Annotated in this window: 53 protein-coding genes and 2 pseudogenes (1 of these 55 only partly in view); 23 read left to right on the plus strand and 32 right to left on the minus strand. The window is 72.9% G+C overall.

All coding sequences use genetic code 11. The annotated features are described in order from the left end of the window. The 4 genes from IE145_RS29780 to IE145_RS29795 all read right to left on the minus strand — a co-directional run. Positions 1-790 (minus strand): APC family permease (locus IE145_RS29780; protein WP_229825950.1); only part of this gene is annotated, 790 nt, incomplete at its 3' end. A 253-nt stretch (positions 791-1,043) separates the two neighbouring features. Further along, on the minus strand, positions 1,044-1,430 hold the full coding sequence (locus tag IE145_RS29785; RefSeq protein WP_229825946.1) for a DUF6336 family protein: 387 nt from the start codon (positions 1,428-1,430) through the stop codon (positions 1,044-1,046). Between the two features lie 70 nt (positions 1,431-1,500). Next, on the minus strand, positions 1,501-1,740 hold the full coding sequence (locus IE145_RS29790; RefSeq protein WP_189528537.1) for a DUF397 domain-containing protein: 240 nt from the start codon (positions 1,738-1,740) through the stop codon (positions 1,501-1,503). Further along, positions 1,737-2,564, minus strand: coding sequence for a helix-turn-helix domain-containing protein (locus tag IE145_RS29795; protein ID WP_189528538.1), 828 nt, complete (start codon positions 2,562-2,564; stop codon positions 1,737-1,739). The genes IE145_RS29790 and IE145_RS29795 overlap by 4 nt, the downstream gene beginning before the upstream one ends. 82 nt (positions 2,565-2,646) lie before the next feature. Between IE145_RS29795 and IE145_RS29800 the strand changes: the two genes are divergently transcribed. Together IE145_RS29800 and IE145_RS29805 are read left to right on the plus strand one after the other, a co-directional pair. Next, complete coding sequence (locus IE145_RS29800) at positions 2,647-3,081, plus strand: hypothetical protein (RefSeq protein ID WP_189528539.1); 435 nt, start codon at positions 2,647-2,649, stop codon at positions 3,079-3,081. 139 nt (positions 3,082-3,220) lie between these two features. Then, on the plus strand, positions 3,221-4,303 hold the full coding sequence (locus IE145_RS29805) for a hypothetical protein (protein ID WP_189528540.1): 1,083 nt from the start codon (positions 3,221-3,223) through the stop codon (positions 4,301-4,303). On the opposite strand, the gene IE145_RS29810 is transcribed toward IE145_RS29805, so the two are convergent. The 6 genes from IE145_RS29810 to lanL form a co-directional block, all read right to left on the minus strand. Continuing rightward, on the minus strand, positions 4,276-5,061 hold the full coding sequence (locus IE145_RS29810) for an SAM-dependent methyltransferase (RefSeq protein WP_189528541.1): 786 nt from the start codon (positions 5,059-5,061) through the stop codon (positions 4,276-4,278). The genes IE145_RS29805 and IE145_RS29810 overlap by 28 nt on opposite strands. A gap of 58 nt (positions 5,062-5,119) precedes the next feature. Further along, positions 5,120-6,874: an ABC transporter ATP-binding protein gene (locus tag IE145_RS29815; RefSeq protein WP_189528542.1), complete on the minus strand. Its 1,755-nt coding sequence runs from the start codon at positions 6,872-6,874 to the stop codon at positions 5,120-5,122. After that, a complete protein-coding gene (locus tag IE145_RS29820) occupies positions 6,871-8,610 on the minus strand; it encodes an ABC transporter ATP-binding protein (RefSeq protein WP_189528543.1) in 1,740 nt (579 codons plus the stop codon). Before IE145_RS29820 ends, IE145_RS29815 begins: the two co-directional genes overlap by 4 nt. A 174-nt stretch (positions 8,611-8,784) precedes the next feature. Then, positions 8,785-8,916, minus strand: coding sequence for an ALQxL family class IV lanthipeptide (locus IE145_RS29825; RefSeq protein WP_189528544.1), 132 nt, complete (start codon positions 8,914-8,916; stop codon positions 8,785-8,787). Beyond that, positions 8,913-10,907: a S9 family peptidase gene (locus IE145_RS29830; protein WP_189528545.1), complete on the minus strand. Its 1,995-nt coding sequence runs from the start codon at positions 10,905-10,907 to the stop codon at positions 8,913-8,915. Before IE145_RS29830 ends, IE145_RS29825 begins: the two co-directional genes overlap by 4 nt. Next, on the minus strand, positions 10,904-13,744 hold the full coding sequence (gene lanL / locus IE145_RS29835; protein ID WP_189528546.1) for a class IV lanthionine synthetase LanL: 2,841 nt from the start codon (positions 13,742-13,744) through the stop codon (positions 10,904-10,906). Before lanL ends, IE145_RS29830 begins: the two co-directional genes overlap by 4 nt. A gap of 384 nt (positions 13,745-14,128) precedes the next feature. Between lanL and IE145_RS29840 the strand changes: the two genes are divergently transcribed. The 4 genes from IE145_RS29840 (at position 14,129) to IE145_RS29855 (ending at position 17,619) form a co-directional block, all read left to right on the plus strand. After that, on the plus strand, positions 14,129-15,235 hold the full coding sequence (locus IE145_RS29840) for a sensor histidine kinase (protein ID WP_189528547.1): 1,107 nt from the start codon (positions 14,129-14,131) through the stop codon (positions 15,233-15,235). Further along, on the plus strand, positions 15,223-15,855 hold the full coding sequence (locus tag IE145_RS29845; protein ID WP_189528548.1) for a response regulator: 633 nt from the start codon (positions 15,223-15,225) through the stop codon (positions 15,853-15,855). The genes IE145_RS29840 and IE145_RS29845 overlap by 13 nt, the downstream gene beginning before the upstream one ends. A gap of 318 nt (positions 15,856-16,173) precedes the next feature. Further along, positions 16,174-17,076, plus strand: coding sequence for a type II CAAX endopeptidase family protein (locus IE145_RS29850; RefSeq protein ID WP_189528583.1), 903 nt, complete (start codon positions 16,174-16,176; stop codon positions 17,074-17,076). A gap of 204 nt (positions 17,077-17,280) precedes the next feature. Beyond that, positions 17,281-17,619, plus strand: coding sequence for a hypothetical protein (locus IE145_RS29855; protein WP_189528549.1), 339 nt, complete (start codon positions 17,281-17,283; stop codon positions 17,617-17,619). 28 nt (positions 17,620-17,647) lie between these two features. Here IE145_RS29855 and IE145_RS29860 read toward each other — a convergent pair whose 3' ends face one another. Then, positions 17,648-18,247, minus strand: a complete 600-nt coding sequence (locus IE145_RS29860) for a TetR/AcrR family transcriptional regulator (protein WP_189528550.1) — start codon at positions 18,245-18,247, stop codon at positions 17,648-17,650. Between the two features lie 169 nt (positions 18,248-18,416). Between IE145_RS29860 and IE145_RS29865 the strand changes: the two genes are divergently transcribed. After that, a complete protein-coding gene (locus IE145_RS29865) occupies positions 18,417-20,702 on the plus strand; it encodes an exo-beta-d-1,3/1,6-glucosidase (RefSeq protein ID WP_189528551.1) in 2,286 nt (761 codons plus the stop codon). Positions 20,703-20,807: 105 nt separating this feature from the next. Here the strand turns inward: IE145_RS29865 and IE145_RS29870 are convergent, their stop codons facing one another. Both IE145_RS29870 and IE145_RS29875 read right to left on the minus strand, forming a co-directional pair. Then, positions 20,808-21,530, minus strand: a complete 723-nt coding sequence (locus IE145_RS29870; RefSeq protein WP_189528552.1) for a hypothetical protein — start codon at positions 21,528-21,530, stop codon at positions 20,808-20,810. A gap of 241 nt (positions 21,531-21,771) precedes the next feature. Further along, positions 21,772-22,698, minus strand: a complete 927-nt coding sequence (locus tag IE145_RS29875) for a hypothetical protein (protein ID WP_189528553.1) — start codon at positions 22,696-22,698, stop codon at positions 21,772-21,774. 294 nt (positions 22,699-22,992) lie between these two features. Here IE145_RS29875 and IE145_RS29880 point away from each other — a divergent pair, with 294 nt between their 5' ends. Continuing rightward, positions 22,993-23,634: a TetR/AcrR family transcriptional regulator gene (locus tag IE145_RS29880; protein WP_189528554.1), complete on the plus strand. Its 642-nt coding sequence runs from the start codon at positions 22,993-22,995 to the stop codon at positions 23,632-23,634. 168 nt (positions 23,635-23,802) lie between these two features. Here the strand turns inward: IE145_RS29880 and IE145_RS29885 are convergent, their stop codons facing one another. Beyond that, on the minus strand, positions 23,803-24,582 hold the full coding sequence (locus IE145_RS29885) for a GDSL-type esterase/lipase family protein (RefSeq protein ID WP_189528555.1): 780 nt from the start codon (positions 24,580-24,582) through the stop codon (positions 23,803-23,805). Here IE145_RS29885 and IE145_RS29890 point away from each other — a divergent pair. Then, the gene (locus IE145_RS29890) at positions 24,581-25,612 is read left to right on the plus strand and encodes an SdiA-regulated/phytase-like domain-containing protein (RefSeq protein WP_189528556.1); all 1,032 of its coding nucleotides are present in this window, start codon (positions 24,581-24,583) and stop codon (positions 25,610-25,612) included. The genes IE145_RS29885 and IE145_RS29890 overlap by 2 nt on opposite strands. A gap of 29 nt (positions 25,613-25,641) precedes the next feature. On the opposite strand, the gene IE145_RS29895 is transcribed toward IE145_RS29890, so the two are convergent. Further along, positions 25,642-26,043 carry a PPOX class F420-dependent oxidoreductase gene (locus tag IE145_RS29895; RefSeq protein WP_189528557.1) on the minus strand — a complete coding sequence of 134 codons (402 nt, stop codon included), beginning with the start codon at positions 26,041-26,043 and terminating at the stop codon, positions 25,642-25,644. Between the two features lie 31 nt (positions 26,044-26,074). Next, the gene (locus tag IE145_RS29900; RefSeq protein WP_189528558.1) at positions 26,075-26,887 is read right to left on the minus strand and encodes a TetR/AcrR family transcriptional regulator C-terminal domain-containing protein; all 813 of its coding nucleotides are present in this window, start codon (positions 26,885-26,887) and stop codon (positions 26,075-26,077) included. 159 nt (positions 26,888-27,046) lie between these two features. On the opposite strand from IE145_RS29900, the pseudogene IE145_RS29905 reads away from it, so the two are divergent. The 4 genes and pseudogenes from IE145_RS29905 to IE145_RS29920 all read left to right on the plus strand — a co-directional run. Then, positions 27,047-27,172: pseudogene (locus IE145_RS29905) on the plus strand (ABC transporter permease); the annotation flags it as partial. Between the two features lie 69 nt (positions 27,173-27,241). Continuing rightward, complete coding sequence (locus IE145_RS29910; protein ID WP_189528559.1) at positions 27,242-27,793, plus strand: GNAT family N-acetyltransferase; 552 nt, start codon at positions 27,242-27,244, stop codon at positions 27,791-27,793. 16 nt (positions 27,794-27,809) lie between these two features. Beyond that, positions 27,810-28,190: pseudogene (locus IE145_RS29915) on the plus strand (SAM-dependent methyltransferase); the annotation flags it as partial. A gap of 45 nt (positions 28,191-28,235) precedes the next feature. Next, entirely contained in the window at positions 28,236-28,649 is a 414-nt protein-coding gene (locus IE145_RS29920) for a DUF4259 domain-containing protein (RefSeq protein ID WP_189528560.1), read from the plus strand. 10 nt (positions 28,650-28,659) lie between these two features. Here the strand turns inward: IE145_RS29920 and IE145_RS29925 are convergent, their stop codons facing one another. From IE145_RS29925 to IE145_RS29965, 9 genes are all read right to left on the minus strand, one after another. Beyond that, a complete protein-coding gene (locus IE145_RS29925) occupies positions 28,660-29,184 on the minus strand; it encodes a DinB family protein (RefSeq protein ID WP_189528561.1) in 525 nt (174 codons plus the stop codon). Between the two features lie 36 nt (positions 29,185-29,220). Continuing rightward, positions 29,221-29,832 (minus strand): Uma2 family endonuclease, encoded by a 612-nt coding sequence (locus IE145_RS29930; RefSeq protein WP_189528562.1) that lies wholly within the window; start codon positions 29,830-29,832, stop codon positions 29,221-29,223. 170 nt (positions 29,833-30,002) lie between these two features. Further along, positions 30,003-31,121, minus strand: a complete 1,119-nt coding sequence (gene serC, locus IE145_RS29935) for a phosphoserine transaminase (protein ID WP_189528563.1) — start codon at positions 31,119-31,121, stop codon at positions 30,003-30,005. A 96-nt stretch (positions 31,122-31,217) separates the two neighbouring features. Further along, positions 31,218-32,447 (minus strand): cytochrome P450 family protein, encoded by a 1,230-nt coding sequence (locus IE145_RS29940; protein WP_189528564.1) that lies wholly within the window; start codon positions 32,445-32,447, stop codon positions 31,218-31,220. Further along, entirely contained in the window at positions 32,444-33,706 is a 1,263-nt protein-coding gene (locus IE145_RS29945) for a cytochrome P450 (RefSeq protein ID WP_189528565.1), read from the minus strand. Before IE145_RS29945 ends, IE145_RS29940 begins: the two co-directional genes overlap by 4 nt. Further along, entirely contained in the window at positions 33,703-34,377 is a 675-nt protein-coding gene (locus IE145_RS29950) for a GTP-binding protein (RefSeq protein WP_189528566.1), read from the minus strand. The genes IE145_RS29945 and IE145_RS29950 overlap by 4 nt, the downstream gene beginning before the upstream one ends. Next, positions 34,358-34,729: a DUF742 domain-containing protein gene (locus IE145_RS29955; RefSeq protein ID WP_006126640.1), complete on the minus strand. Its 372-nt coding sequence runs from the start codon at positions 34,727-34,729 to the stop codon at positions 34,358-34,360. The genes IE145_RS29950 and IE145_RS29955 overlap by 20 nt, the downstream gene beginning before the upstream one ends. Then, positions 34,726-35,145 carry a roadblock/LC7 domain-containing protein gene (locus IE145_RS29960; RefSeq protein WP_030709614.1) on the minus strand — a complete coding sequence of 140 codons (420 nt, stop codon included), beginning with the start codon at positions 35,143-35,145 and terminating at the stop codon, positions 34,726-34,728. Before IE145_RS29960 ends, IE145_RS29955 begins: the two co-directional genes overlap by 4 nt. Continuing rightward, complete coding sequence (locus IE145_RS29965; RefSeq protein WP_189528567.1) at positions 35,142-36,725, minus strand: sensor histidine kinase; 1,584 nt, start codon at positions 36,723-36,725, stop codon at positions 35,142-35,144. The genes IE145_RS29960 and IE145_RS29965 overlap by 4 nt, the downstream gene beginning before the upstream one ends. Positions 36,726-36,957: 232 nt before the next feature. On the opposite strand from IE145_RS29965, the gene IE145_RS29970 reads away from it, so the two are divergent. Continuing rightward, the gene (locus tag IE145_RS29970) at positions 36,958-39,867 is read left to right on the plus strand and encodes an FAD-binding and (Fe-S)-binding domain-containing protein (protein ID WP_189528568.1); all 2,910 of its coding nucleotides are present in this window, start codon (positions 36,958-36,960) and stop codon (positions 39,865-39,867) included. Positions 39,868-39,888: 21 nt separating this feature from the next. On the opposite strand, the gene IE145_RS29975 is transcribed toward IE145_RS29970, so the two are convergent. After that, a complete protein-coding gene (locus IE145_RS29975; protein WP_189528569.1) occupies positions 39,889-40,773 on the minus strand; it encodes a LysR family transcriptional regulator in 885 nt (294 codons plus the stop codon). Positions 40,774-40,999: 226 nt separating this feature from the next. Here IE145_RS29975 and IE145_RS29980 point away from each other — a divergent pair, with 226 nt between their 5' ends. Then, positions 41,000-41,956 (plus strand): EamA family transporter, encoded by a 957-nt coding sequence (locus IE145_RS29980; RefSeq protein ID WP_189528570.1) that lies wholly within the window; start codon positions 41,000-41,002, stop codon positions 41,954-41,956. Positions 41,957-41,984: 28 nt separating this feature from the next. Here IE145_RS29980 and IE145_RS29985 read toward each other — a convergent pair whose 3' ends face one another. The 3 genes from IE145_RS29985 to IE145_RS29995 form a co-directional block, all read right to left on the minus strand. Next, positions 41,985-42,419: a PIN domain-containing protein gene (locus tag IE145_RS29985; protein WP_189528571.1), complete on the minus strand. Its 435-nt coding sequence runs from the start codon at positions 42,417-42,419 to the stop codon at positions 41,985-41,987. Continuing rightward, a complete protein-coding gene (locus IE145_RS29990) occupies positions 42,416-42,658 on the minus strand; it encodes a ribbon-helix-helix domain-containing protein (RefSeq protein WP_189528572.1) in 243 nt (80 codons plus the stop codon). The genes IE145_RS29985 and IE145_RS29990 overlap by 4 nt, the downstream gene beginning before the upstream one ends. 67 nt (positions 42,659-42,725) lie before the next feature. After that, positions 42,726-43,442: an NUDIX domain-containing protein gene (locus IE145_RS29995; protein ID WP_189528573.1), complete on the minus strand. Its 717-nt coding sequence runs from the start codon at positions 43,440-43,442 to the stop codon at positions 42,726-42,728. A 143-nt stretch (positions 43,443-43,585) separates the two neighbouring features. Here IE145_RS29995 and IE145_RS30000 point away from each other — a divergent pair, with 143 nt between their 5' ends. The 8 genes from IE145_RS30000 (at position 43,586) to IE145_RS30035 (ending at position 54,154) form a co-directional block, all read left to right on the plus strand. Further along, complete coding sequence (locus IE145_RS30000) at positions 43,586-44,410, plus strand: TIGR03084 family metal-binding protein (RefSeq protein ID WP_189528574.1); 825 nt, start codon at positions 43,586-43,588, stop codon at positions 44,408-44,410. Beyond that, positions 44,407-46,179 carry an acyclic terpene utilization AtuA family protein gene (locus tag IE145_RS30005; protein WP_189528575.1) on the plus strand — a complete coding sequence of 591 codons (1,773 nt, stop codon included), beginning with the start codon at positions 44,407-44,409 and terminating at the stop codon, positions 46,177-46,179. The genes IE145_RS30000 and IE145_RS30005 overlap by 4 nt, the downstream gene beginning before the upstream one ends. Further along, complete coding sequence (locus IE145_RS30010) at positions 46,176-47,774, plus strand: acyl-CoA carboxylase subunit beta (protein WP_189528576.1); 1,599 nt, start codon at positions 46,176-46,178, stop codon at positions 47,772-47,774. Before IE145_RS30005 ends, IE145_RS30010 begins: the two co-directional genes overlap by 4 nt. Before the next feature lie 34 nt (positions 47,775-47,808). Further along, a complete protein-coding gene (locus tag IE145_RS30015) occupies positions 47,809-49,887 on the plus strand; it encodes an ATP-binding protein (protein WP_189528577.1) in 2,079 nt (692 codons plus the stop codon). Next, positions 49,884-51,053: an acyl-CoA dehydrogenase family protein gene (locus tag IE145_RS30020; RefSeq protein WP_189528578.1), complete on the plus strand. Its 1,170-nt coding sequence runs from the start codon at positions 49,884-49,886 to the stop codon at positions 51,051-51,053. The genes IE145_RS30015 and IE145_RS30020 overlap by 4 nt, the downstream gene beginning before the upstream one ends. 166 nt (positions 51,054-51,219) lie before the next feature. Next, the gene (locus IE145_RS30025; protein ID WP_189528579.1) at positions 51,220-52,827 is read left to right on the plus strand and encodes a 4-coumarate--CoA ligase family protein; all 1,608 of its coding nucleotides are present in this window, start codon (positions 51,220-51,222) and stop codon (positions 52,825-52,827) included. After that, positions 52,824-53,558, plus strand: coding sequence for an enoyl-CoA hydratase family protein (locus tag IE145_RS30030; protein ID WP_189528580.1), 735 nt, complete (start codon positions 52,824-52,826; stop codon positions 53,556-53,558). The genes IE145_RS30025 and IE145_RS30030 overlap by 4 nt, the downstream gene beginning before the upstream one ends. Beyond that, entirely contained in the window at positions 53,546-54,154 is a 609-nt protein-coding gene (locus tag IE145_RS30035; RefSeq protein WP_032764234.1) for a TetR/AcrR family transcriptional regulator, read from the plus strand. The genes IE145_RS30030 and IE145_RS30035 overlap by 13 nt, the downstream gene beginning before the upstream one ends. A 63-nt stretch (positions 54,155-54,217) precedes the next feature. Here IE145_RS30035 and IE145_RS30040 read toward each other — a convergent pair whose 3' ends face one another. The 3 genes from IE145_RS30040 to IE145_RS30050 all read right to left on the minus strand — a co-directional run. Further along, the gene (locus tag IE145_RS30040; RefSeq protein ID WP_189528581.1) at positions 54,218-55,519 is read right to left on the minus strand and encodes a YrhB domain-containing protein; all 1,302 of its coding nucleotides are present in this window, start codon (positions 55,517-55,519) and stop codon (positions 54,218-54,220) included. Position 55,520: 1 nt separating this feature from the next. After that, a complete protein-coding gene (locus tag IE145_RS30045; protein ID WP_189528582.1) occupies positions 55,521-55,826 on the minus strand; it encodes a YrhB domain-containing protein in 306 nt (101 codons plus the stop codon). Beyond that, positions 55,827-56,739, minus strand: part of the annotated coding region (locus tag IE145_RS30050) for a putative T7SS-secreted protein (RefSeq protein ID WP_268246828.1) (this coding region is incomplete at its 5' end). The annotated region continues 402 nt past the right edge of the window; 913 of its 1,315 annotated nt are in view.

A 56,739-nucleotide genomic window follows, 5' to 3' on the forward strand; every position in this document is an offset into this window, starting at 1 on the left:
AGCCGAGGGCGGCGACGGCCGCGCCGACGCGTACGACGGGGACGAGCCAGCCGGCGTCGGCGGCCCGGGCGGCGTCCGTGAGTGGGGCGGTGGCGGAGGCGAGCCCGCCGGGCCCGAGGACGAGGAGGACGGAGACGGCGACGAGGGCGTAGACGACGAGGGTGATGCCGAGGGCGATCGGGATGGCGCGAGGAATGGTGCGGGCCGGGTCGCGGGCCTCCTCGCCGAGGGTCGCGATGCGGGCGTAACCGGCGAAGGCGAAGAACAGCAGCCCGGCCGCCTGGAGCACACCGGTGGCCGTGGCGTCCGTGCCGATCTCCAGGCGGGCCGCGTCCACCCCGTCGGACGTCAGGGAGGCGGTCGCGACGGCGGCGAGCACCGCCAGGACGACCGCGACGATCACGCGGGTGAGCAGGACGGACTTCTGGATGCCCGCGTAGTTGACGGCGGTCAGGGCCACCACGGCGGCCACCGCGATCGCGTGCGCCTGGCCCGGCCAGACGTAGGAGCCGACGGTCAACGCCATCGCCGCGCAGGAGGCGGTCTTGCCCACGACGAACGCCCACCCGGCCAGGTACCCCCAGAACGCGCCGAGCCGCTCCCGCCCGTAGACGTAGGTGCCGCCCGATGCCGGGTAGAGGGCGGCGAGCCGGGCGGAGGAGGTGGCGTTGCAGTACGCCACGACGGCGGCCAGGGCGAGGCCGAGCAGCAGGCCGGAGCCGGCGGCACGGGCGGCCGGGGCCAGCGAGGCGAAGATGCCGGCGCCGATCATCGACCCCAGGCCGATCATCACCGCGTCCGGCACGCCGATGTGCCGCCGGAGTTCGCCCGGGGGTGCGGGTACGGCTCCGCGCGGGGGCTTGCTGCTCACGCCTTGTCTCCTTGCGAACATGTTCAGCGGTCCGCCGCACGATAGACGACCGAGGTGACGCCCTCACCGCGAAGGGAAGGACGTGAGGGCGTCCGGGGCGGGAGAACCGGCGCGGCGGCGGCCATGAGCCCCGCGTGCCGCGTCGTGCGGCACACAGGGCGGCCCGCGTGGCTCAGCCTCCCCACAGCCAGGAGCCGTACTCCGCCGAGGTGACGAGTCGGCCCAGGCCGAAGGCGCAGGGAACGGGCACGAGCAGGAAGACACCGGCACGGACCAGGGAGGGCCCGACGACCGACACCACTTCGTGGGGGCCGGTGGTCGTGAGGAAGTCACGCCAGCGCAGGATCTCACCGGCGCTGCACGCCCAGAAGAACAGCCCGGCCATCAGGAAGACCGCGCCGGTCAGCAGTCCCAGATAGGTGGTCGCTTCCAGCAGGTCGACGCGGACGCCGTGATCCCGCACGACGAACGCGGCGGCCACGACGCAGATCGCAGCCCCCACGCCGTACGCCGCGCCGCGCGCCATGACGCCGCCCAGCCGCAGACGCGGTTCGAGCACCCCGTCCGCACCTCTGCTCAAGCGGACCATGTGCGTGCCCCCCGTCGTCCCCGCGTCGTCGAGCCGGTCGCTACGACGCGGCGAAGTCTACGAAGGACGTCCAGGTGGCGGGGGAGACGGTGAGCGCGGGGACGGTGAGGTCCTTGGAGTCGCGGACGTGGACGGTGTGGGGGCAGGCAGCCACCTCTACGCAGTCGCCGCCCTGGCTTCCGCTGTAGGTGGACTTGGACCAGGTGAGCGCTACCTCAACACAGTTGCCGCCCTCGCTGCCGCTGTAGCTGGACTTGAACCAGTGGAGGCCAGTGCTCATAGTTCCTCTGCCATCTTCTCGATCGTCTCCAGCGTCCTCTCCGGAGTGTATGCCTGGGCCCGGGTGACGCCATACTTGCCGAACAGGTTGCCCAACTGCGGTTGTTCGGTGACGAAGAAGCTGCCGCCCTGCCCCTCGATATAGGCGAGCTGCTGACGCTTGTCGGTCTCCAGCAGGACGAAGGGGCCGTCCAGCGCCGCGTGGTCCTCGCGGTCCGGATCCATCAGCTGGATCCGGACGTGCCGCAGCCGCGCCACATCGGCGAGGTGGTGGAGCTGGGCCTTCATGACGCGGCGGCCGCCGATCGGCCGGGTCAGCACGACCGTCTCCAGGACGAAGCTGATGTCGGGCAGCGGCCTGCGGGACAGCAGCCTCTGCCGTTCGAGCCGCGCGGCGACCTTCGCTTCGATCTCGTCGTCGTCATAGGTCGGGTACCGGCTCGTGAAGACTGCCCGTGCGTACGCCTCCGTCTGGAGCAGACCGGGCATGACGTGGTTCTCGTACTCGTGCCGGGCCCACGCCTTCTCCTCTTCCTCCGCGAACGGCGTGAACCAGCCCGGCAGCGGGTTGCGCCGCTCCGTCTGCTTCGGCGGCCTCGGTGCGGCGACCAACAGTGCACCTTGTGCACCCAGCACCTCGTCCGCCTTCTGCACGAAGACGTCCGTCGGCGGTCGGGCGCCCCGTTCCACCATCGCCACTTGGGACTTGGAGTAGCCGATCCGCTTGCCCAACTGATCCTGGGACAGCCCGGCCAGCACCCGGAAGTGCCGCAGCAGCAGACCGAACATCTCGGCGGTGCTTTCCGGCTGTTCACTGGAGTGCACGGGCTCACCTCGTATGTACACCACTGTTCACAACGTGCTTGTGACCCTGGTCACCGTACGTGTCTGCCGCGACGCTGAGCGCATGGAACTGAAGAATTCACCGGATCCGGCCCCCTTCTGCCCCTCCTGGATCCCCGCCTACGGTCACGCCCTCCGCCATGTCGGCATCCACTTCGACGCGGTCCGGGCCATCGGTCTGCTCGGCGAGGAGATCGCGTACGAGGTCATGCAGTTCACCGACTTCCAGGCCGGGCCCATCGTCCGCTCCGGCATCGGCGAGCGCAGCATGTACTTCCTGCTCGCGCCCGGGGCCGCCGCCGAGCACCGCTGGCCTCCCGGTGTGGAGGCGATGAGCCGGAGCGCGCGGGGCGATGCGTTCGTCGGGGTGCCCGCGCTGGGCGGGGGCACCTGGCCGCTGGACTGGCGGTCGCGGCCCACGGCCCAGGACCCGTTCGTGGACGGCGCGTTGCTGCACGAGATGGCCTGGCTGCGGGCGGGGTGCGCCGTGAGGGAGTGAGCGAGGCTGCCCACTCTCTGCGGTACTGTGATCACGTCATCACGCTCTGTGCCGCCAGTGGTGCATAGGGCGGCCCCCGGAAGTGTTACAGCACTAACCCGAGGGCCTTCATCACTAGTGGATCAGGAGTCCACCCGCGATGCTGTCGCATGTTATCCCGCCCCCCAGGGGCTACACGAAGGCCCCCAACGGGCTGATCCGCCACCCGCGCCTCGGCAGTGACGCGAAAATCCTCGTCCTGTACGTCCAGGGGCTGCCCGAAGAGGCCCGCGACAAGGCCCTGAGCGAGCACGCCCGCGCCCTGGGCATGACCGGGCGCGCCTACCAGAAGGCCAAGGCCGACCTCGTGACGTACGGGTACGTGCACGAGAAGCGGGAGACCGTCGCCGGGGGACGCTGGCGCACCGTACAGGTGTTCAGCAACGAGCCGCTGACCGATGACCAGGCCGCGCGCCTCCGTGCCGGTGCCCCCGCCAACGGGTACGCGAACACGGGTGGGTCCGGCGTGCCGGGCACGTCGCCCGCTCCGAGTGCGCACTTTCCGACCGTCGGTGAGCCGACCGGTCGGATGGCCGGTGGTCTCTTACCCGCGGACGAAGAACTGGGCGAAGACTCTTCCCGCCCACCCACCGAAGCGGCCGGGGACGCCGAGTCGCCGAGCGAGGAACCGGAACCGCCCTCGCGGGAAGAACTTCAGCTCGCCGAGCGCGTGTTGCTTTCGCTCCGGCACCAGGCCCGTCAGCTCACCCTCGGCGTGCGGGAGGCCCGCAAGCTGGCCGGGCTCGCCGCCGAGTGGCTGCGGCGGGGCGTGAGCGCCGGGGACCTGCGGCTGGCGCTCAGCAGCGCGCTGCCGGCGGACGGGGTGCGGACGGCCTTCGGGTTCCTGGCCCACCGGCTGGTGGAGAAGCTGCCCCCACGCCCGGAGGAGGCCGCGGACCCGGGGGATGGGGCGTGGTCCGCTCCGTCGCCGCCCTCCCGGCCGCTGCCCCTCATCGCCTGCGACGGACCCGGCGAGGAACACGTGTTCCGGCCGCACGAATCGTGGGTCACCACCTGCGGACCCTGCCACCGTGAGCAGCAACGCGCCTACTGGGCCGACCTGTCGGCCCGCGCCGAGGCCGACCCCGCGCCCCCGCCGCCCTCCTGGCGGGAGCGCGTCGCCGTCGAGATCCGGGCGAACGAGACCGCTTCCGGCTACGGGACCCTGGCCACGGCCACGTAGATGCCGCTGAACTCCTGCGTGGGCGCGGGCGTGTTGTTGAACCACTCCGGGGCCTTCACCAGGCCCGGGGCGACGATCTCCAGGCCCTCGAAGAACCGGGCGAACTCCTCGCGGCTCCGCAGGGCCAGCTGGATGCCGCCCTTCTTGTACTCGTCCCCGGCCTGCTCCCCCTTCTCCTCGTTCACGTCGGACGCGCCGTGGGACAGGACGACGTAACTGCCGGGCGCCATGGCGTCGGTCAGCGTACGGACGATGTCGATCGGCTTCTCGGCGTCGGGGAGGAAGTGGAGGAGGCCGAGCAGGGACAGGGCTATGGGGCGGTCGAAGTCCAGGGTCTCGCGGGCCGCGTCGAGGATGATCGCGGGCTCGCGGACATCCGCGTGGACGTAGTCCGTCACGCCCTCCGGGCGGCTGACCAGCAGCGCTTCCGCGTGCCGCAGGACGATGGGGTCGTTGTCGCAGTAGACGATCCGGGCGGAGGGGCGGATCTCCTGGGCCGTCTGGTGCAGGTTCGGCTCGGTGGGGATGCCCGTCCCGATGTCCAGGAACTGCGTCACGCCCTCGCCCGCCAGCCAGGCCGTCGCCCGGTTCATGAAGGAGCGCTGCTGCCGCGCGCCGACCTTCGCCTCGGCGGGCAGGAGTTCGGCCACCTGCTGGTCCACCGGGTAGTTGTCCTTGCCGCCCAGCAGCGCGTCGTAGACCCGGGCCGAGTGCGGCTTGCTGGTGTCGATCGGGGGGTGAGGCGCCTGTGCCGTCATGCCGGACTCCAGATAGACGTGGTGAGGACCAATCAGTCGACGCAGTCTGTCACAGCGCCTACGCGGTTGTGGCGGCCACCCAGTGGCCCACCAGGTCGGCGTAGAGCGGGCTCTCGTCCAGGAGTTGGGCATGTGTGCCGATGGCCGTGCGTTCGCCGTCGAGCACCAGGACGCGCGGCGCGCGCAGCGCGGAGCTGATGCGGTGCGCCACCACGACGAGCGTGGTGCCCCGTGCCGCGAACGCCCGCTCGGCCCGCTCCTCGGCCGCCGGGTCGAGGTGGCAGCACGCCTCGTCCAGCAGCACGATCGACGCCGGGGACACATGGGCGCGGGCCAGCGCCACGAGCTGCCGTTCACCGGAGGAGAGCGGGGGGCCGTCCAGGCCGACGGGCGCGTCCAGACCGCCGAGCCGGTCCACGAGGGCCCGCGCGCCCACGGCCGTCGCGGACGCGAGGAGGTCGGCGTCCCGGGCCCGCGGACGCAGGTAGCGCAGGTTGTCCCGCACGGTGCCGGTGAACACGTACGCCTCCTGCGGGATCAGCGTCACCGCCCGGTGGAGCCAGGCCCGGTCGACCTCCGTCACCGGCACGCCGCCCAGGGTCAGCCGGCCGCTGTCCGGCTCGGCCAGCCCGGCCAGCAGCGTGGTCAGGGTCGACTTGCCCGCACCGCTCGGCCCGACGACCGTCAGATGGGAACCGGCGGGGAGGTCGAGGGAGAGCCCGTCGATGACGGGTGCAGCTCCGGGCCCGTAGGCGTAGCCGACGTTCACCAGGGACAGGTCCGGGGAGCGCGGGGCCCGGGGCGAGGCGCCCGGACCCGGAGCCTGCCCGGGGGTGCGCCGTGCCGGAAGCGTCGACCGGCTCAACCGGCCCAGCACGGTGGCGAGCTGTACGCCCCACGAGCCGAGCACGGAGACGAGCGCGCGCAGGGCCGGAGCCACTCCGCCGACCAGGTAGCTGGTCGCGCCCAGCAGTTCGCCCACCGACAGTGCCCCCCGGTCCAGGAGCCGCGGAGCCGCCAGGAGGAGGACCAGCAGGGGGAGATGGCTGCCCAGCGACACCAGCAGCGTGTTGGCCGACGCGGTTCTCGCGACCGCCCGGACCGCATCGCGGTGGTCGGTGATCCGGGCGGACAGGACGTCGGCCACCCGGTCCCGGGCGCCGCACGCGACGACGTCCCGGATGCCGTCGAAGGTCTCCCCCGCCGCCGCCGTGAGCGCTTCCTCGGCCCGCAGTTGGCGGCGCTGGCGGCGGGCGAGTGCGCGGAGGCGGGGGGCGCAGAGGAGCAGGGTGAGCAGGACCGGGGGCAGGGTGACCGCCGCCACCGGGGCGGACAGGGCGGCCAGGCCCACGAACGCCATCAGCAGGGAGACGCCCAGCTGCCGGGCCGAGCGCAGCAGGGCGGAGACCAGCGCCCGCACGGACTCGACCTGGACCGTCAGCCGGGCCACGCCAGCGCCCGCCGTGTCCCGCGCTCCGGCCGCCGCGCGGTGCACGGCCCCTGCGGCCACAGCTGTCACCAGTTCGTCCCGCAGCGGCTCCACGATCCGTCCCAGCCACGGAGTCAGGGTCCGGGTCATCAGGGCGCGGAAGACCATCGCGGCCCCGAGCAGCCCGATCCAGAAGAAGCCTTCGGCCGGGCGGCCCGCCAGGAAGCCCCGGTCCAGGGCGGCGGCCACGAGGAGTCCGGAGGCGAGCGCCGGAACGGCCTCCAGCAGCGACCATCCCGCCACCGCCACCGCCGCTTTGCGGTGCTGCCGCAGGAACCCGGCGAACAGGTGCCGGTCGATGGGGCGCGGGGCCGCTTCGCTCATACCGGCTCCTGGGTGTGCGGATGCGTGTCGTGTCCTGGAGCACCTTCCGGTGCGGTGTCCGCCGCGAACAGAGCCCGGTAGTCGTCGCGTTGCCACAGATCCGCGTGCGTGCCCAGGGCGCGGACCCTGCCGTCCTCCAGCCAGGCCACCAGGTCGGCCCGCGCGGCGGTCGACACCCGGTGGGCGATCAGCACGCGGGTACGGTCCGACCAGGCCGAAGCGAGCGCGGAGCCGACCCGTGCTTCGGTGGCGGTGTCCAGGCTCGACAGGGCGTCGTCCAGGACGATCACCGCCGGGTCGTGGACCAACGCCCGTGCCAGGCCGAGACGTTGTACCTCGCCGCCGGAGAGGGGGGCGTCCGTGAGCGGGGTGTCGTAGCCACACGGCAGGCGGGTGATGAAGTCGTCCGCCCGGGCGGCCCCGGCGGCCGCGCCGACCTCCTCCCGCGAGGCGTCCGGGCGGGCGAAGGCGATCATCCCGGCCACGGTCGTCCCCAGCAGCGCGGGCCGCTCGAAGGCGTAGCCGACGGCGGCGCCCAGGGCCTGGGGGGTCAGCTCCGGCAGCGGTACGCCGTCGATGGCGACCAGGCCCGCGTCGGGCTCCCGCAGCCGCCCGATCAGCGCGGCCAGGGTGCTCTTGCCCGCCCCGGACCGGCCGACCACCGCGAGCGCCGTGCCCGCCGGGACGACGAGGTCCACGGAGTCCAGGACGAGCCGGTTTCCCGAACGTACCGTCACCCCCGACAGGGTCACCGTGCCGGGGCCGCCCGCCGGGCGGACCCGGGTGCCGGGTGCCGGGACCGGCTGGTCGACGACCTCGGCGACCCGACGCGCACCGGCGGCCGACATGCCGAGCGCGAAGAGGGCGTCGAGCTGGTCCAGCGCGGCCATCGCGAGCGCCGTGTACGCGACGACCGCGGCGAGTTCGCCCGCACTGATGTCACCGTGGAGCAGGGCGAGCCCCCCGGCACCGAGGACCAGCACCTCCACGGCCGGGATCAGCAGGCCCACCTGCCATCCGGTGTCCCGCTGGAGCGCCCAGACCCGGTGCCCGGTGCGGGACAACTCCGGCAGGGGTTCCAGGATCCGGCGCGTCTCGGCCGCCGCCGTGCCGCTCGCACCGATGGTCCGGGCCCCGCCCAGCGCTTCGAGCAGCAGGGCGGAGATCCTGCCCTGGGTCTCCTGGTACCGGAGGAAGAGCCCCGAGCCGCGGTTCATGAAGCTCCGGGCGATGAGCACCAACGGCGGTACGCCCAGCGAGAAGCAGAGCCCGATCCGCCAGTCGAGCAGCCAGAGCGCGACCACCCCGCCGAGCGAGGTCAGCACCGCCGTCGAAGCCGTGACCAGCGTGACCCCGGCCGATCCGGCCTGCGCGCACCCCGCGGAGAGCCGCCCCGCGAGATCCCCGGCGGGAAAGCCGGCCGTCCCCGGCACCCCCGCGTCCAGGGCGCGCCGGGCCAGGGAGCGGCGCAGGGCGGCCACCGTGCCGGAGCCGTATCCCCCGTTGGCGAGGGTCTGGAGCGCCCCGGTGGCGACGACGAGGGCGAGGAGCGCGGCGCACAGGAGGACGGGACCGGCGGCGGCCCGCCGGGCGACGACCGCGTCCAGGGCCCGAGCCATCGCCCAGGGGAACGCCAGCGTGCCGGCCGACCCGAGGACGGCCGTGACGGAGGCGAGGACGAACCAGCCACGCGTCCGGGCGGTCGCGTCCCACACCAGTCGCTGGGGAGACGTCATCGCGCTCCTTCCGGCCCTCCGTGGCTTCCGCGCGGGCGGCCGGGCACGGGGTGCGGTGAGTCGTGCGGACGGGAATCGAAGAGGGCGCATCCGTCGGACACCCGCGTGGGGATGTACGCGCGGACACGGCGTGCGCCGGGCAGGACCGGGACGGCCCTGCCCGGCGCACGGCTGCTACTGCTGCTCGATGCTGGTGATGGTGCAGGTCCAGGTGCACGTCTTGGTGCAGCCGGCCAGCGCGACGGACTCCTCGCCCTCAAGGGTCTGCAGCTCGTCGACGTCGACGGTCATGGTGTTGTCGATCATGGTGGTGTCCTTTCGTCGTGAGTGATGTGCCCGAACACCGCCGAGGGCCGGCGGTGTCGCACGGTCGCGTCGGCGACCGTGAGTTCAGGGGGGACGCGGTCCGGGACCCCGGCCGTCAGGAAGCTGACCAGCCGGTCGGTGAGTTCGGCCCCGCCCCGCTCCTGGAGCGGGTGGTGGCCGGCGCCCGCGATGTCGAGGCAGTCGTGGGGTGCGCGCCCCGGGCCGCCCGCTCCCGCCAGCGACCGGCGCAGCCGGCGCGTCTCGTCCACCGGCACGACGGGGTCGTCGGTGCCGTGCAGGGCGAGCAGCGGTACGCGGATGCGGTGGGCGAGGCGTTCGACGTCCCGGGGGCCGAGGTCGTCGTCCGGCGGCGCGCCCAGGCCGTGCCGGTCGATCAGCGCGCGCACGGCGGGCGTCGACCGCTCGCGCAGTCCGCGCGCGGACAGGAACGGGGCGATCACCGCGCAGCGCGCCCAGGCGTACGGGTCGGCGCACACGGCCAGCAGGGCGAGGAAGCCCCCGTAACTGGTGCCGAGGAGAACGGGCGGTTCCGCGTCCGGCGGGCGCTGCTCCGTGAGCGTACGGACCAGGACGCGGAGGTCCGCGAGATCGGGCACGCCCCACGCGCCGTGGATCGCCTCCGCGTGAGCCCGGCCGTAGCCGGTGCTGCCGCGCTGGTTGGGCGCCACGACGGCCGCCCCGGCCTCCGACAGGCGCGCGAGCACGGGGTCGTGGCCGAGCGTCCAGTGGGCCTCCGGTCCGCCGTGCAGTGCCACGACGACCGTGGGCGCGGTGCGCCAGTCGCCCAGCCGGACGGCCTCGAACCGCCCGGACGGGGTGGCGAACCACTCGGTGGGGGCGTGGGGAGCGGCGGAGGCGCCGGGGGTGGCGGACACGGCCCCGCTGGTGGCCGAAGGAGCATCCGACCCGCCGCTGTCCGGGACGGTGACCAGGTCGGCGGGACGGTCCGGGGTCGCGTACACGACACGCAGCCCGCTCTCGCTCCAGCCCGCGACGGGGTGGAACGCGCCCGGCGGCAGCGCGGCGGGCCGGGGCCGGTCCGCCGCCACGTCGTAGAGGAAGAGACGGGCCTGCGCGCCCCGGGAGACGCGTAGCGCGACCCGTTCACCCGCGGGATCGGCGGCCAGCGGAAGGACCGCTCCGTCCAGGGAGTTGAGCCGGTCCGGGAAGTCGAGCCGGGGCCGGTCGCCGAAGGTGGCGCGGGCGATCCGCAGCCGCCCGTCGCCGGGGTCGCTCGCCGTCAGCAGCAGCCCCGAGGCCGGGGCCGACAGCAGCAGCCGGTGGACGCGGCCGTCCGGCGACGACGGGAGAGCGCGCCGGCTCCCGTCGCGCAGGTCGAGGAAGGCGGGGCGGTGTCCGTCCGGCCCTTCGAGGTCCGTGGCGTAGCGGAAGCCCGTTCCGTCCAGCGGCAGGAGGGCGGTGATCCGGCCGGGCAGGTCCACGGGGTCGCTCAGCCGCAGCGGCGCGGAGCGTACCCGCCAGACGCGGGTACGGCCGTCGTGCGTGGTCTCCACCGCCAGCGCGAGCGTGCCGCGCGGGCCGCCGGGCACCAGGCGCAGCCCCCGCGCCTCGACGGACAGGCACTCGGCCGGGTCCTCGGCGGGGGCCGGGCCCCCGGTCCCGGGCTTCGCGGTCCCGGGCTCCCCGGTCACGGGCTCCGCGGTCACGGGCTCCGCGGTCACGTCTTCTGCTGACGCGGGGCGGGACAGCAGGAGCAGGTGGCGGCCGGAGCCCGCCGCGCCGCGCAGCCGCAGCAGCCCGCCGTCCTCGGTCGGCAGAACCTGGGTGGCGGTGGTCTCCACCGGGGCGCCCTCCCGGTAGCGGGGCGGGTCACCGGCGTACGGGAGGTGCGTGCCGTCGAGGTCCCACCACCCCGGGGCCAGCGCGCCGTCGGCCGTGGCCACCAGGCAGGCGGCGAAGCGGGACCGCGCCGAGAAACGGAAGCTGATGCGTTCCGGCCGCCGGTTCATCGCGCTCCCACCGCCGTACGCGGATGCCGTCCGGCGGGCGCGAAGAGGTCAGGGGTGTCCGGCATCCACAGCCGTGGGCCCCCGTCCCGCAGACGCAGCAGCATGCCGACCGTTCCGGCGGCACCGGTCTGGTAGCCGCCCGTGACCGCCTCCAGCGATTCGTCGGGCACCACCAGCAGGCCGTCGCGCCGAACGGCACGGGTACGGATGCACGCGGCCAACTCCCCTGCCTGGTCGCGGTACCGCACGTCGCCGAGCGCGGCGGACATGTCGAGCAGGAACTCCGCGTTCCCGGCGAGCCCGTGGCAGGCGGCGGGGGAGGAGAGCCACATGGCATCCCGTACCGCGGCCGCCGCGCCCACGGCGGCCTCCCGGTGGCGGTCGTCGCCGGTCCGCGCCCAGAGCCGGACCAGGAACGTGCCGATGCCCGAGGAGCCGCTGCACCAGTGCGTCTGCCCCACCGGCCCGTCGGCGTCCCGGTCCCCGGCCGCCCAGACCGCCCGGCCGTCCTCGACGCGGGCCAGCCGCACCAGGGTGTCGCCCGCCGTGCGAGCCGCCCAGAGGAAGCCCTCGTGTTCCGCCGCCGCCCCGGCGGCCAGCAGGAACGCGCCGATGCCCGCGATGCCGTGGGCGAACCCGTAGTGGCGGGCCCCGGCGAGGTTCGAGTCGAAGGCGGCCGGGACGGGCCAGATCACCCCGGCCGGGTGATCCTCGGCCGCCGCGACGATCGCCTCGGCGCAGGCGACCGCCCGATCGCGGAAGACCGGATCACCGGTCGTGCGCCAGAAGTGCAGTTGGGCCATTCCGGCCCCCGCCGCCCCGTGGCAGATGTCCCGGTTGGGCCAGTCGACGGGGACCGCGCGCGCCAGCGCGGCCGCCTCGGCGGCGACGTCCTCGTCGCCCAGCAGCAGCGCCGCGTCGAGCAGGGCCCAGGCCGTGCCGGAGCGGCCGAAGTGCAGCCCGGGCAGGAGCGTTCCGTCGGGTGTCCGGCCGGTCGGGAGATCGGCGAGACGCCGCCGCGTCCACTCCGTCAGCTCCGCCACCCCGTGCCGGACCTCGGGTCCCGCGCCCGCCGCCGCGGCCCGGGTGAGCACGGCGAGGACGCCGGCCGATCCGTACTGGACGTTCAGCGGGTCGGTGGTCGCGCCGAACGAGCTGACGTCCCAGAGGTGTCCGCCGCCGCCCGGGCGGGTGCGGAGCAGGTACGCGAGGCCATCGGCGATCAGCCGTTCGCGCTCCTCGTCGGCCAGGGCCGGAACGCCGCTCCCACCGGTGGCGCCCGTGCCCGTCGCCCGGGTTCCGCCCGTGGACCGGTGCTCGGTCCCGGTCAGCTCGACGAGAACCTTCCGTACCCGGGACAGCTCCCAGCGGCCTTCGGGGAGCGGGGCGCAGAGGGCGAGCAGCAGGGGCAGCAGCGGTTCCGCCCAGGGGCGATCGGCGATCGCCAGCGCGATCAGGGCCTCCGTACGGTCGCCCACCGGGCGGTCGTCGGGGGCCAGGAGCAGGTCGACACCCGTCGCCAGATGGAGCAGCACCGCGCCGAGGCCGTAGAGATCGCCCGCGTAGGTGGGAGCCGTGAAGTCGTAGTCCCGCAGTGAGGACACCTCGGGGCCGACATAGCCGGGGGTGTATCCGCGCCGGACCGGGACGCCCTCGGGGGCCAGGTACTCGACGTCGATGAGCCGGACCCGGCCCTCCGGCGTGACCATGAGGTTGTTCGGCGAGAGGTCGCGCAGCACCCGCCCGGTGCCGTGGACGGCCGCCACGATGTCCACGATCTGCCGGCCGAGGTCCAGGAACGTGGCGAGGTCCCGGACCGGGCGTTCCACCAGCCGGTCGCGCAGCGTCTGCCCCGGCACGAACTCCTGGGCCAGGAACAGGTTGCCGCCCTGGGAGAACAGCTCGATCGCGGCCGGAGTGAGGCCCAGCGGGGCCAGCGCCTCCAGCATCTCGGCCTCGTGGCGCAGGGTGTCCTGGAGGTCGGTGCCGTCCATGCGGACGCCGACGTGTGCCCGCGCCTCCTTCACCACGACCTGCCGGCCGGTGGTCTCGTCGGTCGCGAGGTACACCCCGCCCTTGAAGGCGTGCCGGATCGCCTTGGCGACCACGTAACGGCCGTTGAGGCGCACGGACTTCTTCCCCGGCGTCCGGGTCGGCTTCGCCGGTACGTCCGGCTCCCGCGACGGGCTCGGCCCGGCCCCCGGGGAAGTGCTCGGCTCCGGGAACGGCGGCGGCGCCCACGAAGGGGTGGTGACCCAGGCCTGCCGCCGGTCCTTCTCCAGTCCCCCGTCGGGACGGCGCAGCCGTACGTCCGTGTCCCCGTCGTTCGTCGTCGTGAGCACCCCGCCGAACACCCCGTAGCGGTAGTGGACGAGGCTGCCCGGGGCGTAGGGCCGGTCCGACAGGATGCGCGGGCCGCGCAGTCCCAGCGTCGCCTCGTGCAGCCGCCGGGCCAGTCGGCGGAACATCTCCGGCCCGTCGGGGTAGACCGTGATGAACTTTCCGCCGCCCCCGCGGTCGGCGCGCCCGCCGGTCAGCAGGGCGACCCGGTCCAGGGCTCCCGCGAACTTGAACGAGGCCCGTTCCTCGATCAGGACGTCGGCCGCCACCGCCAGGACCAGGGCCGCGGACAGCGGTGTGGCCGACAGGTGCAGCTTCCAGCCCTGCTCGCCGCTCCGATGGCCGCGCGGCCGGACCGAGCACCAGAACTCCCCCTGTTCGACCTGCCATCGCCTCGCGCCGCGCCGGTGCAGCACCCCTTCGACGATGCCGGGCAGCAGCCCGGTGTCCAGGGCGAAGAAGTTGCCGCTGTCGTGTTCGTCACGGTCCGTGCTCACGGGCGATCCTTCCTGGCCGGTGCGGTACGGTGCGGGCCTCGGCGGAGCCGGGGCCGCGCCGAAGAAGGGCGGGCGGCTCCGGGCGGGTTGATGACATGTCACATCCCTTTTTGGCAACGGGATATCGAAAGATCTGCCGAGTTGTCCGGGAATCACGACCAGCCTCGGCCGGGGTCCGCCTATCGTGGCTGCGAGCGATCCCCTGATCGCCACGGGTGACGTTAGCGGTGTGCCGAGGGGCCGGTGCACCACCCGTTCTGGGGGGTTGCGATCAAGGGGGGCCGCCGGATCGACACTGCCGAAACCGGGCTGCACCGGGCCCGGAAGACGATGGTCATCGCCACCGCGCTGTATCGCGGCAGTCATCTGACCGCAGGAGGGGCGGTGGTCACGCAGCATCAGCGCGACCGCCTGTTCCCGTGGCTGGCACTGGTGGCCGCGATCGTGGCCACCGCTCTCATCTGGTTCATGGCGGCCCGGCACCGGCGGCTCGTTTCCTGGGCCGTGGGTCTGGACGTCCTGGTGATCGGCTGCCTGCTGCCCTTCGGGGCGTACGCCTGGGGCGGGGCCCGCACCCAGGAGTCGATCGCCTGGGTGATGCTCCTGGGCGGATCGGCCTCGGCCATGGCCGCGGTCGCCTTCGGAGCGCGCCTGCTCGCCGTGGCCGTGATGCTCCTGGTGGCCACGCATCTCGCCGGGTATCTCCTGGTGGAGGCGGACGCCTCCGTGACCGGCGCCCATCTCAACGCCGTGGTCTTCTCCGCCGTCGTCTCCTGGGTGCTCACCTGGTACCTCTGCCGGCAGGGCGAGCGGGTCGACTCGGCCAACCGGCGGGCGCTGGCCGCGGAGGCGCAGCGGGCCAGGTTCGCGGAGCGCGTCGCCCATCACAACGCCCTCCACGACACCGTCCTCGCCACGCTGACGGCCATCGCCCGCGGTGGCGTCGACGCCAACACCTCGATGATGCGCGAGCGGTGTGCGCGGGAAGCCGCGTACCTCAGGAGGCTGGTCGAGCAGGCGGACGACCGTGAGCAGGCCTCCGAGTTACGGGCCGCGCTGGAGGAGTCCGTACGCGCCGCCGAAGCGCTCGGGCTGCGGGTGTCCGCCCGCTATCACGAGCTGCCCGCCGTGCCCGGCGAGATAGCGCTGGCCATGGCACGGGCCGTGACCGAGTCGCTCAACAACGTGCGGTGCCACGCCGGTACGGGGCACGCCTTCCTGACCGCCGCCGGTGACTCCGGCCGGCTGATCGTCACCGTGGTCGACCGGGGCCGGGGTTTCGCCGTGGAAGGCGCCGGAGAGGAGGGGGCCGGCGGCTCGGCCGGAGCGGAGACCTCGGGCGGATCGGCGGTGCGGACCGCCCCCGCCCGGCGGAGCGGGATCGGGCTCGACCGTTCCGTGTACGCCCGGATGCGCGGCGTCGGAGGGCGGGCCTTCGTGGACAGCGCACCCGGCGAGGGCGTGCGCGTGGAGCTGAGATGGCCGGCGTGATCACCGTCGCGGTGGTGGACGACGACCGGATGCTGCGGGACGGCATCCGGTCATGGTTCGCGGGCGTCGAGGAGGTGGACCTCGTCGCCTGCGCCGCCACGGTCGACGAGCTGCTCGCCGGGCCCGGGGAGCCGCCGGACGTCGTGCTGCTGGACCTCATGCTCCGCGACGGCCGGCCGGTCGCCGACAACATCCGCCGGCTGCGGGCGGCGGGCAGCCGGGTGCTGATGATCAGCGTGGTGACGGACCGGGACCGGATCGTCGCGGCCATCACCGACGGCGCGGACGGCTTCCTCACGAAGGACCAGGAACTGTCCGTACTCGTCGAAGCCGTCGGCGAGATCGCGGCCGGGCGCACCGCCCACTCCCCGGAGCTGGCCTTCGCCCTGGCCTACGACCGGGGCCCCGCACGGCCCCGGCTCTCCCCTCAGGAGCGCGAGGTGCTGGTGGGGTACGCCTCCGGGCTCACGCTGAAGGCCACCGCCCGCAGGGCCGGGATCACGGCGAACACGGCGAAGTACTACCTGGACCGGGTGAAAGCGAAGTACCAGGAGGCGGGCCGGCCGACCTACACCAAGATCGACCTGGCGTCCCGGGTCCGCGAGGACGGCTGGCGTTGACCCGTAGGCGTACGGCATCCGAGGATCGCTGATGTGAGCCACCCTTCTGATCCGCCTCCGCCTCCGCCCTCGCCCTGGTCGCCGCCCTCGGGCGGGACACCCCGTACGGACGGGCCGCCGCCCTCGGGCGGCGCGCCCCGTACCGACGGGCCGCCGCCCTCACCCTGGGCCCAGCCCGGGAGCCCCTGGCAGACCGGACAGCCCGGGGGCCCTTGGCAGCCCGGACAGCCCGGACACGCCCAGCCGGGCGGGCAGGGCTGGGGCCGGCCCCCGGAGTGGAGCGGGCCGCCGGAGTGGAGCCGGCCGCCGGCCGGGCCGGTGCGGGCGCCCGCCGGGGCGCGCTACGACGAGCAGGGGCGCAACGGGCACGGGGGACGGTTCGGCTGGATCGGCGAGCTGTCGGCCGTCGGGGGGCTCGTCCTGTTGGCCGTCATGGTCGTCGGGATCGCCGGGATCGTCCTCGCGGAGCTGCTGGACGCGGCCCCCACGGACCCGGACAGCGACGCCTTCTTCGAGGACCCCGTCGTCGATCTGGTCATTCAGCTCGTCGGCATCGCGATCGCCATACCCATCGTCCTGGGGGGTGCCCGGGTGCTGGGCCGGCGGCCCGCCGGGACCGTGTCGTCCGTCGTCGGGCGGCTGCGCTGGGGCTGGCTGGGGCGGTGCGCCGCCGTGGGCTTCCCGCTGATGGTCCTGCAGATCGGTCTGCTCATCGCGTGGACCTGGAACGACGAGCCGATCGGGGAGTCGGGGAGCGGCTTCCCCGGGTGGCCCGTCTTCCTGCTGAGCCTGGCCGTGATCCTGGCGCTCGTCCCGTTCCAGGCCGCCGCCGAGGAGTACGTCTTCCGGGGCTGGCTGGTCCAGGTGATCGGCCGGGTCGCGCGTACGCCCTGGCCCGCCGTCGCGGTCGCGTCCCTGCTGTTCGCCCTGGCCCACGGGTTCGGCGAGCTCTCCGGCTTCCTCCTGCTGCTGTACTCGGCCCTGTGGTGGGGCTGGCTCGTGATCCGAACCGGTGGGCTCGAAGCCGTGATCGTCATGCACGTCGCGAACAACCTGCTGGCCTTCGGCCTGGCCGCCGGCTTCGGCGAACTGGCCAGCACGGAGACCGCCGCCGACGCCCCCTGGCAGGCCATGATCGCCGAACTCGTCTTCGCCCCGCTGTACTGCCTCACCGTGGCCCGGATCGCCGACCGCCGAGGGATCGAGCGGGTGAGCCCCTGACCTTGTTGGCCCCGTTGGCCCCGTTGGCCCCGTTGGCCCTGTTGGCCGGGGGGGCCGCCGGGGGGGCCGGGGGGCTCAGGGGCTCACGTCGTGCCGGCGCGTCCGACCGGCGAGGCGGCGCGGGGGCGCGGGGGAGCGCGCGCCGGGCCCGTGCAAAGCTGACGCGACAGGATCGGCCGGGGGCCGACCGGAACCGGGGGGATCGTGGAGCGTCAGCGCGTGTGGAAGTCCTGCGTCCCGGTGGCGGCGAACCTGCTGCTCGGGATCCCGGCCATCGTGCCGGCCTTCCTGATCTGGTACGTCCTGTCCAACGGGCCCCTGGCGGAGCTGGGGTGGACCGATCGGGAACCGACCGAGAACGACGGCTTGTGGCCGGGGCTGGTCATCGTCGTCCCGGTGGTGGCCTGCTTCGGCTGCCTGTGGACCCTGCTCAACCTGTGGATGCGGAGCAGGCTGGTGGCTGCGGCGCCCCCCGGCCCCTACTGGTCGCTGGCGCTGACGCTGACCCTCACCCCGTATCTGCTGGGCGTCGCCTTCGGCTGAGGAGCGCGGCCGTCGGGCCGGTTCGGCCTCAGAACTCCACGGTCAGCTGCGCGCGGACGTGCGCCCGCAGCACCCCCGCCATGTCCGTCGCGCAGTCGCTGATCAGCCACTGGATCTGGAGGCCGTCCATCAGTGCGATGAGCTGCTGCGCCGCGGCCGACGGATCGACGTCGTCCCGGAGTTCGCCCGCCTCCCGGGCCTGGAGGTAGGCGCGTTCGGTGTTGGCGACGGACGTGCGGTAGCGGGCCTCGAAGTACGCGTGGGCCGGGTGGTCGGGGGCCGTGGCCTCCGCCGCGACCACCGAGAACAGCTCGACGATCCCGCGCCGCTTGGCGTTCAGCTCGGCGAGATCCACCAGTCGGCGCAGATGGTCCACGCCCCGGGTGACGCCGAGCGCCAGCCACTCGTCGTCCACGTCGTCGCGGCGCTGGAGGACCGCGAGGAGCAGCGCCTCCTTCGTCGGGAAGTGGTGCAGGAGCCCCGGGTGGGAGATGCCGCAGCGGGTGGCGATGACGCGCAGTGACGCGCCCCGGTAGCCGGCCTCGCCGAACAGGGTCATCGCCTGATCGAGGATCTCCGTCCGCTTGGCCCGGCCCTTGGCGTAGCCGCGCTGCGTTCCCGGGGTCACGCGTCTTCACCCGCTGCCATGGCCACGCCTCTCTGCTTCCTCCCCAGATTCTCACAGGGGTGAATACTTACCAACCGGTCGGGATTGAGCGTACGGTACTGCGAGTGCCGCTCTCGCGGGCGCGGCCGTCGTGGCCGTGGCCGTCGTGACCGTCGTGAAAGGAAGTCCTGTGGGTCCCAAGCCGCCGTACCTCGACCCTGAGCTGCCCGTCGCGGAGCGGGTCGCCGACCTCCTGGGGCGCATGACGCTGCCCGAGAAGGTGGGCCAGATGCTCCAGCTCAACGCCAAGGAGGGCGTGCGGCACCTCGTCGAGGACCTGCACGCGGGCTCGATCCTGCACGCGTCCCCGGAGCGGGTGCGCGAGGCCGCCGCGCTCACCGCGCGGACCCGGCTGCGCATCCCGCTGCTCGTCGCGGAGGACTGCATCCACGGGCACTCGTTCTGGGAAGGGGCCACGATCTACCCGACGCAGCTCGGGATGGCCGCCACCTGGGACCCGGAGCTGGTGGAGCGGATCGCGCGGGCGACGGCGGTGGAGGTCGCGGCGACCGGGGTGCACTGGACGTTCTCGCCGGTGCTCTGCGTCACCCGGGACCTGCGGTGGGGCCGGGTGAGCGAGACGTTCGGCGAGGACCCGTTCCTGATCGGCGAGCTGGCCTCCGCGATGGTGCGTGGCTACCAGGGCGAGGGCCTGGACGACCCGACCGCGATCCTGGCCTGCGCCAAGCACTTCGCCGGGTACTCCGAGACCCAGGGCGGCCGGGACGCCAGCGAGGCGGACATCTCGCGCCGCAAGCTGCGCTCCTGGTTCCTGCCGCCGTTCGAGCGGGTCGCGAAGGAGGGGTGCCGGACCTTCATGCTCGGCTACCAGTCGATGGACGGTGTGCCGATCACCGTCAACGACTGGCTGCTCAACGAGGTGTTGCGCGGCGAGTGGGGCTACACCGGCACCCTGGTCACCGACTGGGACAACGTCGGCCGCATGGTGTGGGAGCAGAAGGTCTACGCCGACTACGCGCAGGCGTCGGCGGCTGCGGTCCGCGCGGGCAACGACATGGTGATGACCACGGCGGACTTCTTCGAGGGCGCCCAGGAGGCGGTGGCGCAGGGCGCGTTGGCGGAGGCGGAGATCGACGCCGCCGTAAGCCGCATCCTGACGCTCAAGTTCGAGCTCGGCCTCTTCGAGGACCCGCGCCACCCCGATGCCGGCCGGCAGGCCGAGGTCATCGGCAGCGGGGCGCACGCGGCGCTGAACCTGGAGGCGGCCCGCCGCTCGCTGGTGCTGCTGACGAACGACGGCATGCTGCCGTTCGCGGGCGGTCCGGAGGCCGGCGGGGAAGGGCGACGGGCGACGGGGACAGGCCCCCGTACGGTCGCGGTCGTCGGCCCCAACGCCGATGACGCGCAGACCCAGTTGGGCGACTGGGCGGGCTCCTCCGGGCAGGCCGACTGGCTCCCGGACGGCCAGCCGCGCGCCATGATCCGTACGGTCCTCGACGGCTTCCGCGACCACGTGCCCGCCGGCTGGACCGTCTCGTACGCGCCCGGCGCCCGGATCCTGGATGTCGGGCCCGACCCGGAGGGGGAGTTCTTCCCCGACGGGCAGCCCCGGCCCGAGGTCGTCCACCCGGCCGCCCCCGACGCGGAGTTGATCGCCGAGGCCGTCGCCGCCGCCGAGGCCGCCGACCACGTGGTGGCCGTCGTCGGCGACCGGATCGAGCTGATCGGCGAGGGCAAGTCGACGGCGACCCTCGAACTCGTCGGCGACCAGGTCGCGTTGCTGGACGCGCTGGCGGCCACGGGGAAGCCGCTGGTGGTCGTCGTCATCAGCTCCAAGCCGCTGGTGCTGCCGCCCTCCGCGCTCGGTGCGGCGGCGATCGTGTACGCGGCCAACCCGGGCATGCTCGGCGGCCGGGCGATCGCCGAACTGCTCCTCGGGCTGATCGAGCCGACCGGGCGGCTGCCGCTGTCCTTCGCCCGGCACGCGGGCCAGCAGCCGACGTACTACAACCAGGTGCGCGGCCAGCACGGCACCCGCTACGCGGACCTCACCCAGCGCCCGGCGTTCGCGTTCGGCGAGGGGCTGAGCTATTCGACGGTCGCCTACGCGGACCTGGAGGTGCTGACGGCGGTGGTCGGCGAATCGGAGACCGTACGGGCCCGGGTCACGGTGACCAACACGGGGGCGCGGCCCGCGCTGGAGACGGTCCAGGTGTATGTGAGCGACACGGTGACGTCGGTGACCTGGGCGGAGAAGGAGCTGAAGGCCTACCGGCAGGTGGCGCTGGCCCCGGGGGAGTCGCGCGAGGTCCTCTTCGAGCTGCCGGCGGCCGACTGCACGCTCGTGGACGCGGCGGGCGTGCGCACGGTGGAGCCGGGCCGCTTCGAGCTGCTGGTGGGCCCGTCGTCGCGGGACGAGGCGCTGCTGCGAGGGGAGTTCACCGTCAAGGGCTGAGCCCTGGACGGTGGGCGGCGGCGCCCGTCGGCGCGACCGCTCCCGCGTGCGCACGCGGGAGCGGTCGCGCCGGTGTGGCCCGGGGCCCGGAGCCGCCGGCGGTCGTCAGCGGACCTCGAAGAAGTCCACGTTGTGCCGGCTGACCTTGATGCCGAGCTTGACGAACCCGCCGTTGCGCTCGTCGCCCGCGTACTTGCTCCAGTACTGGCAGTGGAGGCCGGTCTCGGCCTCCTCTTCCACGGCCTTGGCCACCGGCAGCTCATCGCAGGAGAGCTTGCTGATGTCGCTGCGGCCCTTGTGCGAGGTCCAGAGGCGCTCGTAGGCGGCCTTGGCGACCAGAATGCTCTGCTTCGGGGTGCTGTTGTAGAACGTCAGGAAGCTGCCCGGCTTGTACTTCTCGCTGATCTCGATCTCGTACGGGACGGTCGCGCCCTCGTACGTCACGTTGCAGATGCTGACCGCGCTGGCCTTCTGGGTCACGCCGTCAGGGCAGTTCGCGCTGGTTTTCCCGGGCACCTTGAGGCGGCGGAGCAGGTCTTCCTGGAGCTTGTGCTCGACCTTCTCGGTGAACGACGCGCCGTTGGCGGGCTTGGGGAGGACCTTGAGCTTCGGGTCGGAGCTGGAGGCGACGACGTCGGCCTGCGGACCGGTCACCGGCACCGCGAGGTCCGCGCCCGGCTCCGGGGCCTTGGCCTCCTCGCCGGGGGCCTTGCCGGCGGAGTCCGCCGACGCGGAGGTGCGGGCGGAGTCGTCGCCCGAGGACGAGCCGCAGCCGGTCACGAGGATGCCGATGGCGGCCAGCCCGATGAGGTTCTTCGAGATACGCATAAAGGGAGCCTAAGTTGCGCCTGTGACAACGCTGTGTGGTCGAGGAGGCCGCTGCGACCCTGTGGGAGCCTTGCCAAAAGGGGCGTGAAGGGCGGAGAACGGGATATTCCAGTTTGCGTTCCGTACGTTCTGGACGGGTGATGGTGGCTCAGTCGAGAAGGACTCGTACCGGGAATGTGACGGGCGGCCCTCGTGGGCGACGCGGGCGGGGGAACTCCTCGGGTTCCCCGCCCGGGGCCCGTCACGGTCCGCCGTCGGTCCTCGTCAGCGCGTACAGGTCCCCGGAGTCCGGGTCGCCGATGTACTGGTAGAGGGTGGGCCGGCTCGCCGTGCCGCCGACGTTCCAGGCGTCGAAGCCGCACGAGTCGACGGTGATGTCCACCTCCTGCGACCAGGTGCTCGCGCCGGGCTCGTACGTCCAGGTGCCCTGCCCCGTGCAGCGGGTGTCCGCGCCCTTGGGGCCGTCCGGGTCCGTGGCGTCGTCCTCCGGGCCCCAGCCGCCGAGGTCGTCGTCGAGGTCCACGGCGGCGGCCCGCCCGTCCGCCGTGAGGGTGACCGTCCCGCCCTGTCCGTCGGACCAGCGACCGACGAGGTCCGCCGAGGTGAGCGCCGGCGGCCGGTACTCCTTGAGGACCCCCGTCGCCAGGCCGGTGCCGCCGAGGACGGCGGTGAGGACGATGGCCGCCACGCCCCACAGGAGCACCGGCTTGAAGATCCGCTCCCGGCGCGACCGCCAGAGCAGCGCCGGCACGGTGAGCGCGGCCGTGGTCAGGAACCACCCCAGGGCGACGGGGCCGGCCCCCGCACCGCCCGCCAGGGCGGCGACGGCGCCGACGACGACGAGCGAGACGGCCCCCGCCACCACCGGAACCCACCACCACACCTCACGCCCGCCGAACCTGCGCCCCAGTACGTCGCCGAGCCAGGCGGTGGGGAGGACGAGGCCCACGGACAGCGCGCCGGCGATCACGGTCCCGAACACGGCGAGCACGGGAAGAAGGAAGATGAACATCCCCGAACCGCCGCCCACGTTCGGTGATTCCTGGGTGAGGCCGTACACGACGGACACCACGAGGGCGAGCAGCGCCTCCAGGAGCAGTACCAGGATCGAGAGCAGCAGCGACAGTCCGAAGAGCCGCTTCTTCGCCGGTCTTCCTGACTTCTCCATCGTCAATCCCCCTCGCGCACGGTGATGTACGTGCGGCACGCCCGCCCGGGGGCGGCAGCCACGGTCATCGTGTCAGAGCTGTTTGAACGCGTTCAACACGGGGTGCCGTGGTGGAGAGGACGTGTGTGCGGGCGCACTCGGGGCGCGTAAAGAAAAAGCGTTTCCGCGTACGGGTATTACCCCGTACGGGTGTGGCGCGGCCGTCCGGACGGCGGTGGGGCGAGCACAATGGGGCGGCGGTTCGTGCAGAGGCGCGCAGGCCCCTCTCCCGCACCTTGCGCTCAAGGAGGACCGGTGGCGGACAGCTGGACGGTTCAGCGGACCGGGCCTGGGGACGCCGCGCGCACGCAGGCGCGGGAGCAACTTCTGGAAGCGGCCAGGGAGCTGTACGGCGTCAACGGATACCGGGCGACGGCCGAGCACGACGTGTGCGAGGCGGCCGGGGTGCCGGTCGAGGTGCTGCGCCAGGAGTACGGGTCACGGGAGGGGCTGCTCATCGCCCTCCACAACCGGGTCACGACGACCGGGCTGCGGGCGGCGGAGCGCGCCCTGCTGACCGAGGGCATCGACGACTGCTCGATCGAGGAACGGGTCCGGCTGCTCTTCGACGCGTACGTGGAGGCCGTCACCAGCGACCCGCGCGAGGCCCGCGTGACGTTCGTCGAAGTGCTGGGCGTGAGCGCCGTGGTGGACGAGCACTGCAAGCTCTGGCGGGCCCTGTGGACGGAGTTCCTGACGGGCGAGGCCGAGCGGGCGGTGGACCGGGGCGAGGCGGAGGACCGGGACCACCGGGTCGACGTGATGGTGATGGTCGGCACGGTCCACGAACTGATGGCCCACCACGCCCGCCGCTCCCGCCGGGCCCGCCCCGGCGAGGTCTCGGGCGAACTGACCCAGCTGGCCCTGACGATGCTGGGGTCGCAACGGAGCGGCTGAGGACCGCTCGGGCCCGCCCCGGGGCGCCCGCCGCCGACCGGGACGAGGGGGGAGGGGAGCGCCGCCGCTTCCGCCGTATCGGCCCTGGCTGACCAACCGGCCGCGTTCGACCCGCGGCGCGTGTTCTTCGCCCACGACTGCTCGGTGGGGAGCCGGCCTCGGGGCGCGTCAGCCCTTCACGGTGACCGGTGCGCCGACCAGCTCCGGCTGCCCCGCGTACGGGCCGCCCAGCCCCCACGCCCGGTGCATCGCGTCGGCGAAGGCCGCCGCCAGGAGGTGCTCGCCGGTCGGGCCGGGGTGCGTGCCGTCGTACGTGTCCGTGTGGATGTCGTAACCCGGCGGGCGCGAGGCCAGAAGGACGGGGGAGGGCGGGGTGCCGAGGTCGGCCACCGCCTTGGCCAGCAGTTCGTTGAAACGGTCGCAGGAGGCGGCGAAGGGGGCGTCCGTCTCGGCCCGGATGTTCGGTATCACCGGGAGCAGGACCATCCGCAGACGCGGGTTCGCCGTGCGGGCCGCCGTGATGAACGCGCGGGCGTTCGCCGCCGTCTGCTCGGCGTCCGTGTAGAAGCCGAGGTCTATCAGGCCCAGCGAGACCAGCAGGACGTCCGCCTCCGCCTCGCGCACCGCGTCCGCGATCACCGGGGCCATGTGCAGCCAGCCCTCGCCCCAGCCGGACAGGTGGCGGCGGGCGGCGGGCGGGAAGGCCGGGTCGGCGTACGTGTGGGAGAGCGGGGCGTCCGCATCGGCGTCGTACAGCGTCGAGCGCGGGCCGACGATCTCGTACGCGAGGCCGGGGAACGCCTCCAGGTGCCGCCACATCCGGTAACGCCAGGTGAAGTCGCCGGCGCGCCCGATGGTCATGGAATCGCCGACGAAGAGGAAACGCATGGCGTCATCATGGCCGATCACGGCTCCGGCCTGCGACGTGACGATGGACACTTGGGCCATGCGTTCGTATCCGACCGGCCCGGTGGGCACCCGTGCCGCCGCCCTCGCCGCCGCTCTCCTGCTGCTCTCCGGGGCCGGTCCCGCCGTGGCCGACGACGGGCGGCCCGACCGTGACTTCACGATCGAGGACCCCCGTATCACCGAGTCCAGCGGCCTCGCCGCCAGCCGCGCCCACCCCGGCGTCTACTGGACGCACAACGACAGCGACGACGGCCCCTACGTCTTCGCCGTCGACTCCCGGACCGGGAAGACCCTCGCGACCATCACCATGCGAGGAGTGGGGGAGCCGCGCGATGTCGAGGGCATCTCGATCGGGCCCGACGGCGACCTCTACGTCGGTGACATCGGGGACAACCTGGACGGTACGTGGAGCCATGTCTGGATCTACCGGTTCCCCGAACCGAAGCAGTTGCGCGACGCCACCGTCGACGCCGTCCAGTACGACGTGAAGTACGCCGACGGGGCCCGCAACGCCGAGGCGCTGATGGTCCACCCGAAGACCGGCCGCGTCTACATCGCCTCCAAGAACGAGGACGGCGGCGGCCTCTACGAAGGACCGGCGGAACTCACCGCCGGGGGCGTGAACACCTTCCGGCGGGTCGACGAGGTGCCGTGGGTCACGGACGGGGCCTTCTCGCCCGACGGGAAGCGGCTGGTGCTGCGCTCGTACTTCAGCGCCCGCGAGTACGCCTTCGAGAACGGCCGCCTCGGTGAGGACAGGTCCATCGCCGCCCCGTTCCAGCGGCAGGCGGAGTCGGTGACGTACACGGCGGACGGCTCGGCCCTGATGTTCGGCTCCGAGGGGGCGCGGAGTGACGTCGTCCGGGTGGAGGTGGAGGGCGGCGGCCCCGGGGGCGACCAGGGGCGGGGAAAGCCCTCGGGGAGCGGCGGTGGCGAGGCCGGTGACCAGGGCGGCGGTGGCGGGGAGGAGGGCGGCAAGGGCGGTGCCGGGCTCGGCGCGGCGATCGTCGTCGGGGCGGGCGTCCTGTGGTTCGCGCTCCGGCGGAAGCGGGGGCAGGGGGCTGGCTGAGGTCCTGGTTCCCCGGGTTCCGGGTTCGCTCAGTCCTCGTCCGTCACCGGCCACACCTCGTAGTGCAGCGTCCGGTCCCGCTTCAGCCGGTGCGCGAGCGGGACCAGCACGCCCTGCACGATCGGGTACTTGCGGGACAGCATCCGTGCCGCGTGCGTGTTCTCCTTCGTGCCCGGCCGCAGCAGCCGCGCGTGCGCGCTGATCCGCGGTCCGGTCGGGGCGCCCCGCACCGTGCAGGGGGCGAGCTCCACCCGCGGGTGGTTGCGCATCCGCTCGACCTTCCAGGCGGAGGAGAACGTGCGGATGAACGCGTGATCGCCCTCCACGGCGATGTTGACCGGTGTGCCGACGGAGGACCCGTCCTGGCGCCGAGTGGTCAGCAGGACGGTGTACTGCTTGACGAAAGGAGCGAGCTCCCGGCTGGCGTCCATATATCCATTGGGGCACGGGTCGGCCGCCCTGTCATGTGCGGGACGCCGCTCGTTCCGCCGCCCGCTCCCGGACCAGCGCGTCGAACCCGGCGATCAGCCGTTGCAGCCCGAACTCGAACTGGTCGAAGTCGGAGCTGAAGGTGTCCTCCGCCATGCCCGCCATTACCGGGTACGCGCCGCTGAGCATGGCCCGCTCCAGGTAGGGACGCTGGTTGTCCCAGAACGCCTCGTCGCTCAGCCCGGTCTGCGCCACCGCCTCCGCCGCGTCGGCCTGGGTGCGGGCGAGGCCCTCCACGAAGCTGTTCACCGCGATGATCACGCCGATCAGCTCCGGGTCCCGCAGTCCCATGCCGCGCAGGCCCGTGAGCGCGAGCTCCAGTCCGCGCAGGGCGCTGGGGCCGAGCACCGTACGGGCCTGGTTGATCTTCAGCAGCCAGGGGTGGCGGCGCAGGTTCTCCAGGTGCCCCCGGGCCATCCCGTCGATCGCCCCGCGCCAGTCGGCGGGCGGCTCGTCGGGGCGGGCGGCGAACGGTTCGCCCTGTACCCGGTCGAGCATCAGGTCCAGCAGCTCGGCCTTGCCGGGGACGTACCGGTAGAGCGACATCGTGCCCGTGCCCAGCTCGGTGGAGAGGCGGCGCATCGAGACGGCGGCCAGCCCCTCCGCGTCCGCGACGGCGACGGCGGCGGTGACGATCCGGTCCAGGGAGAGGCCCGGCTTGGGGCCGCGGCTTGGGCGCTCGCCGGTGCCCCACAGGAGCTCAAGGCTGCGCGCGATGTCGCCGCTCCCGGTGGCCGGCCCGTCCGCCTTCGACGCCGCCCCGGCTGTCGTTCCGTCGTTCGTCATGGGCTCAGCGTAGTGGGCCGAAATCAAAGTGAGTACACCGTACTCGTTATCGGGTACGGTGTACTCAGTTCGGGTGGCGGATCTGCGTCGGTCTGTCGTTCTCCGAGCGGAATCAGGGGGTATGTCATGTCCACATCCGGATACGCGGTGCTCGCTGAGGGGGTGGCGGGCGGCGGGACCTGGATCGAGGAACACGCGCTGCTGATGGCGGTGGTGTGGCCGCTGGTGATCACGCTGGTGTTCCTGCCGCTGGCGGTCCGCCGCTTCCAGCGACTGAGCCGGTGAGGGGCTGAACAGCCACTGGCTCGGAAAAGGGCGGTCGGGGCGGACACGCGGCGCGTAGGGTCGGGCAGCGTGCCGACGACTGCCGCCCCGCTGCCCATCACCCCGCCGCCCTTCACCACCGCCCGCCTCGACGCGCTCCCCCTCCAACCGGCGTACGCCGAGGAGATGGCGGCCGTCCTCGCGGACCCGGCGCTGTACGGGTTCACCGGGGGCGAGCCGCCGGCCCCGGCCGTGCTGCGGGCCCGGTACGAGCGTCAGTGCGCCGGTTCGCCGGACCCGGGGGAGCGGTGGTGGAACTGGGTGCTCCGGGTGCGTGCGGACGGGGAGGCGGGCGGGGGGCTCGCCGGGTACGTCCAGGCGACCGTACGGGGACCGCGCGCGGAGATCGCCTGGGTCGTGGGGACACCCTGGCAGGGCCGGGGTTACGCGACCGAGGCCGCGCAGGGCCTGGTGGCGCAGCTCGCCTCGGCCGGGGGTCTGCGGGAGATCGTCGCCCATATCCACCCCGACCACGCCGCGTCCGCCGCGGTGGCGGTGGCGGCGGGCCTCGGGCCGACCGGGGAGTGGGAGGGCGGCGAGCGGCGGTGGGCCGCGAGCGTGACACCGCCGCCGGTGCCGTGAGCCGGAGCTCCGTCAGCCGGGCGCCTCGCTGGGCGGGCTGCTCGCCTGGTACTCGACGATCCACGTCCCGGACGAGGAACTGCCGCGCGCCTTCGCGGAGTTCCACCGCGTGCTGGCGCCGGGCGGCTACGTACAGCTGGGTTTCCAGGTCGGCGACGAGCCGCGGCGGATGACGGAGGCCTGGGACCTGGAGGTCTCGCTCGTCTTCCACCGGCGGCAGCCGGAGCGAGTGGCCGAACTGCTGCGGGACGCGGGCCTGGACGTGGTGTCCCGGGTGTGGCGGGAGCGGGAGACGGACGGGCCGTTCCCGGAGCGGGCGCCGCAGGGGTTCGTCCTCGCACGCAGGCCCGTTGTCAGTGGCGGCTGTGAGGATGGGGACATCAGCGCGACGGACTGACCGGGCGCTGACGGACCGACCGGCACACGGATTGAGGGGGACCCCATGGGCGCCTGGGACATCGGCCACTTCGACAACGACACCGCGGCCGACTTCGGCGGCCGGGTGGACGACGCGGAGGCGGAGAAGAAGGCGGACGTGCTCCGGGACGTCCTGACCGCCGTGGCGGACACCGGCCCCGAGGACTATGTGGACGGCGGGGAGGAGGCGGTGGCCGCCGCCGCGCTGGTCGCCGCCCAGTGCCCCGGCGGCGACCCCGTCACCACGGCGTACGGCCCGAAGAACCCCCTGCCACCGCTCCCCGCCGGCCTGCGCCCGCTGGCCGTCCGCGCCCTGGACCGCCTCACCGCGAAGAACGCCGAGCCCCTGGACCTGTGGGCGGAGGCCGGCGCGGATCAGGAGTGGCTGGCGGGGATAGCCGCGCTGAGGGCGGTGCTGGCGGCGGCGCCGGGGGAGTGAGGGCGCGCGTTCAGGCGGGGGCCGGGTAGCTGCCCGTCGCGCCGTCGATCAGCTCGCGGACGATGTCCATGTGCCCGGCGTGCCGCAGCAGGTCCTCCAGCATGTGGATGAGCACCCAGCGCATCGAGACGACCCGCCCGTCCCACGCGGTGCCCGTCGTCTCCAGATCCGTCTCCCGGATCGCGGCGTCGGCGGCCGCCCGTGCGCGGGCGTAGAACGCGAGGATGTCGGCGATCGTCTCGTCCGGGCCGACCGTCATGTCCTCGGTCGCCGTGTCGAACCAGAACGTCTCGGTCGGCCGGCCGAACGCCGCGCAGAACCAGCCGTATTCGACGGTCGCCAGATGCTTGACCAGGCCGAGCAGATTGGTCCCGGTCGGGGTCATGGGCCGCCGCACCTGCTCGTCGTCCAGCCCTTCCAGTTTCCACAGCACGACGTCGCGGTGGCGGTCGAGGCTGATATGAAGGCTCTCCTTCTCGTCTCCGGTGTACGGAACGTGGGGGACACGGGGCGCCTGAGGCGCAGGGGAACTCATGTGCGAGACCTTAGTGGCGGCCCCTCGCCCGCGTCCTCAGCGTTTCGGGCTGCCCGCCCGCACGATCTCGTCGACGTCCAGGGAGACTTCGGCACCGATGGAGGCGGGCAGCGGGGCCTGCTGGCCGGGGGCGTAGACCTCGTGGCGGTCGTAGCCGGCGGGGAGCGGCTCGGTCAGGACGTGGACCCGGCCGTGCTTGCGGTCGACGATGACGTACACCGGGATCTTGGCCTGGGCGTAGGCGGTGACCTTGTTGCGGAGATCGTTCTGGTAGTTCCCGGAGGTGACCTCCAGGACGAGGCGGAAGCAGGTGGGGTCGTAGCTGTTGTTCTTGATCAGGTGGTCGTCGAAGTCTGCGTCGACGATCACCAGATCGGGGATCGCGAAGTCCTGGGGGCCGCCGGGGAGCCAGAGGCCGACGCCCTGGAGGACTTCGCTCTCGCCGTCGTCGAGACCTGCGGAGATGAAGGGGCGCATGAGCTTGGTGAGCGCGCGTGCGTGCGGGCCGTCCGCGGGTGGGGCCACGGTGATGACGCCTCCGATGATCTCGACGCGATGCCCCGGAAGCTGTTCCATGAGACGGTTGGCCGTTTCCAGCAGCGTTTCCGGCTCATCGTCACAGGGGTGCTCGACTGCTGCTGCAGACATTGCGGGCCTCCTGGAATGGGCTGGTGTCGAGAGCATCATCGTAGGGCGGGACTGCCCGAGACCGCGCTTCTGGCATATGCCACCCGGTCGAGCGAAGCAGAAACGGCCCGGCACCCACGTGGGTGCCGGGCCGTCTCCGTACGGCTGTACAGCCCTGGAGAACCGAAGCGCTACAGCTTCTCGATCACGTAGTCGATGCACGCCGTCAGCGCCTGCACGTCCGCCGGGTCGATCGCCGGGAACATCGCCACGCGCAGCTGGTTGCGGCCCAGCTTGCGGTACGGCTCGGTGTCCACGATGCCGTTGGCGCGCAGCACCTTGGCGACCGCCGCCGCGTCGATCTCGTCCGCGAAGTCGATCGTGCCGATGACCTGCGAGCGCTTCGCCGGGTCCGTGACGAACGGGGTGGCGTACTTCGACTCGTCGGCCCAGCCGTAGAGGTGGCCCGAGGACGCGGCCGTGCGGCCCGTCGTGAAGTCCAGGCCGCCCTGGGTGTTCATCCACTTCAACTGCTCGTTCAGCAGGAAGAGGGTGGACAGCGCCGGGGTGTTGTACGTCTGGTTCTTCAGCGAGTTGTCGATCGCCGTCGGCAGCGAGAAGAACTCCGGGATGTGCCGGCCCGAGGCGTGGATCCGGGCCGCGCGCTCCAGCGCCGCCGGGGAGAACACGCCGATCCACAGGCCGCCGTCGGAGGCGAAGGACTTCTGCGGGGCGAAGTAGTAGACGTCGGACTCGGTGATGTCGACCGGCAGGCCGCCCGCGCCCGAGGTGGCGTCCACCAGGACGAGCGCGCCCTCGTCGGCGCCCGCGACGCGCTTGACCGGCGCCGCGACACCCGTCGAGGTCTCGTTGTGGGTGAAGGCGTAGACGTCCACCCCCGCCTCGGCCCGCGGCTCCGGGTGGGTGCCCGGGTCGGAGGCGATGACGGTCGGGTCGGACAGCCAGGGCGCGAGCTTCGCGGCCTTGGCGAACTTCGACGAGAACTCGCCGAAGTTCAGGTGCTGGGACTTCGAGTCGATCAGACCGTGCGTCGCCACGTCCCAGAAGGCGGTGGAGCCGCCGTTGCCGAGGATGACCTCGTAACCCTCGGGCAGGGAGAAGAGCGCGCGCACACCGTCCCGCACCTCGCCGACCAGGTTCTTGACCGGGGCCTGGCGGTGGGACGTACCGAGGAGGGAGGTGCCGGTGGCGGCCAGCGCGTCGAGCGCCTCCGTCCGCACCTTGGAAGGACCGGCGCCGAAGCGTCCGTCGGCGGGCTTGATGTCAGCGGGAATCTGGATGTCGGCCACGGGACGGAGCGTAGTCCCTCGGTGGCACGGCTCCGTAACCGTGTCCGTCCGATGAGACATGCGCTCCGGCCCGTGGACGTCACCCGCGAGAAACGATCAGGCGTCGCCGCCGAACGGGCAGCCCAGCTTCACCGGCAGCTCGTGCAGGTCGTTCTGCGTCACGATCGGCTTGTTGCGCAGCTCGGACGCCGGGACCGCCAGGTCCAGTTCCGGGAAGCGCTCGTAGAGGGCCGGGAGCGCGATGCCCGCTTCCAGGCGGGAGAGGGCCGCGCCCGGGCAGACGTGCGGGCCGTGGCCGAAGGCGATGTGGCGGTTCGGCGTGCGGGCGGCGTCGAACTCGCCCGCCGTCGGGCCGTACTGCTCCTCGTCCCGGCCCAGCGCGCCGAACGAGACGATCAGGCCCTCGCCCTTCGGGAGGATCCTGTCGCCGACCTCGATGTCCTCCGTCGCGAAGCGGATCAGGACGTGCGAGGTCGGCGTGTTCCAGCGCAGCGTCTCCTCGATCACGCCGTCCCACCCGATCTCACCGCTGAGCACCTTCTTGCGCTGCTCCGGGTGGGTCTGGAGCGCCTCCACCACGTTGACGATCAGGCTGATCGTGGTCTCGTGTCCGGCGGCGATGATCAGTTGCAGCGTGTTGACGATCTCCTCGTCGGTGAGGTGGTCACCGTTCTCCGAGGCCGCGATCAGCGCGCTGGTGAGGTCGTCGCCCGGGTTCGCCCGCTTGTCGTCGACGATCTTCGTGAAGAGCGTCCCGAGGTCCGCCATCATCTGCGGGACCTCCTCCGGCGGGGTCTGCGTCGAGAAGAACTTCTCGAACAGCTCCTTCAGCCGCGGGTGGTCCGCCGCGTCGACGCCCATCAGCTCGCTGATCACGTTCATGGGCAGCGGGTAGGCGAACTCCGCCTTCAGGTCCACCGGTTCCCCGGCCGGGAGCGCCGCCAGCCTCTCCAGGCTCGCGTTCGTCAGCGCCTCGATGCCCGCCCGCAGCCGCTCCACCCGCTTCACGGTGAGCGCCTGCGCCACCAGCGTACGGAGCCGGCGGTGGTCGGCCCCGTCGACCGTCAGCATTGAGCGGCCCGGGTTGGCCAGGCCGATCAGCGGCCAGTCCATGGGTATCTCGCCCCGCTGCCAGGCGTTCCAGACGTTGATGTCCTTGACCAGCCGGCTGTCGGTGAGCAGCGCGCGGGCCTCCGCGTGGCGGGTGACCGCGTACACGTGTACACCGCCCGGCAGCTCCACCTCCGCCAGCGGACCGGCGGCCCGCAGCGCGGCGCTCTCGCCGTCGAGGTCTCTGACGAAGGGGTCGAGCGCGATACGGGTCATGCGGGGCCTCCGTGGCTTCCGGGTCTGCCGAGGGCAGGGGTGGGAGTGAAGAGCACCGGCAGGTCCGTCAGACCGCGCAGCCACGGCGACGGGCGGCGGGTGAGCTGCTCGGCGGGGAGGGCGAGGTCCACGTCCGGCAGCCGGTCGAGCAGGACCTCGATACCGGTACGGGCGATGACCTCGGCGGTCTCCTGGGCCGGGAACGGGCAGCGGTGCTCACCGTGGCCGAAGGAGAGGAAGGCGTTGTTGCCGCCGGTCAGCGCCGAGCCGTCGGTGCGCACCTGCGGGTCGCCGTTGGCCGCGGCCAGGCCCAGGAGCAGCAGGTCGCCGGCGCGGATGTGACGGCCGCCGAGGTGAGTGTCGCGGGCGGCCCAGCGGCCGGCCACGTTCTGCGTCGGGGTGTCCTCCCAGAGGACCTCGTTCATCGCCTCGGCGACGCTGTGCCGGCCGCCGGACAGCGAGGCGGCGAACCGGTCGTCGGTGAGCATCAGGCGCAGCGAGTTGCCCATCCAGTCGGCGGTCGGCTGGTGGCCGGCCGCCATCATCACCATGAGGTCCTGGGCGACCTCCTCGTCGGTGAAGCCGCCCACGTCCGCGAGCATCCGGGTGGCCACGTCGTCACCGGGCTCGGCGTGCTTGTCCGCCAGCAGCCGGAACATCGACGTGCCCAGGTGCTGCTGTCCGGCCAGCGCCCGCTCCCGGCCGTCGATCATGTCGTTGATCGCGCCGACCAGCGGGTGCGCCTCCTCGTCGGAGAAGCCGTAGATCCTGGCCAGGACCAGGGCGGGGAGCAGCTTGGCGTACTCCGCGATGATGTCGACCGAGCCCTTGGTGCAGAACCGGTCGATCAGTTCGTCGGCGAACTCCTCCGCGTACCGCTTCAGCGAGAACGGGTCGACGCCCTCCAGCGCGTTGCTGATCATCATCGCGCGGACGCTGTGGCGTTCGCCGACGGTGTAGAGGATCGAGGGCTGCTTGCGCCCGATCATCGGCAGCAGCGGCCAGTCGTCGGGGATGTGGTCCCACTGGTTCCACAGGTCGGAGTCCCGGCTGAAGAGGGCCGGGTCGCCGGTGACCTGGTGCAGTTCGCGGTAGCCGAGGACGAGCCAGGCGGGGACGTCGCCGTCGAGGACGACCGGCGCGATCGCCCCGTGGTCGCGCCGCAGGTCCCGGTAGAGCTGGACGGGGTCGCTCTGGAAGCGGGGCCCGGACAGCGGGACGGAGGTGTGGGTGACGGGGCAGCCGGAGACAGTGGTCACGGGGCGGGCTCCGGGGTCGGGCCGGCCGCCGCCAGGGCCGCCGTGGGCACGGCCGCCGCCGGGGCGGTCGTTTCGGCGGCCTGGAGGCGGGCGGCGGAGAGCGCGGCGAGGTGCTCGACGAGCGTGATCAGCACGTACTTGCTGGAGGACCGGTCACGCGCGTCGCACTCCACCAGCGGTACGTCGTCCGAGAGGTCCAGGGCCTCCCGGATCTGCTGCTCGCTGTGGAGCGGGCCGCCGAAGTCGTTGCACGCCACGATGAACGGCGTGCCGTGGTGCTCCAGGCGGTCGATGGCGTACCAGGAGTCGGCGAGCCGGCGGGTGTCGACGAGGACGACCGCGCCGAGCGTGCCGGAGAACAGCCGGTCCCACAGGAACCAGAAGCGCTCCTGTCCGGGCGCGCCGAAGAGGTACAGCACGGAGCGTTCGTCGAGCGTGATGCGGCCGAAGTCGAACGCCACCGTGGTGGACGTCTTGGCATGGACGCCGTCGAGGTCGTCGACGGCCTCGCCCGCGCGGGTCATGGTCTCCTCCGTGTTGAGCGGACGGATCTCGCTCACGGATCGGACCATGGTGGTCTTGCCGACGCCGAAGCCGCCCACGACAACGATCTTGAGTCCGTTGTCGGCGGTGGAGCTCAGGGTGGCGCGGTCAGAGGTTGCGGAGTCCAACGAGCACCTGTTCCAGGATGTCGGGGTCGGGGAGCCGGTCCGCGACACGGGCTGTACGGGGGTGGCGGGCGCTGATCCGGCCGGTGTCGAGCAGGTCGCAGAGCAGGATGCGGACGATGCTGACCGGCAGGTTCAGGCTCGCGGCGATCTCGACGACGGCGGTGGGGCCCTGGCACATCCGCAGGATCGCGACGTGCTCGGACTGCATCCCCGGGGACGGGTCGCACTCGGCGACGACGAGCGTCACCAGATCGAAGGCGGCGGAGTCGGACCGGCTGCGGCCCCCGGTGAGGGTGTACAGCCGGTCCGGATCGTCGTCGCGGCCCGGTCGGGGGCGGGGTGCCGTCGTCATACGGCCGGGGCCTCGGCGGGTTCGCGCGGCGGCGCGACGAGGTGCTCGCCGAGCTGCTCGACGAGCTCGCTCATGTTGTGGCCGACGAGGCCCACGTCGGAGTCCTCGTCGGCGACGACGGCCAGGTGGGCCCCGGCCCCCGCCTCGACGATGAACAGCACGCCGCCGTAGAACTCGGCCATCGCGGACCGTACGCCGCCGGTGCCGTCGCCGAACTCGATGGACGCGCCGTGCGACAGGCTCTGGATCCCGGCGGAGATGGCGGCCAGCTGGTCGGCCTGGTCGACGGAGAGCTCGGGGGTGCGGCACAGCTTGAGGCCGTCGCGGGACAGGACGAGGGCGTGGCGGGTACCGGGGGTGCGGTCGAGCAGCCCCTCCAGCAGCCAGTTGAGCTTCTCGTCGGTGGTCGCGGTCATCGGGTGTTGCCTTCCGGGTGCGGGGAGTTGGCTCGTACCGCCTTGCTGAAGGTGCTGAAGCGCGCTGCCTGGACCTTCGGGTCGGTGGTACGGGCCCGGGAGGAGTCGGCTCCGCCGGGGGCGGCGTGGCCGGTACGGGCTTCGGCTGCGGCCAGCGTGCGGCCGCGGCGGCGCTTGGGCAGCCCGCTCTCGCCGAACTCGGGCACGCTGCCGGTGGACTCGGAGACGGACTCGGACTCCGCCGCCGGGGTCAGGGGCGTGGGAGCCTCGTCCGTGGCGAGGGGCCGGGCCGCGGGAGCGGCGTCGGCGGGGCCCGTTCCGGCGGCCGAGGTGTGCGAGGGCTCGGGCTCGGCGGGGGCGGTGTCCACGGGGGCCGGGGCCGGGGCGGTGTCGGTCACGGTGGCCGCCCGGGCCGGCGTCTCGGCCGGGGCTGCCGGTGCCACCGGGGCCGCCGCGACCGCGCGGGAGATCAGCTCCTGAGGGAGCATCATCAGCGCGCCCGTGCCGCCGCGTGCGGACGGCCGGAACGAGACGGTCAGGCCGTGCTTACGGGCCAGCCGGCCGACGACCGCGAGCCCGAGGCGGGTGCCGGAGAGGTTGGTGAGGTCCTGGTGGTCGGCGGAGACCGCCCGCTCGGCGCGGCGCAGCTGCACCTCGCTCATGACGAGCCCGCTGTCCTCGACGGTGATGACGATGCCCGCCGGGACCTCCTCCACGTACACGTGCACCTCGGCGGTGGGCGGCGAGAAGTTGGCAGCGTTGTCGAGGAGCTCGGCGAGCGCGTGCATGACGCCCTCGGCCGCGTGACCGGCGATCGCGACATCGCTGGTGGAGTGGAGGCGGACCCGCTGGTAGCTGCCGATCCGGCCCATCGCGCCGCGCAGGATCGACTCCATGACGATCGGCTTCGCCCAGCGCCGGCCGGAACGGGCCCCGGTCAGCACGGCGATGGAGTCCGCGAGGCGGCCCGCCTGGGCGGTGCGGTGGTCGAGGTGGAGCAGGTCCCCCAGCACGGACTCGTCGGAGTGCCGGTGCTCCATCTCGCGGAGGTCGGCCAGCATGCTGGTGGCCAGGGCCTGCATCCGGCCCGCCGCGTTGGCGCAGGCGGCGACGGCCGCGGAGCGCTCGGTCTCGGCGCGGGTCGCACGGGCCGTCAGCCGGTCGACGCTGACCTGGAGACGCGCCTGTTCGGCGGCGGCCGCCGCGGAGATCCGCTCGTTCTCGGCGCGGGCCTCGGCGACGAGCCGGGAGGTCTCGGCGGCGGCCGCGCCCTTGATCCGGGCGGTCTCCGCCGTGAAGCGCTGGGCCTCGACGGCGGAGGCGGAGACCAGGCGCGAGGTCTCGGCGGTGAACCGCTGGGCGTCGGCGGCCCGCAGGGCGTGCAGCGTCCGCGCGGTCCCCAGGGTGTGGACGGTGACGGCCACGCAGACGCTCAGCAGCACGGCGGCTGCGCCCGCGCCCCAGGCCAGCGGGGTCCGTACCGTGTCGGGGGCCGTGGCGACGGCCCACAGGGTCAGCGTGCCGGTTACGGCTGCCGATATCAGCAGGGCGAGTGCGGTGGGCCGGTGTGAGGGGCGCAATCGGAGTCCTCGGTGGCGGACGGTGCGGGGCAGTGGGGCGAATTCAGGACACTTCGTCACGGGTACGGGCGATCCTGCACAACTGGAACTGATAGTTCCTGCGCAAGTCTTGGTCACTATAGGAGACTTGACGGTCTGTTTGGGAAGATCTTGTGGGCTTTTTTGAGCTACTTGTGCGCTTTCATCCGTGCGCATCCCAAGAGTTCATCTGCACCGACGGCATGCTGAAGGAATGGCCGAACAACATCGACCGCATTCCGGACCGCCCGCCGCGGCCTCCCCGGCGTTCGTCGCCGCGCTGCGCTCCGCCGTGCGCGGGGCGAGCGACTTCGGGCCCACCGCCAGGGCGTTGACGACGATGGACGCGTCCAACTACCGACGCGTCCCCCTCGGCGTGCTCGCCCCGCACGACGCCGACGACATCGCGGCCGCGCTGACCGTCTGCCAGGAGTACGGGGTGCCGGTCGTCCCGCGTGGCGGCGGCACGTCCATCGCCGGACAGGCCACCGGCACCGGCCTCGTCCTCGACCTCACCCGCCATCTGCGGACGATCCTCGACCTGGACCCCGCCGCCCGCACCGCCGTCGTCCAGCCCGGGGTGATCCTGGACGACCTGCGGGCCGCCGCCGCACCCCACGGACTGACCTTCGGCCCCGACCCGTCCACCCACAGCCGCTGCACCCTCGGCGGGATGATCGGCAACAACTCCTGCGGCGCGCACTCGGTGGCCTGGGGCACGACGGCGGACAACGTGCGGGGGCTCTCGGTGATCCGGTACGGCGGTGAGGCGCTGCGGCTGGAACAGGGGAGCGGCACCGGCCCGGCGGGCGCCGGCACAGGCGGGGCGGGGGCGTCCCTCGGCCCCCGGGGCGTGAGCGAACTCGTCGCCTCCCACCTCGCCCTCCTCCGCACCGGCTACCCCGACCTCCCGCGCCGCATCTCCGGGTACGCCATCGACGCGCTGCTCCCCGAGCACCCCGGCGGCCCCGACCCGGTCCGGGCGTTCTGCGGCAGCGAGGGCACCCTCGGCGTCGTCACCGAGGCCACCGTGCGCCTGGTCGAGGCGCCGCGCGCCCGCGCCCTGGCCGTCTTCGGGTACGCCGACGAGTCCGCCGCCGCCGAGGCCGCCCCCGGTCTCCTCCCGTACGGCCCGCTCACCGTCGAGGGCATGGCCGCCGACCTCGTACGCCAACCGCCCGGGCTGCTGCCGCGCGGGGCCGCCTGGCTGTTCGTCGAGACCGGAGGGGCCACCGGGGCCGAGGCCCGCGCGCACGCCGAACGCGTCCTGCGGGCGGCCGACGCGGTGGACGGGGCCGTCGTCACCGACCCGGCCGGGCAGCGGGCGCTGTGGCGGATCCGCGAGGACGCCGCCGGGACCGCGACCCGGATGCCCGACGGCAGTGAGGCCTGGCCCGGCTGGGAGGACTGCGCGGTACCGCCCGCCCGCCTCGGCTCCTACCTCCGCGACTTCCGGGCCCTCCTCGCCGAACACGGTCTGCGCGGCACCCCGTACGGCCACTTCGGCGACGGCTGCATCCACGTCCGGATCGACTTCGACCTCATCACCGAGGCCGGGGTGGCCCGCTTCCGCCGGTTCTCCGAGGAGACGGCCGACCTCGTCGTCGCGCACGGCGGCTCCCTCAGCGGCGAGCACGGCGACGGGCAGGCGCGCGCGGAGCTGCTGCCCCGGATGTACGGGGACGGGCTCGTGGCGCTCTTCGGCCGGTTCAAGGACCTGTGGGACCCGGACGGCGGCCTGAACCCGGGGATGCTGGCCCGCCCGGACCGCCTCGACGAGAATCTCCGCTTCGCCGTCCTCCCGAAGCGCCCGGTGGACGTGGAGTTCGGCTATCCGCAGGACGGCGGGGACTTCACGGGCGCGGTCCGCCGCTGCGTCGGCGTCGCCAAGTGCCGTACGACTCAGGCGAGCGGCGCGGGCGTCATGTGCCCGTCCTTCCGCGCGACCGGCGAGGAGGCCCACTCGACCCGGGGCCGGGCCCGGCTCCTCCACGAGATGCTGGCGGGCGAGGTGATCACGGACGGCTGGCGCAGCACGGAGGTCCGGGACGCGCTCGACCTGTGCCTGTCCTGCAAGGGCTGCCGCAGCGACTGCCCGGTGGGCGTCGACATGGCCACGTACAAGGCGGAGTTCCTGCACCATTACTACCGGGGCAGGCTCCGGCCCGCCGCCCACTACGCGATGGGCCGCCTCCCGCGGTGGCTGCGCCTCGCCGCCCCCTTCGCCCGCCCGCTCAACGCCCTCGCCCGGCTGCGCCCGCTCGCCGCGCTCGCGAAGCGGCTGGCGGGGATCGCACCCGAACGGACGATCCCGGTGCTGGCGACGGAGACGTACAGCCGGTGGCTGCGCCGGAGGCAGGGGAGCGGGACGCGGATCCTCTCCGCCGGGCGGGTGGTGCACCTCTGGGCGGACACCTTCACCGAGCACCTGTCCCCGCAGGTCGGCCGGGCGGCGGTGCGGGTGCTGGAGGAGGCGACGGGGCGTACGGTGCTGCCGCCCGTCCCCGGACTGTGCTGCGGCCTCACCTATGTGTCGACCGGGCAGCTCGACGCGGCCCGCCGGGTGATGCGTCGCACCCTGGACCGGCTGGACCTCCTCCCCGGGCAGCCGCTCGTCGTCCTGGAGCCGAGCTGCGCCGCCACCCTCCGCACCGATCTGCCCGAACTCCTCCCCGACGACCCGCGCGCCGCCGAACTCGCCTCGGCAGTGCGGACGTTCGCCCAGTACGTGGAGGAGTACGCCCCCGACTGGACGCCGCCCCGCCTGGACCGCCCGGCCGTCGGTCAGACGCACTGCCACCAGCACGCGGTCCTCGGTGAAGCGGCGGAGGGGCGACTGCGCGAACGGCTGGGCCTGACCGGCGAACTCAGCGGCGGCTGCTGCGGGCTCGCGGGAAACTTCGGCTTCGAGAAGGGCCATTGGGAGGTGTCGGTCGCCTGCGCGGAGGAACGGCTGCTCCCCGCCGTACGGGAGGCGGAACCGGGGGCGGAACTCCTCGCGGACGGCTTCTCCTGCCGTACGCAGCTCGACCAGCTGGCCGGGCGGCGGGCCCGGCATCTGGCGGAGGTCGTCGCGGAGGCCATGGGGGAGGGTGCGGGGGAGGGTGCGCCGAAGCGTGTCTGAAGGGTCGGCCCCTTCTCGGCGTCATGGCCTCCGGGCGACGATCTCGCGGGCCAGGGAGGCCAGTTGAGGGAGGGCCGGGTGGCCCGGCGCGTCACGGCGGGCGAGCAGGACCGGGACGCCCGGAGCGTCGTCGAGCGGGACGTAGGCGACCCCCGCGTGCGGATGCAGCTCCGCGGTCGACGTCGTGGACACCCCGCTGCCGCGGCCGGCGGCGATGGCGGTGAGCCAGTCGTCGGTGTTGCCGACGGTGAGCGTGGCGGCCGGGCGGGCGTGCGGCGGCCAGAGGTCCACGGTGGTGGTGCCGGAGACGGTGTTCAGGACGACGGGGCCGTCCGCGAGGTCGGCGAGTACGAGCGAGGGGCGCGCCGCGAGCGGCCCGTCCGCCGTCACCGCCGCCACCCGCACCTCGGTGAACAGCACTTCGGTGACCAGCCCCGGCGCGTCCACCGGCCCGCGCAGCAGCGCCGCGTCGACCTCGCCCCGGGCCAGTCCGGCGGTGCGGTCGTCGATCCGGAGCAGTTCCAGCGGGGTGCCCGGGAACCGCTCCTGCCAGGTCCGCAGCAGCGGTGTGGTGTGCGGCCCGAACGCGGACCAGGCGTGCCCGAGCCGCAGCGGCCAGGTGCGCAACCGTCCCGAGTCGAGCGCCTCGTCGAAGGCGGCGACCGCGGCGGCGGCCTTGTCGCGGAAGGCGAGGCCGTCGGGGGTGAGGGCGAGGTGATGGGTGGAGCGGTCGACGAGCCGGACTCCGAGGTGCCGCTCCAGTGCGGCGAGGGTGCGGGACACGGCGGGCTGGGTCAGCCGGAGGCGGGCGGCGGCGCGCGTGATGTTGAGCTCGTCGGCGACCGCCAGGAAGGCCCGCAGATGCCGGAGTTCCACGGGGCGGCCGGGGGAGGGTTCCTCGTTCATGCGCGGGAAGCATAACGAGAGCGTGATGGGCATTTCACGGAACGCGCGGGCGTCTTTACCGTGAAGGGAAACCCATGGCGGACGGAGTTCCGCATCCTGTACCGTCCAGTCCATTGCAGTGCACTGCAATGCACTGCAATGCACTGCAATGCAATGCACAGCACAGCAATGCACTGCACTGCACTGCACCTAATCGTCACCTACTCGCTCAGTCCGGAAGGCCCCCGTGAACGATCAGCGCAGCGCCGCCGAACCGGCCGCCGCAGCCGTCGCCGTACCCGAAGCGGTGACGGCACTCGAAGGCACCGGACGGTCCTGGGCCGACCGCCGGGCGGCGCTGGCGCCGATCGCCCTGGTGGTCGCCGGTGGCCTGTCCGTCCAGTTCGGCTCGGCCGTCGCGGCGCTGCTGATGCCGAAGGCGGGCGCGCTGGGCGTCGTCACCCTGCGGCTGGCCGCCGCCGCGCTGATCCTGCTGGTGGTCTGCCGCCCGAAGCTGCGCGGCCACTCGCGTGCCGACTGGGGCACGGTGCTGGCCTTCGGCCTCGCGATGGGCGGCATGAACACGCTCTTCTACCTGGCGCTGGACCGGATTCCGCTCGGTATCGCCGTCACCCTGGAGGTGCTGGGCCCCCTCGCCCTCTCGGTCTTCGCCTCCCGCCGCCTGATCAACGTCCTGTGGGCCGGGCTCGCCCTCGTCGGCGTGGTCCTGCTGGGCGGCGGCGGCTTCGACCGCCTCGACCCGCTCGGCGCGGCCTTCGCCCTGGGGGCCGGGGCGATGTGGGCGGCGTACATCGTGTTCAGCGCCCGCACCGGCCGCCGTTTCCCGCAGGCGGACGGGCTCGCGCTGGCCATGGTGGTCGCGGCGGTCCTCTCGCTGCCGCTCGGCATCATCGAGTCCGGGGCGAAGCTCACGGTCCCGTCCACGGTGGCGCTCGGCGCGGCGGTGGCGGTCCTCAGCTCGGTCCTTCCGTACACCCTGGAGCTGATGGCCCTGCGCCGGCTGCCCGCGCCCACGTTCGCCGTGATGATGAGCCTGGAGCCGGCCATCGCCGCCGGTGCGGGCTTCCTGATCCTGGACCAGGCCCTCTCCACGACGGACGCCCTCGCCATCGCCCTGGTCATCGGGGCGAGCATCGGCGCGGTGCGCAGCCGGTCGGGGTCGGCGCCACGGCGCGAGGCGTGAGGCGCGGTCGCCGGGGGCGGGAGAGGCCTCAGCAGTCGGCGGGCAGGATCCGGAAGGAGTCCAGCCCGGGAGTCAGCGGTGACATCGCGCGGAAGTCGCGCTGGTCGAGGGTGAAGATGCGATCTGTCCGGTAGCGGTCGGCCAGGACCACTCCGACGGCGTCGGCCAGGTCGAGCCCCAGGCCTTCGTGCTTCCGCCGGACCTCATGAGCGCTGTGCAAATCCGTGAGCTTGAGCTCGGCGAGGCGGTACTGCCCGTCGTCCATGCGGGAGTTCAGCGCCTCCATCACCTGCAGCGCCGCCGGGAACCCCAGGTCGCGGTGGACCAGGTGATCCAGTTCGGTGACGACGAGAGGGGAGATCGCCAGCCGCTCGTGCTCCAGGATTCTGGCCGCCGCGGCGTGCTCGGTCTGGGCGGCGTCGAAAGCGGCGTAGAGGGCCGAGGTGTCGGCGACGATGATCAACGGCGTGCGGCCCGTTCCTTGATGTGCGCGTAGACGGCGTCGTCCATCTCTTCGGGTGTGCGGGAGAGTCCGCTGTCGAAAACAGGCAGCTCACGGCTTCGCTTCGGTCGCTCCGCGCTGTCCAGCAGCATGGCAATGCCACGCCGGATGAGCTCGGCCTTGCTGACGCCGGTCGCGGACGACTCGGCGTCCAGTCGTACTTCCAATTCGTCCGGAAGATACACGGTCGTCTTTATCATGCTGTCCAATTTACCACCCTGCCCTACGTAGGGCAGGGTGGTAAACCACGGGCCGGACGCGCACCCCTCACCACCCGCACGGCGGCCCCAGCTCCGTGATGGAGTCGGCCAGTTCCGCCGGGCGCTCGGGCCACCCCGTCCGGTACCAGTGGTCGATGCGCCAGGACAGCCGCCGGGGCCACAGCGGGGTGGCGGGCAGGCGCTCCACCGGTACCCAGACCGGGGCGCCGCCGTAGTTGTCCAGCGTCTCGGGCGGGCCGACCTCGCCGGTCGCGGACACGAGGAAGTAGTGCTCGTGCCGGCCGTCCTTCCAGACCCGGGCGAGCTCGGGCCCGACGGTCCCGGCCAGGCCGGTCTCCTCCCCCAGCTCCCGCAGAACGGCCGCTTCCAGCGTCTCGCCCGCCTCGACCCCGCCGCCCGGAATCTCGTAGTTCGACCCGCCGTCCGCCTCGGTGAACCGGATCAGCAGCACGGCCCCGTCGCGGATGACGACCGCCCCGGCCCGCACCCGTACCGGCGGGACCGCCGCAGGATCGGCCAGGGCCACCGGACCCCGCGGCGCCGCGCCCCGCGCCCAGGCGCGCAGCACCGTCTCCGCCGTCCCGGCGGGCCGGATGCGGGCGTGCAGGGCCTCCGCCAGGGACAGGGCGACGCGTGGTGCGGCAGCAGCCCCGGGGCGCCCACCGGGAAAGGCGTGGTACGCGCCCTCCGCGTCGTGGTGGAGCTCCAGGATCAGCTTGCCGGCCTCGAACAGGACGGTCACCGGGCGGGTTTCGGCAGTCATCGACGGAGGCTAACGCGCCCCGGGGGCGGGCCGCGCCCGGAACGGGAATCCGGGCGGGCAGAAAATCATGCAAGCGTGCTTGATTGTTTCCCGGTGCGCTGCCATGCTCCTCGGCACCACACCCGGTCCCGAGGGGAGCGCACGTGTCCGCTGTCGTAGCCGTGATCGACGATCTGCGCGAAGAGAGCGACGAACTCGACGCACTGGTGGGGGAGTTGGACATCGCGGGCTGGCGCGGACCGACGCCCGCCGCGCGGTGGACCGTCGCCCACCAGATCGCCCACCTCAGCTGGACCGACGAGGTCGCGCTGCTGGCGGCCACCGAGCCGGACCGGTTCGGCGACGAGGTGGCCAAGGCCCTGGCCGCCCCCGACTCCTTCGTCGACGAGGCGGCCGACGCCCTGGTCGCCTCCCACGCCCCAAACGCCCTGCTCGCCCGCTGGCGGGAGGGCCGGGCCCGGCTCGACAAGGTCCTTCGCGACGCCCCGGACGGCACCCGGATCCCCTGGTACGGGCCGCCGATGAGCGTCGCGTCCATGGCGACCGCCCGGCTCATGGAGACCTGGGCCCACGGCCAGGACATCGCCGACGCCCTGGGCGTCACCCGGGCCCCGACCGCCCGGCTGCGCCATGTGGCGCGGATCGGCGTCCGGGCCCGGAACTACGCCTACGCGGTACGCGGCATCACCGCGCCCGACGGGGAGTTCCGCGTCGAACTCCACGCGGCGGACGGCGAGATGATCGCGTACGGGCCACAGGACGCCGACCAGCGCGTCACCGGGCCGCTCCTCGACTTCTGCCTCCTGGTCACCCAGCGCGCCCACCGCGACGACCTCGCGGTCACCGCTGAGGGGCGCGACGCCGACCAGTGGCTCTCCATCGCCCAGGCCTTCGCAGGGCCGCCGGGGCCGGGCCGGCTGCCGCGCGCGGAACAACCGGACCGCGCGGAGCCGGACGGACGCCGATGAGCGCCCACGCCGGGCCCGCACCCGAGGCCGCCCCCGCTCCCGCCCTCGCCCCCGTCCTCCGCATCGGCAACGCCTCCGGCTTCTACGGCGACCGCTTCGACGCCCTGCGCGACATGCTCACCGGCGGCCCCCTCGACGTCCTCACCGGCGACTACCTCGCCGAGCTGACCATGCTCATCCTCGGCCGCAGCCGCCTCAAGGACCCGCGGAAGGGCTACGCCACCACCTTCCTGCGCCAGTTGGAGGAGGGGCTCGGCCTCGCCCACGAGCGCGGGGTGAAGATCGTCGCCAACGCGGGCGGCCTCAACCCTGCCGGACTCGCTGACGCGGTACGGCAGTTGGGGGACAAGGTCGGCGTGCCCGTCACCGTGGCGCACGTCGAGGGCGACAGCCTGCCCGTCCCGGACGGGTTCCTCACCGCCAACGCCTACCTCGGCGGCTCCGGGATCGCCGCCTGTCTGCGGGCCGGGGCCGATGTCGTCGTGACCGGCCGGGTCACCGACGCGGCCCTGGTCACCGGGCCGGCCGCCGCCCACTTCGGCTGGGGCCCGGACGACCTGGACGCGCTCGCGGGGGCCGTGGTCGCCGGGCACGTCCTGGAGTGCGGTACACAGGCGACCGGCGGCAACCACGCCTTCTTCGGCGAGTACGACCCCGCCCGGCTCCGCCGCCCCGGCTTCCCGCTCGCCGAGATCCACGCCGACGGCTCGTCCGTCATCACCAAGCACGACGGTACGGGCGGGGTCGTCGACCTCTCCACCGTCACCGCCCAACTCCTCTACGAGACCGGCGGAGCCCGGTACGCGGGCCCCGACGTCACCGCCCGCCTCGACACCGTACGGCTCACCTCCGACGGCCCCGACCGGGTCCGCATCGACGGCGTACGCGGCGAGGCCCCGCCGCCCACCCTCAAGGCCGGGCTGACCCGGCTCGGCGGCTGGCGCAACGAGGTCGTCTTCGTCCTGACCGGACTCGACATCGAGGCCAAGGCGGCGCTGGTGCGGGACCAGTTCGCCGACGCCCTGGAGCGGGGCGGCACCCGCCCGCCCGCCGAGGTGCGCTGGGAGCTGTCCCGTACCGACCACGCCGACGCCGACACCGAGGAGCGGGCCAGCGCCCTGCTCCGGCTCGTCGTCCGCGACCAGGACGCCGAAGCGGTCGGCCGCACCGTCTCCGGGGCCGCCATCGAGCTGGCCCTCGGCAGCTACCCCGGCTTCCACGTCACCGCCCCGCCCGGAAAGGGCGCGCCCTACGGAGTGTTCGAGGCCAGGCCGGTACCGGCGGCGGAGGCCGAGCACCTCGCCGTGCTGCCGGACGGCAACCGGCTGGTCATCAAACCATCTGGAATCACGCAAGAGTTGGCCGAAGTCGAGCCACCGCCGCTGCCCGACCCGTACCCCTCCACCGCCACCCGGCGCGTCCCCCTCGGCCTGATCGCGGGCGCGCGCAGCGGTGACAAGGGCGGTGACGCCAACGTGGGCGTCTGGGTGCGCGACGACGCTGCCTGGCGGTGGCTGGCACATGAACTGAGCGTCGAGCGGTTCAAGGAACTTCTGCCGGAGACCGCCGGCTTGACCGTCGTCCGCCACGTCCTGCCCAACCTCCGCGCCCTGAACTTCACCGTCCACGGCCTCTTGGGCGAAGGCGTCGCCGCCCAGGCCCGGTTCGACCCGCAGGCGAAGGCGCTGGGGGAGTGGCTGCGATCGCGCCGGCTGCCCGTCCCGGTCGGGCTGCTCGAAGGCATCGAAGACCCGGAGGTGACCGCATGACCGTCCTGCCCACCGCGCTCGACACCAACAGCCCCGAGTACGCGTCGAATCGGGCCGCCATGGCGGAGAAGCTCGCCGAGCTGGAGACCGAGCACGCCAAGGCGCTGGCGGGCGGCGGCGAGAAGTACGTGGCCCGCCACCGGGGGCGCGGCAAGCTCCCGGCCCGGGAGCGGATCGAGCTGCTCGTCGATCCCGACACCCCGTTCCTGGAGCTGTCGCCGCTGGCCGCCTGGGGCAGCGATTACGCGGTCGGGGCCTCGCTCGTCACCGGGATCGGGGTGATCGAGGGCGTCGAGTGCCTGATCACCGCCAACGACCCGACCGTGCGCGGCGGGGCGTCGAACCCGTGGACGCTGAAGAAGGCCCTGCGCGCCAACGAAATCGCCTTCGCCAACCGCCTGCCCTGCGTCAGCCTGGTGGAGTCGGGCGGGGCCGACCTGCCCTCCCAGAAGGAGATCTTCATCCCCGGCGGGGCGCTCTTCCGGGACATCACCCGGCTCTCGGCCGCCCAAATCCCCACCGTGGCCGTCGTGTTCGGCAACTCCACCGCCGGAGGCGCGTACGTCCCCGGCATGTCCGACCACACCGTGATGATCAAGGAGCAGTCCAAGGTCTTCCTCGGCGGACCGCCCCTGGTGAAGATGGCCACCGGCGAGGAGAGCGACGACGAGTCCCTCGGCGGGGCCGAGATGCACGCCCGTACGTCGGGGCTCGCCGACCATTTCGCCGTGGACGAGCACGACGCGATCCGGCAGGCCCGCCGGATCGTCGCCCGGCTCAACTGGCGCAAGGCTCACCCCGACCCGGGCCCCGCCGAGCCGCCGAAGTACGACGAGGACGAGCTGCTCGGGATCGTGCCGGACGACCTGAAGGCCCCGTTCGACCCGCGCGAGGTCATCGCCCGGCTGGTCGACGGCTCGGACTTCGACGCGTTCAAGCCGCTGTACGGGACGAGCCTGGTCACGGGGTGGGCGCGGCTGCACGGCTACCCGGTCGGGATCCTCGCCAACGCCCAGGGGGTGCTGTTCAGCGAGGAGTCGCAGAAGGCCGCCCAGTTCATCCAGCTCGCCAACCAGCGGGACATCCCGCTCCTCTTCCTCCACAACACCACCGGCTACATGGTCGGCAAGGAGTACGAGCAGGGCGGCATCATCAAGCACGGCGCGATGATGATCAACGCGGTCGCCAACTCCAGGGTCCCGCACCTGTCGGTCCTGATGGGCGCGTCCTACGGGGCCGGGCACTACGGGATGTGCGGCCGGGCCTACGACCCGCGCTTCCTCTTCGCCTGGCCCAGCAGCAAGTCCGCCGTGATGGGCCCGCAGCAGTTGGCCGGGGTCCTCTCCATCGTGGCCCGCGCCTCGGCCGCCGCGAAGGGGCAGCCGTACGACGACGAGGCGGACGCCGGACTGCGCGCGATGGTGGAGCAGCAGATCGAGGCGGAGTCGCTGCCGGTGTTCCTGTCCGGGCGGCTGTACGACGACGGGGTCATCGACCCGCGCGACACCCGGACCGTCCTCGGGATGTGCCTGTCCGCGATCCACACCGCACCGGTCGAGGGCGCCCGTGGCGGCTTCGGCGTCTTCCGGATGTGAGGCCCAGATGACCACCGCTACCGATGGGGCCCGGATGACCATCACCACGTTGCTCGTCGCCAACCGGGGCGAGATCGCCTGCCGGATCTTCCGCACCTGCCGCGACCTGGGCATCACCACGGTCGCCGTGTACTCCGACGCGGACGCCGACGCCCTGCACGTACGGGAGGCTGACCTCGCCGTACGGCTGCCGGGCGCGGCCCCCGCCGACACCTATCTGCGCGGCGACCTCGTCGTGGCCGCCGCGCGGGCCGCCGGGGCGGACGCCGTGCACCCCGGCTACGGCTTCCTCTCCGAGAACGCCGCCTTCGCCGCCGCCGTGCAGGACGCCGGGCTGGTGTGGGTGGGGCCGCCGGTGAAGGCGATCGAGCTGATGGCCTCCAAGACCCGGGCGAAGGAGCTGATGGCGGGGGCGGGGGTGCCACTGCTGGCCCCGGTGGACCCGGCGACGGCGGGCGAGGCCGATCTGCCGCTGCTGCTCAAGGCGGCCTCCGGCGGCGGTGGGCGCGGCATGCGCGTCGTCCGCGAACTCGACGCCCTGCCGGGTGAGTTGCTGGCGGCGGCTGCTGAGGCCGCGTCCGCCTTCGGCGACGGGGAGGTCTTCGCCGAGCCGTACGTGGAGCGCGGCCGGCACGTCGAGGTCCAGGTGATGGCGGACGCGCACGGCACCGTGTGGGCGCTCGGGACCCGCGACTGCTCGCTCCAGCGCCGCCACCAGAAGGTCATCGAGGAGGCCCCCGCTCCCGGCCTGGACGAGGCGCTGCGCACGCGGCTCCACGAAGCGGCGGTGGCGGCGGCCCGAGCCGTGGACTACCGGGGCGCGGGCACCGTGGAGTTCCTGGTCTCCGCCGACGGCCGCCCGTACTTCCTGGAGATGAACACCCGCCTCCAGGTCGAACACCCGGTGACGGAAGCCGTGTTCGGGCTCGATCTCGTCGCCCTGCAACTGCGGGCGGCGGAAGGTGAACCGCTGCCGTCCCCCGAGCCCCCGCAGCCGTCCGGCCACGCGGTCGAGGCCCGGCTCTACGCCGAGGACCCGGCACGGGGCTGGCAGCCGCAGACCGGTGCGCTGCTCACCCTGGAGGTGCCGGAGGGCCCCGGCCTGCGCCTGGACACCGGCTACACCGGCGGGGACACCATCGGCGTGCACTACGACCCGATGATCGCCAAGGTGATCGCCCACGCCCCGACCCGCACCGAGGCCGTCCGGCTGCTCGCCCGAGCGCTGGAGCGGGCCCGCGTCCACGGTCCGGTCACCAACCGCGACCTGCTCGTCCGCTCGCTGCGCCACCCGGACTTCGCGGCGGCCCGCCCGGACACGGGGTTCTACGACCGGCACCTGGCGGACCTCACCGCCCCCGGAGCCGGCCGGGACCCCGCCACGGCCGCCCTCGCCGCGACCCTGGCGGAAGCCGTACGAGGCGCGGAAGCCGTACGGGGTGCGGAGGCCGCAGGGGGTGCGGGGGCCGTACGGGGCGCGGACGCCGTACGAGGAACCGAAGCGGGCCGGGGCGTATCGGCCCACCGCCCCGCCCCGGCCCGCTTCGGGGCCTGGCGCAACGTCCCCTCGCAGCCCCAGCGCAAGCGCTACCGCAGCGAACCCGACGGCACCGAGCACGAGGTGGCCTACCGCACCCCGCGCACCGGAATCCCGCAACCGTACGAGACCCCCGGCACCCGGGTCCTGACCGCGACCCCCGACCGCGTGACGCTCGAAGTGGACGGCGTGACCCGGCACTTCGCCATCACCGCGCACGGCGACCGGGTCCACGTGGACACCACCGACGCCTCGTACACCTTCACCGCCCTGCCCCGCTTCACCGACCCCGCCACGCACACCGCCCCCGGCTCCCTGCTCGCCCCGATGCCCGGGACCGTCGTCCGCCTGGCCGACGGCCTGACGACCGGGGTCACCGTCGAGGCCGGGCAGCCGCTGATCTGGCTGGAGGCGATGAAGATGGAGCACCGCATCCTCGCCCCCGCCTCCGGCACCCTCACCGCTCTGCACGCCGCCCCCGGCCATCAGGTCGAGGTCGGCGCGCTGCTCGCCGTGGTCCAGGAGGACCCGGCCGCCACCCCCGTACCCGTTCCCGTACCGGAGGAGACCGCATGAGCACCGCACGCACCGCCCTCGAAACCGAAGAGCACCAGGCCCTGCGCGCAGCCGTCGCCGCCCTCGGCAAGCGGTACGGGCGCGACTACATGACCACCGTCATCCGCGAGGGCAAGCACACCGACGAGCTGTGGGCGGAGGCCGCCAAGCTCGGCTACCTCGGGGTGAACCTTCCCGAGGAGTACGGCGGCGGAGGCGGCGGCATGGCCGAACTCTCGATCGTGCTGGAGGAGTTGGGCGCGGCCGGCTCTCCGCTGCTGATGATGATCGTGTCGCCCGCGATCTGCGGCACGGTCATCGCCCGGTTCGGTACGGAGGAGCAGAAGCGGACGTGGCTGCCGGGCCTCGCCGACGGCAGTCTCACCATGGCGTTCGGCATCACCGAGCCGGACGCCGGATCGAACTCCCACCGCATCACCACCACCGCCCGCCGCGACGGCGGCGACTGGGTCCTCACCGGACGCAAGGTCTTCGTCTCCGGTGTCGACATGGCCGACGCCACGCTGATCGTCGGGCGGACCGAGGACGCGCGCTCCGGGAAGCTGAAGCCCTGCCTGTTCATCGTCCCGCGCGATGCCCCCGGGTTCGGCCGGAACCGGATCGACATGGAACTGCACGCCCCGGAAAAGCAGTTCGAGCTGGTCCTGGACGATGTGCGGCTGCCGGCGAACGCCCTGGTCGGCGACGAGGACGCGGGCCTGCTCCAGCTCTTCGCCGGGCTGAACCCCGAGCGGATCATGACGGCCGCGTTCGGCATCGGGATGGGCCGCTTCGCACTCTCCAGGGCCGTCGAGTACGCCCGTACCCGCCAGGTCTGGAAGGAGCCCATCGGCTCGCACCAGGCCATCGCGCACCCGCTCGCCACCGCGCACATCGACCTGGAGCTGTCGCGCCTGATGATGCAGAAGGCGGCCCGGCTGTACGACGAGGGCGACGACATCGGGGCGGGCGAGGCGGCGAACATGGCGAAGTACGCGGCCGGGGAGGCGTGCGTGAAGGCCGTCGACCAGGCGGTGCACACGCTCGGCGGCAACGGCCTGACCCGGGAGTACGGCCTCGCGTCCCTGATCACCGCGTCACGGGTGGCCCGGATAGCCCCGGTCAGCCGCGAGATGATCCTGAACTACGTCTCGCACCAGTCGCTGGGCCTGCCGAAGTCGTACTAGCCCCGCTTTCCCGTTCCCCGCCGCCCGTTCCTCGTGATCTGATCCCGTCCGCCCTCTCCCCCTACCTCCCCCACAGGGGTAATTCTGACCTCCACACTCCACACCCGCACGGCGTCCCGCGCCGCCACCCGGGCGGCGCGGGCGACCGCGACGACAGGGGACCGCCATGGTGTTCCGCAGCGAGTACGCAGACGTAACGGCCCTCGACACACCCATCCACGACGCGGTCCTCGGCGAGGCCGCCGGGTTCGGTGACACCGTCGCCCTGATCGACGGGACGAACGGCATGTCCCTCACCTACGCCCAACTCGACGGCTTCCACCGGCGTATCGCCGCCGCGCTGGCCGAGGCGGGGCTCAGGAAGGGCGACGTCCTCGCCCTGCACAGCCCGAACACCATCGCCTACCCGGCGGTCTTCTACGGTGCCACCCGCGCCGGAGCCTCGGTCACCACGGTCCACCCGCTGGCCACGCCCGAGGAGTTCGCCAAGCAGCTCGCGGACAGCGGGGCGCAGTGGATCGTCACGGTCTCCCCGCTGCTGGCCACGGCCCGCCGAGCGGCCGAACTGGCGTGCGGTGTCCGGGAGATCTACGTATGCGACCAGGCGGAGGGGCACACCTCGATCCTGGACATGCTGTCCTCCACGGCTCCCGAGCCGGAGGTCGCGATCGACCCCGGCGAGGACGTGGCGGCCCTCCCGTACAGCTCCGGCACGACGGGCACGCCCAAGGGCGTGATGCTGACGCACCGGTCGATCGCGACCAACCTGGAGCAGCTGAGACCGTTCATCCCGATGAACGAGGGCGACCGCATCCTGGCGGTCCTGCCCTTCTTCCACATCTACGGCCTCACGGCGCTGATGAACGTGCCGCTGCGCTGCGGCTCGACGGTCGTCGTACTGCCCCGCTTCGACCTGGCGCAGTTCCTGGAGGCCATCCAGACCCACCGCATCTCCGGCCTGTACGTGGCGCCGCCGATCGTGCTGGCCCTCGCGAAGCACCCGCTGGTCGGGGAGTACGACCTGTCCTCGCTCCAGTACATCGTCAGCGCCGCCGCCCCGCTGGACGCCGAGCTGGCGGCGGCGTGCTCGGCCCGGCTGGGGGTGCCGCCGGTGCGGCAGGCGTACGGGATGACGGAGCTGTCGCCCGGCACGCACGTGGTGCCCCTCTCCGTCGAGCAGCCGCCGCCGGGCACGGTCGGCAAGCTGCTGCCGAACACCGAGATGCGGATCGTGTCGCTGGAGGACCCGGCGAAGGACGCGGAACCGGGGGCGGACGGCGAGATCCTGATCCGGGGCCCGCAGGTGATGAAGGGCTACCTGGGCCGCGCGGACGCCACGGCCGCGATGATCGACGAGGACGGCTGGGTGCACACGGGCGACGTCGGCCGGACCGACGAGGACGGCTGGCTGTACGTCGTCGACCGGGTGAAGGAGCTGATCAAGTACAAGGGCTACCAGGTGGCCCCCGCCGAGCTGGAGGCGCTGCTCCTGACGCACGAGGCGGTGGCGGACGCGGCGGTGATCGGGGTGTACGACGCGGAGGGCAACGAGGTCCCGAAGGCGTTCCTGGTCCGGGGACCGGGACCGGCGGCGGAGGGTCTGACGGCGGACGACGTCATGACGTACGTGGCCGAGCGCGTGTCTCCCTACAAGAAGGTGCGGCAGGCCGAGTTCATCGAGACGGTGCCCCGGGCGGCCTCCGGCAAGATCCTCCGGCGCGAGCTGCGCGACCGCGAGAAGACGAATCGTTCGGGAACATCGGAGGAGCAGTGACCCTGATCGCCACATCCCGGGACCGGGGCATCGCGACGCTGACGCTGGACTCCCCGGCCAACCGCAACGCGCTGTCGGCGGCGCTGGTGGGGGAGCTGCGTGAGGCTCTGGCGGGCTGTGCCGCCGACGACACCGTACGGGCGGTGGTGCTGACCCACACCGGATCGACGTTCTGCGCCGGGGCGGACCTGACGGCTCCGCCGGACCCGGAGGCGTTCGTGGGCCTCATGCGGGAGATCGTGGCACTGCCGAAGCCGGTCGTGGCCCGGGTGACCGGCCACGTCCGGGCGGGCGGCCTGGGCCTGCTGGCGGCCTGCGACATCGCGGTGGCGGGCGAGGGATCGTCCTTCGCCCTCACCGAGTCCCGCCTGGGCCTGGCCCCCGCGGTCATCTCCCTCACGCTGCTCCCGCGCCTGGACCGTACGGCGGCGAACCGCTACTACCTGACCGGGGAGAGGTTCGACGCGGCGGAGGCGGCGAGGATCGGCCTGGTCACGGTGGCCGCCGAGGACGTGGAGGAGGGCCTTGCCCCGGTCCTGGACGGACTGCGCCGGGCCTCACCTCAGGGGCTGGCCGCATCGAAGGAGCTGGTCACGGCTACGGTGCTGAGGAGCTTCGACCAGTACGCCGAAGACCTCATCGCCCGATCAGCGAAGCTGTTCGCCTCCGACGAGGCGAGGGAGGGGATGACGGCCTTCCTCGAACGACGGGACCCGGCATGGGTGCGGTGACACCTTCCTTCTCTGCCTCCCGGGCTGCGCACGCGCCCAAGCAGGACCGCAGCCGGGCGACGCGGCAACGGCTGCTGGAGGCGGCGGTGGCCTGTCTGGCCGAACACGGCTGGGCGGGCTCCACCGTCTCGGTGGTCGCGGAACGGGCCGGCGTCTCGCGGGGCGCGGCCCAGCACCACTTCCCGACCCGGGAGGACCTGTTCACGGGTGCGGTGGAGTACGTGGCCGAGGAACGCTCGGCCGCCCTGCGCGCGCTCCCCGTCCAGGGCCGCGCGGAGGTGGTCGCGGCCCTGGTCGACCTCTACACGGGCCCGCTGTTCCGGGCGGCGCTCCAGCTCTGGGTGGCCGCCTCCAACGAGGCCCAGCTCCGCCCGCGCGTCACGGAACTGGAGGCGCGGGTGGGCCGCGAGACCCACCGCATCGCGGTCGAACTCCTGGGCGCGGACGAGTCCCGCCCGGGCACCCGCGAAACGGTCCAGGGCCTCCTGGACATGGCCCGCGGCCTCGGCCTCGCCAACCTCCTCACCGACGACACGGCCCGCCGGGAGCGGGTGGTGGCGCAGTGGGCGGCGCTGGTGGAGGAGGGGCTGGGCTGAGGCCGGGGGGCGTTCTGGCCATCCGGCCCGACTTCGCGCCCCGCCCAGCGCTACGAAGTCGACTCAGCGGTACCGGATGACGTGCAGTGCCCGGACTCCGGTCGGGTCGAAGGACACCGGCTCTTCGGACGAGCCGTCGAGGAGCAGCACGCCGTCCGCCGTGGTGAGCCCGTTGACGAGCCATCCCACGGCCTCACGCCCCCGGCCGTCCGTCCGGCGGATCCAGACCAGAGCACGCGAGCCGGCCGGGAAGGACGACAGTTCGTCGGCCGCTGAGGACCAGGTCCGGTGGTCCGACGTCGACAGGACGGGCCCGAGCTCGGCGAGCGTCGACTCGAACCAGTCGGCGCGGCCGGGCGGGGGCGGCGGCGGGAACGTCCCGGTGCCGGGGCGCCCGCCGGAGTCCCAGTGGGCGAGCCAGTTCCAGGGGTCCGCATTCGGCAGGCCGAAGGGCTCGGCGGCGTCCTTGGGGACGACCAGTGTCGCGTCGAGCATGGTGTCCTGCCAGCGCCCGCTTTCCAGGTGGCGCTGCGTGTCGCAGGAGAAGACCCAGCCTCGCCGGGTTTCGTCGCCGGGGGTCGGACCGGCCAGCTCGGCCTGACCGCCGTAGGCTTTGTCCAGCCACAGCCGCGCCTTGGTGACGGCCGCCTCGAAGTCGTGCGCCTCCTGCTCCCAGGGCTGACGCGGAACCCTCATCGCCTCCGGCAGAGCCCTGAAGAAGACCAACTCGTGCACACCGTCGGTGTCCAACCGGGCGAGGGACGACGTCAGTCCGTCGAGAAAGACTACTTGTCCCTTGTTGTTGTGCGCGTAGACCAGATTGCCCGTGGCCTCCTGGCCGCCGATCTCGCGGCGCACCCACACCAGGCCCCGGGTGTCGGGGCCGGGCTCCGCGACAGCCTTCACGACCTCGTCCCAGCTGTCCGCACTCAGGCGCTCGAACTCCGGGAAGTACCGGCGGGTCAGCCTGCTCCACCAGCCGGGAGCCTCGTCCGAAGGCTGCCAGGCGAGCGCTGTGGAAGGGCTCCGGCCGATCGCCGAGTGCAGGGCCACGACAGCGCCACGAGCGTTGATCCTGCGCCCCTGGTCATGGACTCGGGCGACGGCCGCCTCGTACGAAGCGGCGGGCTCCAGGTCCGCGAGGGGCGCGCTCGGCGCGGGATGGAAGGGGGAGCTGCCGTCCTTGGGTACGACGACCGAGGACGCCAGCATCGGCGTGTGCGGGAACCCGGGCTGCTGCACGGTCCGGCAGGCCATGAGCCAGGCCGAGGCCGACTCGGCCACCGGCTGGGGTGCAGCCAGTTCCGCGAGGCTGCGGTAGGTATGGGCAAGCCAGGCCGCGGCCTGCTGGTCGGGGCGGAGCACGCTACTGCTCCTTCCGGGGCGGCCAGTTGCCCGCTGCTTGGAGGGCCATGTATTCCGCCGTCGGCGGGAAAGTGGGAGCGAAGTGCGCGGCGGACCGGTCGTGCGGCACCACGATCACGGAAGAAAACGGGGCCTGAGCGAAATCACCTGTTTCGATGTGCTCCTTGAAATCGAAGCGCACCGTCCAGCCGTAGGTGAACTCAATGGCTGTATCCGGGAGCATTACGATGGAATTTGCCCGGTCCGGGTGTGCGATCTTCTGCAGGAAAGCCTTGGCGCTTGCCACTGCTTCGTCTTTGGTCACCATTTACGGGGCTCCATTGCGATACGGGATATGCCCGATGGACGAGACGTTTCTCTCTAGAAATCCCAGAGTTCCGCTCTGGCCATCGAGGAACACTACGCCGTGCGGTGTGTTCACGGCATTGAAAATATGGGCGGTGCCGTCGGGGCGGCTGATGTAGACAGCACTCCTTGACCCTTCCCCGCGGGCTTGGAGGTCACGGATGATGTCATCGTAACTATCCACGAAGTCGTACGTGCCCTTGGGCCTGTCCTTGAGGCCGAGCTGCTCCGGCGGGATGTGGTCGCCGGCCTGCTTGGGTGCTGCGCTGACTTCGATGCCGTCCAGGCGGCGGTCCACGGTCACGGTGTTGTGACTGCAGTTCAGTGTGTATCCGTGCTGTCCCGTGTTGTTGACATCCCTCAGCCACGGGTATTCGGAATCGAGGAACTCCTGAGCTTTCGCCGGATTCACCGATTCGTAGTGGATGGCCTTCTCTTTCGCCGTATCCGTGCTGCGCGCGAGATCGCTCCACTTCGACGGGGCGGCGCCTGCGGCCTCGTCCGCGTACTTCAGTCCGAGGCGCGTGCCACCACGCACGAATCCTGCGCCCTTGGTGCCGACGAGTTCGGGAAGCAGCCGTCCGACGAACTCGGAGGGGTCTTTTTTGAACCCGTCCACCGCTGCCTTGACGATCCGCTCCGGGTGCGCTGCGGTCGACGTGAGCCCGGCCAACGTCATACTGACGTTCTGGGTGTACTCGGCGGGGTGGGTGATGTTGTAGGGGTCGAGAGGGTTGAGGCCGCGGGCGAAATTGAGCATTCCGGCAGCACCTTTGAGCGCGCCACCGGCGACGTGGGTGAGCTCGGTGTTCACGGCGTAGTAGCCGTCGATGACGTTGTCCCCGAGCCGGTCCAGCGGTGGGGGCTCGGCGGGC

The organism is Streptomyces sindenensis (assembly GCF_014649035.1).
GTDB lineage: Bacteria > Actinomycetota > Actinomycetes > Streptomycetales > Streptomycetaceae > Streptomyces > Streptomyces sindenensis.

Bases quoted from the DNA above. Each gene is read 5' to 3' on its own strand.
- IE145_RS29790 (WP_189528537.1), bottom strand. From the start codon at position 1,740: ATGAGCACTGGCCTCCACTGGTTCAAGTCCAGCTACAGCGGCAGCGAG.
- IE145_RS29800 (WP_189528539.1), top strand. From the start codon at position 2,647: ATGGAACTGAAGAATTCACCGGATCCGGCCCCCTTCTGCCCCTCCTGG.
- IE145_RS29805 (WP_189528540.1), top strand. From the start codon at position 3,221: ATGCTGTCGCATGTTATCCCGCCCCCCAGGGGCTACACGAAGGCCCCC.
- IE145_RS29810 (WP_189528541.1), bottom strand. From the start codon at position 5,061: ATGACGGCACAGGCGCCTCACCCCCCGATCGACACCAGCAAGCCGCAC.
- IE145_RS29815 (WP_189528542.1), bottom strand. From the start codon at position 6,874: ATGAGCGAAGCGGCCCCGCGCCCCATCGACCGGCACCTGTTCGCCGGG.
- IE145_RS29820 (WP_189528543.1), bottom strand. From the start codon at position 8,610: ATGACGTCTCCCCAGCGACTGGTGTGGGACGCGACCGCCCGGACGCGT.
- IE145_RS29825 (WP_189528544.1), bottom strand. From the start codon at position 8,916: ATGATCGACAACACCATGACCGTCGACGTCGACGAGCTGCAGACCCTT.
- IE145_RS29830 (WP_189528545.1), bottom strand. From the start codon at position 10,907: ATGAACCGGCGGCCGGAACGCATCAGCTTCCGTTTCTCGGCGCGGTCC.
- IE145_RS29845 (WP_189528548.1), top strand. From the start codon at position 15,223: ATGGCCGGCGTGATCACCGTCGCGGTGGTGGACGACGACCGGATGCTG.
- IE145_RS29870 (WP_189528552.1), bottom strand. From the start codon at position 21,530: ATGCGTATCTCGAAGAACCTCATCGGGCTGGCCGCCATCGGCATCCTC.
- IE145_RS29875 (WP_189528553.1), bottom strand. From the start codon at position 22,698: ATGGAGAAGTCAGGAAGACCGGCGAAGAAGCGGCTCTTCGGACTGTCG.
- IE145_RS29890 (WP_189528556.1), top strand. From the start codon at position 24,581: ATGCGTTCGTATCCGACCGGCCCGGTGGGCACCCGTGCCGCCGCCCTC.
- IE145_RS29885 (WP_189528555.1), bottom strand. From the start codon at position 24,582: ATGGCCCAAGTGTCCATCGTCACGTCGCAGGCCGGAGCCGTGATCGGC.
- IE145_RS29895 (WP_189528557.1), bottom strand. From the start codon at position 26,043: ATGGACGCCAGCCGGGAGCTCGCTCCTTTCGTCAAGCAGTACACCGTC.
- IE145_RS29900 (WP_189528558.1), bottom strand. From the start codon at position 26,887: ATGACGAACGACGGAACGACAGCCGGGGCGGCGTCGAAGGCGGACGGG.
- IE145_RS29920 (WP_189528560.1), top strand. From the start codon at position 28,236: ATGGGCGCCTGGGACATCGGCCACTTCGACAACGACACCGCGGCCGAC.
- IE145_RS29925 (WP_189528561.1), bottom strand. From the start codon at position 29,184: ATGAGTTCCCCTGCGCCTCAGGCGCCCCGTGTCCCCCACGTTCCGTAC.
- IE145_RS29930 (WP_189528562.1), bottom strand. From the start codon at position 29,832: ATGTCTGCAGCAGCAGTCGAGCACCCCTGTGACGATGAGCCGGAAACG.
- IE145_RS29940 (WP_189528564.1), bottom strand. From the start codon at position 32,447: ATGACCCGTATCGCGCTCGACCCCTTCGTCAGAGACCTCGACGGCGAG.
- IE145_RS29955 (WP_006126640.1), bottom strand. From the start codon at position 34,729: ATGACGACGGCACCCCGCCCCCGACCGGGCCGCGACGACGATCCGGAC.
- IE145_RS29960 (WP_030709614.1), bottom strand. From the start codon at position 35,145: ATGACCGCGACCACCGACGAGAAGCTCAACTGGCTGCTGGAGGGGCTG.
- IE145_RS29970 (WP_189528568.1), top strand. From the start codon at position 36,958: ATGGCCGAACAACATCGACCGCATTCCGGACCGCCCGCCGCGGCCTCC.
- IE145_RS29975 (WP_189528569.1), bottom strand. From the start codon at position 40,773: ATGAACGAGGAACCCTCCCCCGGCCGCCCCGTGGAACTCCGGCATCTG.
- IE145_RS29990 (WP_189528572.1), bottom strand. From the start codon at position 42,658: ATGATAAAGACGACCGTGTATCTTCCGGACGAATTGGAAGTACGACTG.
- IE145_RS29995 (WP_189528573.1), bottom strand. From the start codon at position 43,442: ATGACTGCCGAAACCCGCCCGGTGACCGTCCTGTTCGAGGCCGGCAAG.
- IE145_RS30005 (WP_189528575.1), top strand. From the start codon at position 44,407: ATGAGCGCCCACGCCGGGCCCGCACCCGAGGCCGCCCCCGCTCCCGCC.
- IE145_RS30010 (WP_189528576.1), top strand. From the start codon at position 46,176: ATGACCGTCCTGCCCACCGCGCTCGACACCAACAGCCCCGAGTACGCG.
- IE145_RS30015 (WP_189528577.1), top strand. From the start codon at position 47,809: ATGACCATCACCACGTTGCTCGTCGCCAACCGGGGCGAGATCGCCTGC.
- IE145_RS30020 (WP_189528578.1), top strand. From the start codon at position 49,884: ATGAGCACCGCACGCACCGCCCTCGAAACCGAAGAGCACCAGGCCCTG.
- IE145_RS30025 (WP_189528579.1), top strand. From the start codon at position 51,220: ATGGTGTTCCGCAGCGAGTACGCAGACGTAACGGCCCTCGACACACCC.
- IE145_RS30035 (WP_032764234.1), top strand. From the start codon at position 53,546: ATGGGTGCGGTGACACCTTCCTTCTCTGCCTCCCGGGCTGCGCACGCG.
- IE145_RS30045 (WP_189528582.1), bottom strand. From the start codon at position 55,826: ATGGTGACCAAAGACGAAGCAGTGGCAAGCGCCAAGGCTTTCCTGCAG.